This window comes from Empedobacter brevis (assembly GCF_965118635.1).
GTDB lineage: Bacteria > Bacteroidota > Bacteroidia > Flavobacteriales > Weeksellaceae > Empedobacter > Empedobacter brevis_A.
In genome coordinates, this window is record NZ_CBCPHV010000001.1 from 115,344 (window position 1) to 173,014 (window position 57,671).

Annotated in this window: 54 protein-coding genes, 1 tRNA gene and 2 pseudogenes (2 of these 57 cut by a window edge); 24 read left to right on the forward strand and 33 right to left on the reverse strand. The window is 33.9% G+C overall.

Features of this window, described 5'->3' with window-relative positions; genetic code table 11:
* From ACMHJW_RS00545 to ACMHJW_RS00580, 8 genes are all read right to left on the reverse strand, one after another.
* On the reverse strand, positions 1-341 hold the 5' end (the start) of the coding sequence (locus ACMHJW_RS00545; protein ID WP_413531570.1) for a hypothetical protein. Its footprint begins 2,377 nt before the window's first position; only the first 341 of its 2,718 coding nucleotides appear in the window; its start codon is at positions 339-341; the stop codon falls past the left edge of the window.
* 102 nt (positions 342-443) lie between these two features.
* Positions 444-1,469, reverse strand: coding sequence for a hypothetical protein (locus tag ACMHJW_RS00550; protein ID WP_413531571.1), 1,026 nt, complete (start codon positions 1,467-1,469; stop codon positions 444-446).
* A complete protein-coding gene (locus ACMHJW_RS00555) occupies positions 1,459-2,265 on the reverse strand; it encodes a molecular chaperone (protein WP_413531572.1) in 807 nt (268 codons plus the stop codon). Before ACMHJW_RS00555 ends, ACMHJW_RS00550 begins: the two co-directional genes overlap by 11 nt.
* Positions 2,266-2,315: 50 nt before the next feature.
* Entirely contained in the window at positions 2,316-2,861 is a 546-nt protein-coding gene (locus ACMHJW_RS00560) for a hypothetical protein (protein WP_413531573.1), read from the reverse strand.
* A gap of 173 nt (positions 2,862-3,034) precedes the next feature.
* Positions 3,035-3,892, reverse strand: a complete 858-nt coding sequence (locus ACMHJW_RS00565) for a helix-turn-helix domain-containing protein (RefSeq protein WP_413531574.1) — start codon at positions 3,890-3,892, stop codon at positions 3,035-3,037.
* Positions 3,893-4,117: 225 nt separating this feature from the next.
* The gene (gene deoC / locus ACMHJW_RS00570) at positions 4,118-4,861 is read right to left on the reverse strand and encodes a deoxyribose-phosphate aldolase (protein WP_413531575.1); all 744 of its coding nucleotides are present in this window, start codon (positions 4,859-4,861) and stop codon (positions 4,118-4,120) included.
* 9 nt (positions 4,862-4,870) lie between these two features.
* Entirely contained in the window at positions 4,871-5,344 is a 474-nt protein-coding gene (locus tag ACMHJW_RS00575) for an Lrp/AsnC ligand binding domain-containing protein (RefSeq protein ID WP_413531576.1), read from the reverse strand.
* A 28-nt stretch (positions 5,345-5,372) separates the two neighbouring features.
* Positions 5,373-6,320, reverse strand: a complete 948-nt coding sequence (locus tag ACMHJW_RS00580; protein ID WP_413531577.1) for an endonuclease — start codon at positions 6,318-6,320, stop codon at positions 5,373-5,375.
* 350 nt (positions 6,321-6,670) lie between these two features.
* On the opposite strand from ACMHJW_RS00580, the gene ACMHJW_RS00585 reads away from it, so the two are divergent.
* From ACMHJW_RS00585 to ACMHJW_RS00595, 3 genes are all read left to right on the forward strand, one after another.
* Entirely contained in the window at positions 6,671-8,881 is a 2,211-nt protein-coding gene (locus ACMHJW_RS00585) for an NADP-dependent isocitrate dehydrogenase (RefSeq protein ID WP_413531578.1), read from the forward strand.
* Positions 8,882-8,971: 90 nt separating this feature from the next.
* Positions 8,972-11,392 (forward strand): hypothetical protein, encoded by a 2,421-nt coding sequence (locus ACMHJW_RS00590; protein WP_413531579.1) that lies wholly within the window; start codon positions 8,972-8,974, stop codon positions 11,390-11,392.
* Positions 11,393-11,521: 129 nt separating this feature from the next.
* Positions 11,522-13,885: an outer membrane beta-barrel protein gene (locus tag ACMHJW_RS00595; RefSeq protein WP_413531580.1), complete on the forward strand. Its 2,364-nt coding sequence runs from the start codon at positions 11,522-11,524 to the stop codon at positions 13,883-13,885.
* A gap of 51 nt (positions 13,886-13,936) precedes the next feature.
* Here the strand turns inward: ACMHJW_RS00595 and ACMHJW_RS00600 are convergent, their stop codons facing one another.
* From ACMHJW_RS00600 to ACMHJW_RS00635, 8 genes are all read right to left on the reverse strand, one after another.
* On the reverse strand, positions 13,937-17,320 hold the full coding sequence (locus tag ACMHJW_RS00600) for a hypothetical protein (protein WP_413531581.1): 3,384 nt from the start codon (positions 17,318-17,320) through the stop codon (positions 13,937-13,939).
* Between the two features lie 93 nt (positions 17,321-17,413).
* Positions 17,414-19,045, reverse strand: coding sequence for an ArnT family glycosyltransferase (locus ACMHJW_RS00605; protein ID WP_413531582.1), 1,632 nt, complete (start codon positions 19,043-19,045; stop codon positions 17,414-17,416).
* The gene (locus tag ACMHJW_RS00610; protein ID WP_413531583.1) at positions 19,029-19,664 is read right to left on the reverse strand and encodes a lipid-A-disaccharide synthase N-terminal domain-containing protein; all 636 of its coding nucleotides are present in this window, start codon (positions 19,662-19,664) and stop codon (positions 19,029-19,031) included. Before ACMHJW_RS00610 ends, ACMHJW_RS00605 begins: the two co-directional genes overlap by 17 nt.
* Positions 19,664-20,377 (reverse strand): glycosyltransferase family 2 protein, encoded by a 714-nt coding sequence (locus tag ACMHJW_RS00615; protein WP_413531584.1) that lies wholly within the window; start codon positions 20,375-20,377, stop codon positions 19,664-19,666. Before ACMHJW_RS00615 ends, ACMHJW_RS00610 begins: the two co-directional genes overlap by 1 nt.
* 81 nt (positions 20,378-20,458) lie before the next feature.
* The gene (locus ACMHJW_RS00620) at positions 20,459-21,550 is read right to left on the reverse strand and encodes a glycosyltransferase family 9 protein (protein ID WP_413531585.1); all 1,092 of its coding nucleotides are present in this window, start codon (positions 21,548-21,550) and stop codon (positions 20,459-20,461) included.
* A gap of 122 nt (positions 21,551-21,672) precedes the next feature.
* Positions 21,673-22,377: an SDR family oxidoreductase gene (locus tag ACMHJW_RS00625; RefSeq protein ID WP_413531586.1), complete on the reverse strand. Its 705-nt coding sequence runs from the start codon at positions 22,375-22,377 to the stop codon at positions 21,673-21,675.
* A gap of 12 nt (positions 22,378-22,389) precedes the next feature.
* The gene (locus tag ACMHJW_RS00630; protein WP_413531587.1) at positions 22,390-23,166 is read right to left on the reverse strand and encodes a hypothetical protein; all 777 of its coding nucleotides are present in this window, start codon (positions 23,164-23,166) and stop codon (positions 22,390-22,392) included.
* A gap of 63 nt (positions 23,167-23,229) precedes the next feature.
* Positions 23,230-24,006: an enoyl-CoA hydratase/isomerase family protein gene (locus tag ACMHJW_RS00635; protein ID WP_413531588.1), complete on the reverse strand. Its 777-nt coding sequence runs from the start codon at positions 24,004-24,006 to the stop codon at positions 23,230-23,232.
* Between the two features lie 254 nt (positions 24,007-24,260).
* Here ACMHJW_RS00635 and ACMHJW_RS00640 point away from each other — a divergent pair, with 254 nt between their 5' ends.
* The 7 genes from ACMHJW_RS00640 (at position 24,261) to ACMHJW_RS00670 (ending at position 29,992) form a co-directional block, all read left to right on the forward strand.
* Complete coding sequence (locus ACMHJW_RS00640) at positions 24,261-25,655, forward strand: anthranilate synthase component I family protein (protein ID WP_413531589.1); 1,395 nt, start codon at positions 24,261-24,263, stop codon at positions 25,653-25,655.
* Between the two features lie 3 nt (positions 25,656-25,658).
* Positions 25,659-26,222, forward strand: coding sequence for an anthranilate synthase component II (locus ACMHJW_RS00645; RefSeq protein ID WP_413531590.1), 564 nt, complete (start codon positions 25,659-25,661; stop codon positions 26,220-26,222).
* 2 nt (positions 26,223-26,224) lie between these two features.
* The gene (gene trpD / locus ACMHJW_RS00650; RefSeq protein ID WP_413531591.1) at positions 26,225-27,211 is read left to right on the forward strand and encodes an anthranilate phosphoribosyltransferase; all 987 of its coding nucleotides are present in this window, start codon (positions 26,225-26,227) and stop codon (positions 27,209-27,211) included.
* Positions 27,208-27,993 (forward strand): indole-3-glycerol phosphate synthase TrpC, encoded by a 786-nt coding sequence (gene trpC / locus ACMHJW_RS00655; RefSeq protein ID WP_413531592.1) that lies wholly within the window; start codon positions 27,208-27,210, stop codon positions 27,991-27,993. The genes trpD and trpC overlap by 4 nt, the downstream gene beginning before the upstream one ends.
* Positions 27,990-28,661, forward strand: a complete 672-nt coding sequence (locus tag ACMHJW_RS00660; RefSeq protein WP_413531593.1) for a phosphoribosylanthranilate isomerase — start codon at positions 27,990-27,992, stop codon at positions 28,659-28,661. The genes trpC and ACMHJW_RS00660 overlap by 4 nt, the downstream gene beginning before the upstream one ends.
* An 11-nt stretch (positions 28,662-28,672) precedes the next feature.
* On the forward strand, positions 28,673-29,857 hold the full coding sequence (trpB, locus tag ACMHJW_RS00665; protein WP_413531594.1) for a tryptophan synthase subunit beta: 1,185 nt from the start codon (positions 28,673-28,675) through the stop codon (positions 29,855-29,857).
* 60 nt (positions 29,858-29,917) lie between these two features.
* Positions 29,918-29,992: transfer RNA gene (locus tag ACMHJW_RS00670), tRNA-Pro, on the forward strand.
* Positions 29,993-30,521: 529 nt separating this feature from the next.
* On the opposite strand, the pseudogene ACMHJW_RS00675 reads toward ACMHJW_RS00670, so the two are convergent.
* Together ACMHJW_RS00675 and ACMHJW_RS00680 are read right to left on the reverse strand one after the other, a co-directional pair.
* A pseudogene (locus ACMHJW_RS00675) lies at positions 30,522-31,532 on the reverse strand (recombinase family protein); the annotation flags it as partial.
* A 295-nt stretch (positions 31,533-31,827) separates the two neighbouring features.
* Positions 31,828-33,297, reverse strand: coding sequence for a recombinase family protein (locus ACMHJW_RS00680; protein WP_052217447.1), 1,470 nt, complete (start codon positions 33,295-33,297; stop codon positions 31,828-31,830).
* Positions 33,298-34,052: 755 nt separating this feature from the next.
* On the opposite strand from ACMHJW_RS00680, the gene ACMHJW_RS00685 reads away from it, so the two are divergent.
* From ACMHJW_RS00685 to ACMHJW_RS00735, 11 genes are all read left to right on the forward strand, one after another.
* Complete coding sequence (locus ACMHJW_RS00685) at positions 34,053-34,442, forward strand: single-stranded DNA-binding protein (RefSeq protein WP_143884013.1); 390 nt, start codon at positions 34,053-34,055, stop codon at positions 34,440-34,442.
* A gap of 45 nt (positions 34,443-34,487) precedes the next feature.
* Complete coding sequence (locus ACMHJW_RS00690; RefSeq protein WP_143884014.1) at positions 34,488-35,561, forward strand: DUF932 domain-containing protein; 1,074 nt, start codon at positions 34,488-34,490, stop codon at positions 35,559-35,561.
* Positions 35,562-35,615: 54 nt separating this feature from the next.
* Complete coding sequence (locus ACMHJW_RS00695; RefSeq protein ID WP_143884015.1) at positions 35,616-36,044, forward strand: hypothetical protein; 429 nt, start codon at positions 35,616-35,618, stop codon at positions 36,042-36,044.
* Positions 36,016-36,504, forward strand: coding sequence for a hypothetical protein (locus ACMHJW_RS00700; protein WP_236688160.1), 489 nt, complete (start codon positions 36,016-36,018; stop codon positions 36,502-36,504). Before ACMHJW_RS00695 ends, ACMHJW_RS00700 begins: the two co-directional genes overlap by 29 nt.
* 204 nt (positions 36,505-36,708) lie before the next feature.
* Complete coding sequence (locus ACMHJW_RS00705; RefSeq protein ID WP_143884017.1) at positions 36,709-37,308, forward strand: PRTRC system protein E; 600 nt, start codon at positions 36,709-36,711, stop codon at positions 37,306-37,308.
* A 26-nt stretch (positions 37,309-37,334) separates the two neighbouring features.
* Entirely contained in the window at positions 37,335-37,553 is a 219-nt protein-coding gene (locus tag ACMHJW_RS00710) for a PRTRC system protein C (protein ID WP_038330829.1), read from the forward strand.
* A 17-nt stretch (positions 37,554-37,570) separates the two neighbouring features.
* The gene (locus ACMHJW_RS00715) at positions 37,571-38,725 is read left to right on the forward strand and encodes a hypothetical protein (RefSeq protein WP_143884018.1); all 1,155 of its coding nucleotides are present in this window, start codon (positions 37,571-37,573) and stop codon (positions 38,723-38,725) included.
* Between the two features lie 10 nt (positions 38,726-38,735).
* A complete protein-coding gene (locus tag ACMHJW_RS00720) occupies positions 38,736-39,449 on the forward strand; it encodes a PRTRC system protein B (RefSeq protein ID WP_143884019.1) in 714 nt (237 codons plus the stop codon).
* Positions 39,446-40,255, forward strand: coding sequence for a PRTRC system ThiF family protein (locus tag ACMHJW_RS00725; protein ID WP_143884020.1), 810 nt, complete (start codon positions 39,446-39,448; stop codon positions 40,253-40,255). The genes ACMHJW_RS00720 and ACMHJW_RS00725 overlap by 4 nt, the downstream gene beginning before the upstream one ends.
* Positions 40,256-40,622: 367 nt before the next feature.
* Positions 40,623-41,321 (forward strand): hypothetical protein, encoded by a 699-nt coding sequence (locus ACMHJW_RS00730; protein ID WP_143884023.1) that lies wholly within the window; start codon positions 40,623-40,625, stop codon positions 41,319-41,321.
* A complete protein-coding gene (locus tag ACMHJW_RS00735) occupies positions 41,315-43,657 on the forward strand; it encodes a DEAD/DEAH box helicase (protein ID WP_143884024.1) in 2,343 nt (780 codons plus the stop codon). The genes ACMHJW_RS00730 and ACMHJW_RS00735 overlap by 7 nt, the downstream gene beginning before the upstream one ends.
* 3 nt (positions 43,658-43,660) lie before the next feature.
* Here the strand turns inward: ACMHJW_RS00735 and ACMHJW_RS00740 are convergent, their stop codons facing one another.
* The 15 genes and pseudogenes from ACMHJW_RS00740 to ACMHJW_RS00810 form a co-directional block, all read right to left on the reverse strand.
* Positions 43,661-44,053: a response regulator transcription factor gene (locus ACMHJW_RS00740; protein WP_143884025.1), complete on the reverse strand. Its 393-nt coding sequence runs from the start codon at positions 44,051-44,053 to the stop codon at positions 43,661-43,663.
* 300 nt (positions 44,054-44,353) lie between these two features.
* Positions 44,354-44,617 carry a hypothetical protein gene (locus ACMHJW_RS00745; RefSeq protein ID WP_038330841.1) on the reverse strand — a complete coding sequence of 88 codons (264 nt, stop codon included), beginning with the start codon at positions 44,615-44,617 and terminating at the stop codon, positions 44,354-44,356.
* Positions 44,618-44,718: 101 nt separating this feature from the next.
* Positions 44,719-45,168 carry a DUF3872 domain-containing protein gene (locus ACMHJW_RS00750; RefSeq protein WP_038330842.1) on the reverse strand — a complete coding sequence of 150 codons (450 nt, stop codon included), beginning with the start codon at positions 45,166-45,168 and terminating at the stop codon, positions 44,719-44,721.
* A gap of 11 nt (positions 45,169-45,179) precedes the next feature.
* Complete coding sequence (locus ACMHJW_RS00755) at positions 45,180-45,740, reverse strand: conjugal transfer protein TraO (RefSeq protein WP_038330845.1); 561 nt, start codon at positions 45,738-45,740, stop codon at positions 45,180-45,182.
* A 21-nt stretch (positions 45,741-45,761) separates the two neighbouring features.
* Positions 45,762-46,664 (reverse strand): conjugative transposon protein TraN, encoded by a 903-nt coding sequence (traN, locus tag ACMHJW_RS00760; RefSeq protein WP_180906348.1) that lies wholly within the window; start codon positions 46,662-46,664, stop codon positions 45,762-45,764.
* Between the two features lie 23 nt (positions 46,665-46,687).
* Positions 46,688-48,040: a conjugative transposon protein TraM gene (gene traM, locus ACMHJW_RS00765; RefSeq protein ID WP_038330848.1), complete on the reverse strand. Its 1,353-nt coding sequence runs from the start codon at positions 48,038-48,040 to the stop codon at positions 46,688-46,690.
* A complete protein-coding gene (locus ACMHJW_RS00770; RefSeq protein WP_038330851.1) occupies positions 48,027-48,314 on the reverse strand; it encodes a hypothetical protein in 288 nt (95 codons plus the stop codon). Before ACMHJW_RS00770 ends, traM begins: the two co-directional genes overlap by 14 nt.
* A gap of 10 nt (positions 48,315-48,324) precedes the next feature.
* Entirely contained in the window at positions 48,325-48,948 is a 624-nt protein-coding gene (traK, locus tag ACMHJW_RS00775) for a conjugative transposon protein TraK (RefSeq protein ID WP_038330852.1), read from the reverse strand.
* Positions 48,949-48,968: 20 nt separating this feature from the next.
* Complete coding sequence (gene traJ / locus ACMHJW_RS00780) at positions 48,969-49,964, reverse strand: conjugative transposon protein TraJ (RefSeq protein WP_143884033.1); 996 nt, start codon at positions 49,962-49,964, stop codon at positions 48,969-48,971.
* Positions 49,965-49,967: 3 nt separating this feature from the next.
* Positions 49,968-50,600, reverse strand: coding sequence for a DUF4141 domain-containing protein (locus tag ACMHJW_RS00785; RefSeq protein WP_143884034.1), 633 nt, complete (start codon positions 50,598-50,600; stop codon positions 49,968-49,970).
* A gap of 27 nt (positions 50,601-50,627) precedes the next feature.
* Positions 50,628-50,750 (reverse strand): annotated as a pseudogene (locus ACMHJW_RS00790) (conjugal transfer protein TraG); the annotation flags it as partial.
* Between the two features lie 109 nt (positions 50,751-50,859).
* Positions 50,860-52,674 carry a reverse transcriptase domain-containing protein gene (locus tag ACMHJW_RS00795; protein WP_413531595.1) on the reverse strand — a complete coding sequence of 605 codons (1,815 nt, stop codon included), beginning with the start codon at positions 52,672-52,674 and terminating at the stop codon, positions 50,860-50,862.
* Positions 52,675-53,224: 550 nt separating this feature from the next.
* Positions 53,225-55,615: a TraG family conjugative transposon ATPase gene (locus ACMHJW_RS00800; RefSeq protein WP_413531596.1), complete on the reverse strand. Its 2,391-nt coding sequence runs from the start codon at positions 55,613-55,615 to the stop codon at positions 53,225-53,227.
* Complete coding sequence (locus ACMHJW_RS00805; RefSeq protein WP_143884038.1) at positions 55,612-55,941, reverse strand: DUF4133 domain-containing protein; 330 nt, start codon at positions 55,939-55,941, stop codon at positions 55,612-55,614. Before ACMHJW_RS00805 ends, ACMHJW_RS00800 begins: the two co-directional genes overlap by 4 nt.
* Before the next feature lie 11 nt (positions 55,942-55,952).
* The gene (locus ACMHJW_RS00810; RefSeq protein WP_260031528.1) at positions 55,953-56,258 is read right to left on the reverse strand and encodes a DUF4134 domain-containing protein; all 306 of its coding nucleotides are present in this window, start codon (positions 56,256-56,258) and stop codon (positions 55,953-55,955) included.
* 193 nt (positions 56,259-56,451) lie between these two features.
* Between ACMHJW_RS00810 and ACMHJW_RS00815 the strand changes: the two genes are divergently transcribed.
* The 3 genes in view from ACMHJW_RS00815 to ACMHJW_RS00825 are tightly spaced (each overlapping or abutting the next) and all read left to right on the forward strand, a layout consistent with a single transcriptional unit that may run on beyond the window.
* Positions 56,452-56,724, forward strand: a complete 273-nt coding sequence (locus ACMHJW_RS00815; RefSeq protein ID WP_143884039.1) for a hypothetical protein — start codon at positions 56,452-56,454, stop codon at positions 56,722-56,724.
* The gene (locus ACMHJW_RS00820) at positions 56,714-57,052 is read left to right on the forward strand and encodes a helix-turn-helix domain-containing protein (protein WP_228429942.1); all 339 of its coding nucleotides are present in this window, start codon (positions 56,714-56,716) and stop codon (positions 57,050-57,052) included. The genes ACMHJW_RS00815 and ACMHJW_RS00820 overlap by 11 nt, the downstream gene beginning before the upstream one ends.
* Positions 57,053-57,671: the 5' portion of an ImmA/IrrE family metallo-endopeptidase gene (locus tag ACMHJW_RS00825; RefSeq protein WP_143884040.1), read on the forward strand. The gene runs 242 nt beyond the window's last position; 619 of the gene's 861 nt are visible here — the first part of the coding sequence; its start codon is at positions 57,053-57,055; its stop codon lies off the right edge, out of view. It abuts the gene before it with no gap.

The window sequence follows — 57,671 nt, forward strand, 5'->3', positions numbered from 1 at the left end:
TGAACAGGAAAAATCTTGATGTTTCTTTTTTGTAAAACAATAACTGATGTTATTGATTTTCCGATTTCTTTTTTGCTTAAAAAATCAATTAGACTAAATTCTAAATCCAACTTTCCAGCCATTTGCGATTTGTTTACCGTAAATTGCATTGGAATAAAGGCTTTATTTTTCGGATTGATTTTTAGTTGAAGATTATCTTGTGAATATGATCTAATGGATGAAGGAATTTTAAGATCCAAAAGAGCATTTATAGTATCATTCGTCGTATTTTCTAATTGAAGAATAACAGAAAAGTTGTTGTCATCTTCTAATTTAACTTCTTTTATTGTACTAAATTTCAATCCATTATTTATATTTTGAGCATGCAAATTTTGTCCGCTAAAAATGAAAAGCAGAATAAAAAATACGCTTCGAAAATAATTGATAGAAAAGAGCATATTGCTTTACAAAGGTGTAATCGTATACAGCAAAGAAGTTGAATAATTTCCTGGCTTACTATTTAAAATTTTATTATCCGACGGAGTTGTAGAATAAATAATATTATATTTTTTTGATGTCGTTTTAGAACTATTCGTTATCAAAGATTGATTGTAATTGGAAAGTTTTATTTCTTTCGATAAACGATTCGTTTCGGTATCTTTTAGCTGAACATTAATCGAATTTAATTCCAAATTTTGGGATTCATTTGATTGTAAATACTGATTAAGAGACGAAACTTGAATATCGTAAGCTGTATCAGAAGAAATAACCAAACCATTTTGATATTCTTTTTTTACACCATTTCTATAATCTTGAATGGTATTGAAAACCAATTCTCCATTCACAGCAGAGCCATTTACTGCAATAGATAGAGTAGGAGCTGGTTCGTAATTTCCATTTGGACTAATTTGCATTAGAAGTGAAAAAGGACTAACTCCAATTATTTCTCCAAATTCATTCAACAATGAAAATTCTAATTGAATTGTATAATTGTTCCAAGACTTTAACGCATTTAGATAATTTCCTGCATCAATTACAATATCATAATTCAAAACAATTCCTCCGTATCTTCCTGATGGAGGTGCAATTGTTAAAGGAGAATTTCGAATAAAATAGTTGGAAGTAAATCTCATTGCAATATTATCTTGTATAATTCCTAATTGATTTGGTGTAGGGTAATTTTCAGAATAATATTGAGAAGGCTTATGATTATTGAATTTTAGTTTCAATTTTTCTACAGGAAATTCTTTTTTATCTGAATTAACAATAGGTGACACAACTCGTGCAACTAAAGACCACTTTTTATAGTTCAACGGTCCATTCATATGTAGTTCAATAGCTACAACATTTGTTATGGTAGCTCCATTGCTGCCATTGACTAGAATCCAACCATTGTTGTGCGCATTTATTGTAAACTGAGCAGAAGTTGTAATTGTCAACAACAATATAATTGTTGAAATTATTTTTTGAAAGAAATTATTATTTATCATTTGAGAATGTCAATTCAGCAATTTTCAATTGATCATCTTTCTCAAAACTTAAAGTTGAGGTAACAATATACGAGCTTTTTGCTAAATTATTAGGCAAAGGTATATATACAATTCGTTTATCATTAGGTAAACTATAAAAAACGGCATCTTGCAGTTTTATTTGTTCACCATTTTCTTGATTAATGATTTCATTCTTGATTGTTCCTTCACTCCAAACATTTCCATTGTTTGAAATATTCAATATCAATCGATTTTCAGCTTTATCATAGACAAAATCAGTGAACTCAATATTCGTATCACGTGCAATATTTAATCGTTGATAAATTTTGACACCTGTACGAATTGAAATTTTGATATTTTCTCCACGTTTATTTTGCCCTGCAATTGGATTTGTTTGCGTAATGTACATCATCGCAGTATGCACACTTTCATCATTTATCTTTTCTGGAACTTGCATAAGAACTTCTATTTCTTTCGATTCTTTTGGCAAAAGTGTAAAGGTGTTATTTGGTAAAACTGTGATCCAGTTTGCATTACTTGTAGGTAAGGTATTTGTTTCCGAAACAACATTGGCTCCGAATTCATCATACTTCCAATCCTTAAACGAAACAGATAACTCTAATGTATTTACATCACTAACATTAGTTACCAAAATCTTTTTTCGTTCAGATTCGCCAGGGTTTAATGTAAAATAAGTCCTTGGTGGACTTACAGAAATACCTGATTGTGCACTAATCTTTGTTGAAATGATTAATGCTAAAAGAGAAACGATTGTTAAAAAACGAAGAACTTTCATAAGTAAAAAGAGAAGTGATATTGAAAAATATCACTTCTTATTTTTTTATATTATTGTGCTTCTATTGTATAAGTAACAGTTGTTGTATATACGTTAGGATTTTCAACATTGTAATATTTGTTTACATAATCGTTGTTTCCTTTTCCCTTATATGCAATGTTGAATTTTAAATCTGTACCACCAACTGTACTAGAAATTAATTTTTTATCAGAATTATCTAATACAACATTACTAAAGTTAGAAGAGTTTAATACGTTTCCTGTACCTAAAGTTGCTTGTAAGTCAATTGTATTTGCAGCAATTTTATCAGAAGTTCCATCTTTTGTGAAAACTAAGTTTTCGTTTTCAGATTTTACTTTTACTGCGAAACCACCTGTACTATAAACAACTAAGTGATCAGTCATGTTTGCTGTAACACCGTTAGAATAATCTTCTTTTGTTTTATATTCTAAGTTAACTGTGTTATCTCCACCAATAAGAATTGTTTGGATTGGGTATAATTTTACATTTAATGTTGCAGTTGCAGTACTTTGAGCAATAGCCATTCCAGAAACTAATGCACAGAAAATCGTTAAAATAAATGCTAATTTTTTCATCATTTTATAATTTGTTAAAAATTTATTAAAAAATATTTGTTAAATAATCTGGTAGTAGTTATCTTTAAGAAGGTTTGTTATTCTCAAATGCGGTTGCAAATGTAGAAGTTGTTTTTCTATCACAAAAGATAAAAAAATACCAAAATATGATGAAAAATGACATTTCTAACTATTTAATTCGGAGCACTTTGTCTGAATTTAGTCGGAGAAATTCCTGTATTTTTCTTGAAAAACGCTGTAAAATTGGTCTCTTGAAGGAAGTTGAGTTCTAATGCTATGTCTTTTATTGACATTTTTGAATTCATTAATAAAATCTTTGCATTTTTCATCAATTCTTCCACAATCATTTCTTTTGCAGTTTTACCAAAAACAATTTGTGTCGCTTTATTTAATCTTCTTTTTGTAATAAAAAGTTTATCAATATAGAATGAAACATGTTTGTATTCATTTACATTATCCTGTAAAAGTCTTTTAAATTTTGTCGCAAGTTCTACATCAAAATCATTTTGGGTAAATTGACTTTGAATATCAAATGTTTCCATTTGTCCATTAATGATTATTCGCTCCAAAAGGTTGTGAGCTAACTTTATATCAAGTTCATTCTCAAAAGAAGTAAAAAAATATTTGATGTAATTATTTTCGAAAATTGGAGCAGAACAAATATTATTCTCAACAATGTTAACCAAATCTCTCGAAAAAAGTGTAGAATTTTCTAATTTGAGATTGTCTTCAATCGATTTTGAATAAAATTCTTGTTTGAAAATAATGTAATAAGCATCGCTTCGAGATGGTTGCTTAATAAAATCCTGTATAACATTCGGTGCGATAAAAAGAAAACTATTTTTAGGTAAAATATATTCTTTATTATTTATGATATGGTAGAATTTTTTTGATCCTGACCAAATAATTCCATAATAATCGCTAATCGAAAATTTATCGTTCCAATCTTCAATAGCATTAATATGATTAAGTTCGAAGGCGGTTAAGCCAATTTCAAAACTTTTTGTATTATAAACATTACTATTATCCATCAACATGTTCTTATTCTTTATAATGTTCTAATGCAAAATTACAACCTTTTTTAATCAAATTAGTTGATAGAAATCAAGTTATAATCAAAAATGTTCCAAAAAAATCAATATAATACTCTATTATAGCTTTTTTTTAAATATGATAAAAAAGGAAGCTAATTTTTAATAAATAAAAAAGTCTCAATTTTACATTGAGACTTTTAGAAATATTTTGAAGCAAGATTATTAATAACCTTCAGCAGCTTGTTCACCTTTTACAATTGCTAAAGCAGAAGATGTTCCAATTCTTTTTACGCCTAAAGCGATCATTTTTTCAGCTTCTTCTGTTGTGCGAACTCCACCAGATGCTTTTACAGGAAGTAAACCAGAGTTTTCAAGCATTAACTTGATAACATGTTCGTTTGCTCCATTAGGTTCTCCATTTGGAGTTTTATAAAAACCTGTAGAAGATTTTACAAAAACTTTTGATGCATTTTCATCTTCAACTTTTGCTAAAACTGTATCACGAATTAATTGAGTTATTTCAATGATTTGTTCATCTGTTAAAGCAGCAGTTTCGATAATCCATTTTATGATTTTACCTTCGCGTAAAACAACTAAAGTAGCAGCTTCTACTTCTTCTTTTACTTTATCTGTATCACCTTTTATGAATGCTTCGTAGTTCACTACAAAATCCAATTCATCGGCTCCATCAGCAATTGCTTTTTGCGCTTCTCTCAACTTTTCATTCAAATCATAAGTTCCTTCAGGAAAACCGATTACAGTTCCTAAAACAACATTCGATTTTTTTTCATCCAATAATTCACGAACTGATCTTACATAATCAGGACGAATCATTACTGCATAAATATCATTATCAATAGCTTCTTGTGCCAATTTGTGCACGGTATCTAATGTATCAGAATTTGAAATACCTGCTTGTTCAGGTGTTTTAAGATACGTCGAGTCTAAATATTGATTAATATTCATCTTTGTATATTAAAGTTTTATTTGTCTATCTATTGGTTGTTCCAAAGAAATTATAGTTTCGGTACGTGTAACTCCATCAATTTGCTGAATTTTTTTGTTCAAAACATTCATTAAATGTAAATTATCACGACTTAGAATTTTAAGAAAAATTCCATAATTTCCTGTTGTAAAATGCGCTTCTACTACTTCTGGAATTTCTTCCAAAGCTTTTACAACTAATTTATAAGAAGAAGGTTTGTCCATGAAAACACCAACAAATGACATAGTCGAATAACCTAGAATCGCAGGATTCACAATAACTTTTGTAGAATCTATAACTCCTGAAGCTTCTAACTTTTTGATTCGTTGATGAACAGCCGTATTTGAGATTGCTAATTCCTTTGCTAACTTAGAAACAGGTATGTTTGCATTGTCCATAAAGGCATTCAGAATCAATTTATCGATTCCGTCAATTTCAACTTGACCGTTTTCGTATATTCTCACCTATTCTTAAAATTAAACCGCTACAAATTTAATATTTTAAAATGGTATAAACGGGAAAATGGTCGCTATATCCACCGAAATATTTTCCGCCAACAAATGTTCTAAATGGTAAACCACTTGATTTTCCGCCAGAATTCTTTAAAAAATCAGCATCAAAAATATTAGTTTTAACATATTCTAAATTTGATTTCGAAGTCAAAAATCCTTTTGAGAATAATTGCTGATCGAACAACATCCATTGTTTTTTATAAATCAAAGAACCTCTTTTATGTGATTGTAAATTAACCATTGGATTGAATAATTCTTTTGCTTTTATCTCTTCTTGTTTTGATCTTGTATTTAATTCCAAACGCAAATCTTCAGTTGTAGGTGAATCATTAAAATCGCCCATAAGGATAATTTTCTCCGAAAAATTTTCGGTTAATAAATCGTTAACCCTTTTTCGGATGATTTTAAAAATATGTTGACGTTTTAATTGATTGATTTCTTTATCAATTTTTGAAGGAAGATGAACAATAAAAAGGTGTATTATTTCTCCAAATAATTTTCCTTTGACATATAGAATATCTCGTGTGTACGATTTATTGTCATTTTGATCTTTAAAGACAAATCGAATTGGTTCGCTTTCTAAAACTTCAAAAAAATCTTGTCGATAAAGTAATCCAACATTAATTTTTCTTTCGTCCAATGATTCATACAATAATGCTTTATAATTTCCTTCTTTCAAAAAGGAATTCTCTGCTAAATCTTTTAAAACTTCTTCGTTCTCAACTTCTGCTAACCCAACTAAATAAGGTAATTGGTTGGTTTCTAGTTTTCCTATTTTAGAAATACAAAAGGCAATTTTATTCACCTTTGTTTCGTAACGATTATCTTTCCATTTTGTAAAATTACTCGGCAAAAAAGATTCGTCAGAGGATTTAGAATAAAAATTTTCGACATTATAAAATGCGATTGTCGCGAAATTTTGTTTCAAAAAATTATTTTTTGCTAAAATAAGAAAGAAAGTAGGTTTATAAAAATTAGCGGCATACTTACAAATCCAACCCAGAATATTTTAATGTTGATTTTGCAGTGAAGTTGAAAAAAAAAACACTTAAAAATTATCAACTTGAACAATTTTTATTCAATAAATTATCAACTTGCATACCTATTAAAAATCATATTATTTATTCCGTTATAATTCGTGTAAATGATTGATTTATGGTTAATTTAATCTCTTAAAAATTGTATATTTGCAAAGTTTGCATTATCTGCATTCAAAAATTGAAAAAATGTATTTTTAATTGGCTATTCTCTAATAGTCTCAAAAAAATTTAAAACATAATGTCAAAAATTCATTACACACTTACGGATGAAGCTCCGATGTTGGCAACACATTCATTTTTGCCAATCGTTAAAGGATTCACAAAAACAGCTGATATTACAATCGAAGTTCCGGATATTTCTTTAGCTGGACGTATTTTAGCTAACTTTCCTGAATTCTTAAAAGAAGAACAAAGAATTCCTGATGCTTTAGCAGAATTAGGAGCTTTGGCGAATACTCCGGAAGCAAATATCATTAAGTTACCTAATATTTCGGCTTCTGTTCCTCAATTAGATGAAGCGATTGCTGAATTGCAAGCGAAAGGTTTTGCTGTACCAAATTATCCTGCTGAACCAAAAAATGAAGAAGAAAAAGCGATTAAAGCAAAATATGGTAAAGTTTTAGGTTCTGCTGTAAACCCAGTTTTACGTGAAGGAAACTCAGACCGTCGCGCTCCAAAAGCTGTCAAAAATTATGCAAAAGCTAATCCTCATAAAATGGGTGCTTGGGCAAAAGATAGTAAAACAGAAGTAGCTTACATGAAATCTGGTGATTTCTATGGTACAGAAAATTCAACTACTTTAGAAAACGCGACGAACTATACAATCAAATTTTACGGAGAAGATGGTTCAGTTCAAGAATTAAAATCAGCAGCCCCTTTGAAAGCTGGAGAAGTAATTGATACTTCTGTAATGAATTTGAATTCTTTGAAATCATTTGTTGAAGAAGCAATTCAAGAAGCAAAAGATAAAAATGTATTATTGTCAGCTCACTTAAAAGCTACAATGATGAAAATTTCTGATCCAGTTATTTTCGGAGCTGTTGTTGAAACTTTCTTCAAAGATGTTTTCGTAAAATATGCAGAAACTTTCAAATCATTAGACGTTAATCCTAATAATGGTTTAGCAGATTTATTTGAAAAAATAAAAGGTCATGCACAAGAAGCAGAAATTAAAGCTGCAATTGAAGCAGATTTAGCAAACGGACCACGTGTAGCAATGGTTAATTCTGATAAAGGTATTACAAATTTCCACGTTCCTTCTGATATTATTGTTGATGCATCTATGGCTGCATTAGTAAGAAATGGAGGTAAAATGTGGAACAAAGATGGTGCTGAAGAAGATACTGTAGCAATTATTCCAGACCGTTCTTATGCAGGTTTCTATGAAGCTGTTGTAAACGATATGAAAGCAAATGGAACATTAGATCCTACAACAATGGGTTCTGTTCCTAACGTTGGGTTAATGGCTCAAAAAGCAGAGGAATATGGTTCTCATGATAAAACTTTTCAAGCTCCTGCAAACGGAACAATCAAAGTTGAAGACGAAAACGGAAACACATTATTAGAGCAAAAAGTTGAAGGAGCTGATATTTTCAGAATGTGTCAAACAAAAGATGCTCCTATCCAAGATTGGGTTAAATTAGCAGTTAATAGATCTCGTTTATCTGATACTCCAGCAATTTTCTGGTTAGATAAAGACAGAGCTCACGATCAACAAATCATCGAAAAAGTTGAAAAATACTTAAATGATCACGATACAACTGGTTTAGATATCCGTATCATGGACGTTAAAGATGCAATGAAAGAAACATTAAGACGTGCAAGAGAAGGAAAAGATACAATTTCTGTTTCAGGAAATGTATTACGTGATTATTTAACAGATTTATTCCCAATTTTAGAATTAGGAACTTCTGCTAAAATGTTATCAATCGTTCCATTAATGAACGGAGGAGGATTATTCGAAACAGGTGCAGGAGGATCTGCTCCAAAACACATCGAACAATTTATCGAAGAAGGTTATTTACGTTGGGATTCTTTAGGTGAATTCTTAGCATTACAAGCTTCTTTAGAGCACGTTTCTCAAACACAAGGAAATACAAAAGCTCAAATTTTAGCTGATGCTTTAGACGAAGCAAATGCTAAATTCTTAGCGACAGATAAATCTCCAGGTCGTAAATTAGGAACTATCGATAACAGAGGTTCTCATTTCTATTTAGCAATGTATTGGGCAGAAGCATTAGCTAATCAAACAAAAGATGCTGATTTAGCTGCTAAATTTGCGCCTATTGCAAAAGCAATGCAAGAGAATGAAGCAAAAATTAACGAAGAGTTAATCGGAGCACAAGGTAAACCACAAGATATTGGTGGTTACTATAAATCAGATTTTGCAAAAACAACTGCTGCAATGCGTCCATCTGCAACATTAAATGCAATTGTTGACGGAATTTAATCTAACAACATTTCTTTATAAAGTAAAACCTCGAGATATTCTCGAGGTTTTTTTATTTAAAGTTTTAATAAACTTTAAGAAAAAGTTTGAATGAATTCGTCTAAATATGATAATTTTAAGAATTCAAATTTATTCTATTTGATTAATCATTCTCGTATGAAATATATTTATTTATTCGTCTTCTATTTTTGTTCGCTTTTTACTTTTGCTCAATCAAAATTAGAAACGGCGATAAAAAGTCTAGAGACAAATTATGCACAAGAAAAAGTCTATTTATTATTCGATAAAGAAGATTACATCGCGGGCGATAATATTTGGTTTAAGGCTTATACACTAAATGGCTATAAACCGAGTTTAATTTCGACCAATCTTATTGTAGAATTATATGATAAAGACAAGAAATTAGTTGACCGAAAATTAGTTCCGATTGTTAATGGAGAAAGTGATGGAACACTAAATACTAAAAACGAAAATGAGGAAGGAATTTACTTTGTAAGAGCTTATACAACTTACATGACTTTTTTTCCAGAAGAATTTCAATATATCAATCAATTAAAGATTTACAATCCAACTTCTAAGTTAAAACTTGTTCCAAATCCAAATTTAAAATGGAATGCAAAAGCTTTTGCAGAAGGAGGGAACTTCATTCAAAATCAAACAACAAAATTTGCAATAAGATTAAAATTTGACGGAGAATTACCAAAAAAATGGAATGGTTTTGTTTTCGAAAAAAATAATCCAAGCAACAAAATCGCAACATTCGAGAATTTAGACGAAAATGTAGCAACTTTTTCGTTAAGAGCAGAAGAAGGAAAATTGTATCAAGTGCAATTGAATGACGAAAAAGGAAATCAACAAATTATTGATTTACCTGAAGCTAAAAAAGCTGGAGTCTTATTGAAAGTTGTTCGAAATAGTAAAGATATTGCAATACAATTGAAAAGTATTAACCAAGAAAATCCTTTATTGAATTATAAGATTATTGGAACAATAAATAATGAACTTGTCATGAGTTCTCAAATTGTAAAAAGTGTTGAATCGGTTTCTACTTATGTACCAAAAGAGGTTTTGGATAATGACAAAGGAGTTTTGAATATTGCAATTTTTGATGCAAATGATATTCAAGTTGCCAATCGTTTGATATTTATTCATCCAAAAGAATTGTATAAAAAACCAGAAGTTGCTTTCGAAACAACAACTAATCCGCGCGAATTAAATACAATAAAACTAAAATATCCTGAAGAGATTAATTTTTCAACAGTTATTAAAGATCAAAAAAATCCAGATGAAGATAATTTAATTTCAGCAATGTTATTAACACGAGATTTTAGTTCAAAAATTAGTTATCCAACACAATATTTTAAAAATAATAAATTTTCAGAAAATTTAGATGCGCTTCTAATTTCAGAAAAATGGAGAAGATTCAATTGGGAGGATTTAGTTGTCGGAAATGTCGTAAAACCAACGATTGACAACAATCGAAGATATCTTTCGTATAAAATAAAAGCATATAATAACGGAAGAGAATTAAGTGATGCTTCGCTAAGTATTATTTACAAAATGCAGAATAATGGAAAAGAATTTGCAACGCTTGATACTAATTATGAAGGAGATTTCGAAATGAACAATTTGTTTTATTATGGTCCAATGGCTATGAATTATTTCTTGAATTCGGAGAATGGAAAACAAGCTAATAACGGAACTTTAACATTGTCTGTTGTGCCAAATTACAAAAGCACAAGTTATAAATCTAAATTGCCAGCAACATCTTATTTGTTAGAAGAAATTACTAATAAAGAAGAAATCGAAAAACAAAATACATATAAAGAGAATATAAAAATCATCAATGATAAAAGTATTCGCTTGAAAGAAGTTGTTGTAAAAGCAGATAAAAAATCAAAAACAGAACAACTGAATAATGAATTAAGTACAGGAATGTTTCAAAGTATAAATGAAACCATTATTGATTTTGTTAATGAATCTCAGCCAATAGAAGGTTATACAAACATTGCTGATTTTTTAGCAGGAAGAGTTGCAGGATTAACAGTTTCTAACGGAGTTCCGAAAATCAGAAATTCTGATGTTGCAATTTATTGGAACGAAATGAAAGTTTCTTCGGATAACTTAAATAGCATCAATGTAAGAGATATTGCAATGGTAAAAATTTTTAAAGGAAATGGTTTACTTGGAAATGCAATTGCGATTTATTCGAAAAGAGGAAAAGAAGCAACAATTGATAATACACCAATGCTTCCAAATAACTTAATTCAACTTGGAGGTTACAATCAATCTTTGCCATATTTTAGTTTAGATGATTACGAATCGCTTTACAATGCTGTTCCAAATGATATAAGAAGCACTTTGTTTTGGAATCCGAATTTATATTCAGAACCAGGAGAAAACACAGAACTAGAATATTTCAACAATGATAAACCAAAAGATTATCAATTAACCATAATTGGTTTTGACGAAAAAGGAAATCCTGTTTATTATGAAGGAAAAATAAATTAAGGCAAAAACCTCGAGAAATTCTCGAGGTTTTTTATTTTGAATCAATTCGTCGATAATATAATCGGGTTTGTCGATTTTAAAGATCATAAAAGAATGATTTGGAGAATATTTGTTCAAAATTAATCCGATATGAAAACATTTATTCAACTTATTATTCTATTTAGCTCCAGTTTTCTATTTGCTCAAAATTATACGATAACAGGCGAAGTTGTCGAGCAAAATAAAGCGCTTCCTTATGTTGATATTACTTTATCTAACAAGGATACAATTATAAATGCTACAACAAACGAACTCGGAAAATTTGTTATCGAAGCAAATAAAAATATCTACAAACTTGAAATTATATATTTTGAAGAAGTTGTTTTTGAAAAAGATATTCAATTAGTTCATTCGCTCGATTTAGGAAAAATTGAAATCAAAACATCTACAGATTTACAAGAAGTTGTGGTTGGAGCAGAGAAGAAAATCATGGAAAGAAAAATAGATCAATTTGTTTTCAATGTAGAAAATTCTACTTCGGCAGCTGGCGGAACTGCAATGGATGCTTTACGCGCAACGCCAGGCTTGAATGTTACAAACGAAAGCATTGCTGTTTCCGGAAAAAACGCTGTTCTTGTTTTAATAGACGACAAACCAACTTATATGTCGCAAACGGATTTGATTAGTTATTTGGAAAGTATTAGCGCTTCCGATCTTTCAAAAATAGAAGTTATAACAACGCCGCCCGCAAAATATGAAGCAGAAGGAAATAGTGGAATTATAAATATTGTGACCAAAAAAATAAAAAATAACAGTTGGAATTCTAATATAGGAGCATCGTATGCGCGCAGCAAAAGAAATACAGAACGCTACAATGCAGCATATAATTTACAAAAAGATAAATGGACAATTCAAACTTCTTTGAATGCTGGAGATAGAAGATTTTTGAGAACTTGGAACAACGAATTATTTTTTTCTGATGCACGCAGAAACAACATTTCGTATACAGATTATGTGAACAAATATCTTGGTGGACGATTTTCTGTTGATTATAAATTAACTGATAAATGGACGATTGGCTCAAAATTTTCTTTCAATAATTCGAAGAATAATTCAGAGAATCCGCAAGAAATGTTTTTCAAAAATTTAGCGAATGAAATTTATCAAGTGAATAAAGGAAACTCCTTCGAGAATGGAAAAATGAATCAATCAATGGTCAATTTATATTCAGAATTTGTACTTGATTCATTAGGAAAAAAGATTTCTTTTGATGCTGATTATGTTCATTATTCATCGCCGATGAATAGAACTTATGCGACGAATTCTTATCAGAATAATGAATTAATAGAAAATTCTTTTTTTGGAGGAAAAAGTAATTTAAATAATCGAATTGAGAATTTTTCGTCGAAAATAGATGTGGAACTTCCTTCAAAAAATTTCAATTGGAGTTTTGGTGCAAAATTTTCGCAATCAAAATCAAATAATTTGGTTGAAGCATATTACGCTGACGAAAATTACAATTATACCTTCGATCATAAATTGTCAAATCTTTTCAAATACAAAGAAAACAACGAAGCAATTTATTTGAATGGAAATAAAAAGTTTGGCGAAAAATGGCAAATGCAAGTTGGTTTGAGAGTAGAAGCAACACAAACAGAAGGTTTTTCTAGAGAAAATAATCAAACGAATAAAACAGATTATATCAAACTATTTCCATCATTTTATTTGTTACATACTTTTGATAAAAACAAAAGTTTAGGAATTAATTATTCGCGCCGAATAAATCGTCCAAATTACGAAAGTTTAAATCCTTTTCGAATTATCCAAAACGAATATGTTTACAACGAAGGAAATCCTTTTCTGAAACCAGCTTTTACACAGAATTTAGAACTTACTTTTACGTATAAAAAATTTGACACTCGACTTTATTATTCAGGTTTGAGAAATGGCGTAAATCAAGCTTCAATTATTGATGAAAAGACAAAACACAATGCTTTTGTATGGATGAATTTTGTGGATTCGGATAGTTTTGGTTTAAGTCAAAATATGACAATAAATCCTACAAAATGGTGGACGAGCATTACTACTTTTGAAATTTCTTATTCGAGTGCAAATGTTGCAATTTCTTCGAAAAGATTCAAAGGATGGTCGAGTTCATTATTCTCAACGAATGATTTTACACTTAATCAACAAAAAACAATGTTTATCAATTTGATTTATTTTCAAAATTTTGGTGAAACTTTCCAAAATTATAAGCTGAAATCTTATGCAAGATTCAACCTTTCATTCAAATATTTGATGTTTGATAAAAAATTAGAATTGAGTTTGAATGCAACAGATATTTTTAAAGCTCAAGAATATTTGTCGCAAAATAATAATGGAATTGTACAAAAGTTTGCAAATGTTTGGGATATTCAGAGCATTAGAATAGGATTGAATTATAAATTCGGAAGCAATAAACTTTCGGTAAAAAATCGTGAAACAGGAAATCAAGATGAGGTAAATAGAATGTAAAAAATGAAAAATAATAAAAAGACGATTTCTAGAAATCGTCTTTTTGTTATTTTAAAATCTTGCTTGTACTTGTACACTTCCTGTGTGAATTGGTTTATTATCTTCAGTTTTTCGTCCATCATACGAAATGTTCAATTGTAGGAAACTTGTGATTTGTCTTTGTATTTGCAATTGCCAAACAAAATTATTTCCAGCGCGCAAACCTTCCATCATTTGATTTCCGACAACAGATTCTTGATTTCCGGTAAATTTATTATTGATAAAACTAAAACTTCCTAATAAACTCATTTTATCCGAACTATTCCATTGAATTTCTGTTCCCAAATCGGATTGATTTAATTGTTCTTCACCTGAAACATTTTTCTTGTTTTGATAATTATAAAACAACGATGTAATAAGATTTTTTTCTGTTTGATAAGTTATTTTAGGCGATAAACGAAGATTATTTAACTTATATCTTCTGCTTAAAAATAATTCTGAATCGCTTTTAATTATCATATATTCGGTATCAAAACTAGCGATTAAATCTTGCAAAATTTTATAACGCATTTGCAACAAATAACTATCTGAATTTCGGTATTCAGAACCTGTGTAAACATAAGTTTGAGATTGTTGTTGATTGTAAATAAAATTTGTCGACCATTTATATTGCGTTCCTTGATTGAAGAAAACTGACGAACGAATACTTCTTGTTTTTCCTAAAATTTGAGACGAATTCGTAAAAGGATTCCATTCTAAAGTTGTTCCTTCTTTTCGCAACGAATTGCTAGCCGAGATATTTTGCTGAAACATCCAACGATTCCAAAATTCATTTTCGGTATTGAAAACTTGTTTTGGACGAAAACGTAGCGTGAAATTGAATTGGTTTTTATTGGTTTTTAGATATTCTATTGTATTTGTATAAACGCGAATATAATTTGCTTGATCGATAAATTCTGCAACTTCAAATTCATCAATTTGTTCAATTCCATCGCCATTATAATCTGTCCATTTGTAAATTCCCATTCCATCCGAAACTTTTACATACTGAAATTCTCGTTGTGGTTCTACGCCGCTTCCTACTTCGTAATCTACATTTAATTGTAAACCTTGATTGAAAAAAGCTTTGTACCATTTTAAACTTCCTGTCATAAAATCTTCGTTTGGCGCATTTAAAAATTGATAATTAACGCGACGATAATGGAAATTTAAACTTAATTGATGATTTTGTTTTTGTATTAAAGTTGAATTAAAAATAGCTCCTTTACTTTGTTGAATATTTTGCCAAGATCCTAAACGAATCGAATCATCTTGACGTTGATAAGCCGTTAAATCAATTTTATGTCCAAGCGAATCTACAAAACCTCCTTTCAATTGAAATTCATTCCATTTAAAACTCAAATCAGATTTTTGATTTTTTGTCAAATCATCTATATCATTATTTTCGCCCCAAATTCTAGCTCCAACCCAAAATTTATTTCCAATTTTTCGTTTTCCATCTAGTATATAACGCGTGAAATTTGTGTTTTGAAGCGTTGCTTTTGTTGATAAAATATTGGCTTGTGCTAGAATTTCATCTTTATTGGTTTTGTAATTAGCATCAAGTTGATTTCGCAAACCTTTATATAATCCTGTATTTTCTAGATAATCGAATTTATATTGTGCATTGAATTTTTCTTTCCAAGATGAATTGATTTTTGTTGTGATAAAATTCTGATTTACGTCGCTTAATTCTTGTTCCAAATTAAAATCTCGCGCAAATTCTACAGCACGTAATCGCTCAGCACTTTTATAATTTTTGTTGATAAAATTCCATTCGGCATAAGGCGTAATTTTCCAATCCTTGAAATAAAATGTTTTTTCACCATAAATACGAGTTGCTAAACCAGAATTATTTTGATCATCAATCGAAGAAAATAAATTTTGATCGTAATTACTCAAACCAAAATTAAACCCAATGTTTCCATTATTTTTTAATTGATATTCTCCATTTAAGGTATAAATCTGTAATTTTTTAGGAGAAATTAATTGTTTAATTGGTTCATAATCGCCTTGTAAAATACCAGCAATTGGTTCGTTATATTGAAAAACTTTTCCATTTTGATTGACATTTATTTGTCGATAATTTCCTTGATTTGGACCAACATATGTAAAAGCAACTTGGTACAATTCGTCATTTGGATCTGTAGAATATTCAAAAATATCTAAACCATTTTGACTTACTTTTCGATACAAGATTTTATTCGAATCATAAGTTGTTTTCTCATCAGAAACTGTGTACATTTTGTGTGGATCATTTCCTGCATTTGCGAGAATTTGTTTCTCCTCATCAGTCAAATCATTTCCAAGCGAATTGTTTTTAGAATCACCTTGAGAAAAGAAAAAACCAGATAATTTTAATCGTTCTGATTCGTATTCAGCGCCGCCATAAAGTAGAACTTGCGAATAATTTCGAGAATTGTACAAATATTCCACGTTAATTCGCGTATTCGCAGTAATCAACCGATTTGCAGTAAACGAGATTTCTCCTGTATTATAATTGATTACATAATCATTTTGCTCGCCTCGTTCCAACAAAACACCATCGATATATACTTTTTCACTTCCCGAAATGATAATAACATACAATTCATTGTTCTTTCCAGAAAGTTTGTAAGGACCTTGATTTCCGTCTTGTCCAACAAAATTAACACGCATAAATTCGCCTCTTGTAATACTTCCCAAAGCAAAAATATTAGTCGAAGATTTTTTTCCTTTCAATTGTGTTGACAATTGTAATCCTGTAACTTTTTGATTAAATGGATTGAAAAAATCACGTTCTTGATTCGTGTTAACATCAATATGTCCAGCTCTTATTTTTGAGTTTTTATTCGCTAATTCGATATAAACTTTATCAAATTCTTGTAAATTTTGTGTGTAACCATCCGATTCTATTGGCACATTATTATCCGCAATTGCGGCATTTACGGTTATATCATCCGATAATTTTCCAGATAATTCCAAATCCAAAGAAGATTGAACAGAAGCACTTTGATTGTTCCCAAAACGAATTCCACGAATCATGGAACCTTTACTATTCAATCCGTCAAAAACATCTTTGTTTTCTTGTTTCGATTTTGGTTCTATTTGATGAAAAATATCAACTGGTTTCGAATCGCTGATAATGATATTCGGATTTTTCGCATAAAAAACAGATTCAGCTAATTTTGGATTCACAAAATACTGAATCTTCACCATTTGTTTGGCGATTGAAGGATTGAAATAAACTTCGTTTCGTTCGAAATTTATGGTATATAATTCTTTTGAAATTGGATTTCCTGTCGCATCTAAAATTTGAAATTTTTCGGATAAAATCCCTTTGTTCTGTAGTTTTATTGTATCAGAAAGTTGAACAGAATCTTGTCTGAAATTAGGATTTTTCCACCCAAAATTTTGAGCAAATACAAAAGTGTTCACTAACCAAAAACATAGAGAAAATAGAATCCGAAACTGCAAAAGATTTTATTAGGATAACGAAATTTTAAGCTAAAAATTTTACTCGAAATTTAATTACTTTTTTTGAATCAAATAATAGTTTCTTTGAATACGATCGTTATAATTTTTCTGATTTTTTGAAGAATGATTCAAATCGACATTACCAATTTTTTTGATTGAATAATCTTTGAAATGATTAGCAAAAAAAGTAGAATCTGATGCGCTTGCTAACATTCCAAATTTAGCTTCTTTTGGAAAAGTAGTTTCTTTTCCATCATAGATTGCAGGAATAGAAGTACCATAATCAAATACAATTTCTGGAACAAAGCTTTGCCATTCGTATGTTTTGATTTGGTTTTGTTGCTCTAATTTTTTTAGATTTTTTGCGGATGAATACAATTCTTCAGAGAAAGTTAATTTAGAAAGCTGAAAACCAAATGCAACAACCGAGCACATTAATAAAATAGTGGAATAAAATATTTGTTCAAATGATTTTATTTTGAAACCTTTAAAAATTGAAATTCCTAAAATTAAGCTGATAATAGCAAAAGGAATCGACCAGATTAAAAAATCTGAAATGCGATCTTTTGTGTAAATAAAAACGCCAATTGAAATACCAATTGCTATTATTCCGTACAAACCAAAAGTAAAATTTGTAAAATATCGTTCAGTTTTATTTGATATATTTTTAAATTCTAAGCGTAAATATTCGATATAAAAACCAATATTCATCGCCAACGGAATTAAAACTGGTAATAAATATCTTGATTTTTTTTCTGGAATGATTGATAATAAAATAACGGATAAAACTGTCCACAACCAAGCAAATTGATAGGCTTTTTTGTTTGCAACTTTATTTTTAAGATAAGGATAAATCAAGCTAACTAAAGCTGGAATTGTCCATAAACCAGATTGTGTAAAAAAGCTCCAATAGTAGTAAAATGGGCGAGTGTTGTAGCTGTGCCAATTGTTTACTTCTTTTTGCGAAGCTGCTAAAAAATGTTCAGCATCAAAATATCTGACATACATCATCCATGCAAATCCTATAACACAACCTAATATTATGGTTAAAATTGTAAGGCTTAAATTTCTACCGAATTTATTTCTATAAACAATAAAATAAGCGATTAAAAATGGAAGAAATAGTGCATATAATGAAACAGGACCTTTGCTCATTATTGAACAAGCTAATAAGAAAAAAGCAGCTACAAAGTTGAATAAATTAAATTTTGAAGCTTGAAATTCTTTTACTAAAAACAATATCGATCCCATGACAAAACTATGTGTGTACATGTCCCAATTATTGTCTCTTCCAGAAAAAAATATGTAAAACGAAGTGATTAAAACCAATGAAGAATTAACAACTTGTTGTTTTGTTAAATTGAAATAAGTTAAGGTTTTGTAGAACCAAAAAACCAATAAAATCGTGATTAAAACGACCGGAATACGTAGCCAAAAGAAATTTTCGAAACCAAAAAAATAACCAAAGAAAGCTGTTATCCAAGTTGGTAAAGGCGGTTTTTCGTATCGTGGTAAGCTGTTTAGTGTTGTAAAAATCCAGTTTCCTTCATGTACCATTTCTCGCGCAGAAATAATATTTCTCGCTTCCATAATATTTGTTTGTAGAACACCAAGATTCACAAACAACATCAAAAGTGTAACGATGATTAAAAATAAAACTGAATTTTGCTTAATCCACTGAACCATTTTTTTCTTTTCGTTTGATTAATATATTTCGAGCATAAACGATAAATCCCATAAAATGACCAACAAATAAAACCGGATCTTTTCGAATTATCGCATAAGTTAAAATCAATAATGATCCTGTTAAACTAATTGTCCAAAATCCCATTGGTAATTGCGATTCGTGTTTTCGTTCGGAATAAATCCATTGATAAACGAAGCGAAATGTGAAAAGTACCTGTGATACAATTCCTAAAGATAAGAGCCATACCGGAATTTTTTCGTTTTTGAATAATAAATCTACATCAAAAATTCCGTTATTGAATCCATAAAAAACAATTAATACAGGAAAAATATACAAAAAAATGCGCGCTATTTTCGGAAATTCTTTCCAATGATTTTGAAGTTGAATATTTCTGATATAAATATAATACGTTAAGGTTTGACCTAACATAATCGAGAAATCATGACGTAAATAACCATAAAAAAATAGCAAAACAGAAGCAAACAAGCTAACTTCCCAAAATAATTTTGGCGTAAGTACTTTCTTATTTTTTTCGGAAACAATCCATTGTAAAATAAGACGACTCGAAAAAAGTGCTTGCGCAAGAAAACCAATACTAATAACGATCCAACTTGGCATTATGCTCCTTCTTGAATTTTATAATTGATGTATTTTTTCTTCATCCAAACAAAGGCAAAACAATCCATTAATGGACCTAATAATCGATTCCATAAATTGAATTTTGATTCACCAGCAATGCGAGGAAAATGTTTGACAGGAACTTGAGTAACTGTTCCGTTTTGTAACAAAATCATAGCAGGTAAAAAGCGATGCAAACCTTTGAACATTGGGATTTTTTTTGCTTTTTCTGCATCTATAACTTTTAATGGACAACCAGTATCATCCATTCCATCATTTGTAAATGCTCTTCGAATAGAATTTGCTATTTTAGATGACATATTTTTTACAAAAGAATCTTTGCGATCTGCACGAACTCCTGTAACCAAATCATATTGATCTGCTAAAGTTAGTAGTTTATTGAAATCTTCTGGATCTGTTTGCAAATCTGCATCTATATAGCCAACCCATTTAGATTTTACGGTATCAAAACCAGCTTTTATTGCAGCAGATAAGCCATAATTTTTGTCAAAAGAAATATAATGAAAAGCTTTATTTCTATTGCAAATTTCTTTGATAAGAGTTAAACTTTTGTCTTTAGAACCATCATTAATCAATAAAATTTCAGTTGGTTTTATTGATTTAGACAGATATTGGTTCATTGTTTCCTCCAATCTTATCAAGTTATCTTCCTCATTATAAATTGGGATGATAATTGTAAACTCTGTTGACATTTTTGTATTATTTCAGAGGACAAAGCTATGAAATAATCAAACGAAATTAAAATATTTTTAATTAACTTAATTTATTTCATATCAAATTAATAGAAGATTTGTTTTATGAGAAGACACAGTATTTTTTGTTAATAAATTATCCATTTCTTGTAATATTGAGCACTTGTCTTCTGTGTCAATCAAGACAACTGCATTTCCTTCTCCGTAAGGTTTGTAACGTGCTAAAAAGTTTTTACATTTAAACAAACCGATTGTTCTTGTAGGAGCAGCACAACTTAAATGCATCATACCAGAATCGGCTGCAATTACAAATTCGCAACTTTTCATTACAGCAGCAATTTCTCTAACATCTTTACTGTAATAAGTAGGTAATCTATGATTTAACATTGAGATATTTTCGACCGGTAAAATTTCAATCAAGTTATATTCTGGTGAATATTTAGAATAAAATAAATTGTAAAATTCTGTCCACCATTCTTCATTATAACATTTTATACCAGTAGCATAGGTAAAAAATGCTAAGGTTTTCTTTGAAGGATCTTGAATAAGTTGATTTAACGTTTCTACTCCTTTCTTCGATTCTTGCTCCGTTAGTTGAATATTTAGTGTGGGAATATTTAAGTCTATTTCTTGATTTTTAGACAATTCTAAAAATTTCTTGAACTGATAAACAGGATATTGAGCTTGATGAATATGAATTTCTTGATTTGAATTCATTTCAAATTCATTTCCGAAAATTTTGTAATTAGATTTTGCAAAACAAGTTGAAAGTCGACCAGAAGAAGAATTTTTATCAACATTAATCACTAAATCATAATTGTTTTTCTTGATTTTTAGCCAAACTTTACCATATTGAATCAATTCTTTGAAAGGTTTTTTAGGTAATTCAATAATTTGATCAACTTGTGGATAATTTTCAAAAATAATCGGAGCAACTTTTCCTTTTACAAATAAGTCAATTTTAACATTAGGATTATATCGGATAATTTCTTGAATTAAAGGAGTAATTAATAAAATATTTCCTAAGCGTTGATTCGGTCTGTTTATAAGAACTCTATTAAGAATAAGAGGATTTTCGTTATCTATTTTTGGTAAATTTCCTTCACCTATTCCTCCTGTTAATCGTCGCATAATTGTACGACGAAAATAATTGACTGATTTTTTAAAACTCATTAAAAAGTGCTCGTTAAAAATAACTTTTGTGTATTATTTTATTTTTCCACGAAACTAGATAAACTATTGATAATTACGAAATATTTTTACTAAAAAAAAGATCTCAAATTGAGATCTTTAAATTATTTTGTTTTCGTGGGACGAACTTCTATTTTACTTGGTAAAACATTTGGATTCATTTTTAATAAATCGACAACCATTTGACCTAAATCTTCGGGCTGAATTTTCCATCCATCTTCCGAATTTGGAACGTGATCATTAAAGTTTGATGTTACAGAACCAGGCATAATCGTTGTACATTTGATATCATAATTTCTTAAATCTAACATTGCAGCTTGTGTAAAGCCAACAACACCAAATTTCGACGCATTATAACCAGCTCCATTTGCAAAGAAATTTGTTCCTGCCAAAGAAGCTATCGAAATATAATTTCCTTTTGAGGCTTTTAGCGCTTCAACAGAGGCTTTCATTGTATGAAAAACTCCTGTAAGATTGGTTTCAATCATTGCATTCCAATCTTCTAAAGAAAGTTCATCAACTGGAGCAAATTTTCCTAAACCTGCATTTGCAATTACAACATCCAAACGTCCAAATGCTTCAATGATCTGTTTTACGGCATTTTGTTCATCTTCAAAATGTCTTACATCTGATTGTATGGCTAATACATTTTGATTTCCTAAATAATGACGAGCTTTTTCAACATCGTCAATATTTCGTCCAGAAATTGCAACTTTCAAACCGTTTTCTACTAATGATTTTGCAATTCCTAATCCAATTCCTTTCGTTCCGCCTGTTATATAAGCTACTTTACCTTCTATATTTTGCATGTTTTTTTAGTTTTATTTTTGATTCAGCCAATTCCATTTACCATCTTTTCGGTAAATAAATCCACCTTCTTTTGCGTTTTCTTGGTGAACATAAATTGCATCATAGTCTAAAGTTACGATTTCATTTTTAGAAACACCATTTAAATTTCGTTTTATACCATCTTTATAATTCGAATAAAGTGGTGTTCCTTTTGGAATTATCATCAACGTTCCGAAATCATAATTTGTAATTTTAAATGGATCTTTCGCTCCACCTAAACCATAAATTTGACTTCCTTTTTTCTGATTGTTTACAATAAATAAACGTGTATTTCCTTTTGTATCAATCATTCTATATAAATAGTCAACCACGCCATCGCCAAAAAAATCACCTTTTATAGCAAAACATTTATATGCTGTTGCCAAATAAAAATCATTAAATGCTGGATGTGTAGAAATTTCTTTTTCGAATTGGTTGATAAAATTTTGTTGTGTTATCAAATAACCACTAAATGCATACAGATTTTCATCTACAGAAGAATCTTTAATTCCTTCATCAAGTATTAATTTGGATGAACTAATGTCTAATTTTACCCAATTACCACTTTTTGCTTTTCCGTTATCTTTAATTGTAAATGCTTCGCCTTTTTCCGAAATTTTAACAGGATAACCATACGGAATTTTACCAATTCTTTTTCCATTTGGACTTGTTCTAACAGTTAATCCTTCTTGTGCTACAACTTGATAAATTTCTTGTGAAAACACAACAGAACTCATCATCAAAATAAATCCAATAACTAATTTTTTCATGATGTAAAATTAAAAAGCCTCAAAAAAAATTGAAGCTTTTGTAAGAATTATTTTTAATTTAAATTATTTAAAATTTGGTTTTCTTTTTTCAATAAAAGCTGTTGTGCCTTCTTTGAAATGCTCTTCTTCAAATAAACTTCCAAAGTTTTCAATTTCAATTTCAAAACCATTTTCTTTGTCATAAGCGTTAATCGATCTAATTGCATTACGAATTGCAACAAAAGAATTTTTCGAAATTTTATCGGCGATTTCTTTTGCACGGTTAATTAGTTCTGCTTGTTCAACAACTTCATTTACTAAACCAATTTCATAAGCACGATCAGCTGTAAACATATCAGCAGTCATAATTGCTTGCATCGCTCTACCTTTCCCAATTAATTTTGGTAAACGTTGTGTTCCTCCATAACCAGGAATTAAACCTAATGTTACTTCTGGCAATCCTAATTTTGCATTTTTTGAAGCTATACGAAAATGAGCTGCCATTGCTAATTCTAATCCACCTCCTAAAGCAAAACCATTAACTGCAGCAATAACAGGTTTTTTTGAATCTTCTATCTTATCAAAAACATTTTCTTGTCCTCTTGTTGCCAATTCTTCTCCTTGTTGGCTATTAAGATGTACCAACTCTTTGATATCAGCTCCTGCAACGAAAGCTTTTTCTCCTTTGCCAGTTAAAATAATTACTTGAATGTTAGGATCAGAATCTGAATCAGTGAAAAAGTTTGAAATATCGTCTAATAAATCTTGGTTTAAAGCATTTAGTGCTTCTGGACGATTTAAAGTTACTACTGCAATTTTATTTTCTACTTCAACAGTAAGGTTGTTATAATTATATTCCATTTTGTTTGTGTTTTAATTATTTAATCAAAAATATTAATTGTTTATCCAACTAAAAAATTTATCAAAAAATAATTTGTACAATTGAAAAACCTTTCTAAATTTGTCCCAATGAAAACATTATTTACAAATAACTGGTGGTGGAATATCGAACAGCAAAACGTTGGTTCGTAAGACCTCTATGTAGTTATATGTAGAAAAGGCTTGTCGGAACCGACAAGCCTTTTTTTTGTGCTCTAAATTTTAATAAGTATCAAATGAATTTAACTTTTAATATAAGAAAAGAAACTGTTTTAGCAGACTTAACAACTCCTGTTCAGCTTTATTTGAAATTGCGAGATATTTATCCAAATGCTTTATTGTTAGAAAGTTCTGATTATCATTCTAAGACAGATGCGAATTCTTTTATTTGTCTTAATCCGATTGCAACTTTTCAGGTTACAAAAGGAATTGTAAACGAAAGTTATGTAAATGGAGAAGTAAAGGAATATGCATTGAATGGTCAAGAATTGATTGAAAAATTCAAAGAATTTACACAACAATTTAATATTATTAATGGAGAAGATTTACCAATAAATGGGTTATTTGGATATATTGCTTGGGATGCAATTCCATATTTCGAAACGGTAAAATTTTCTGCAAAGGGAAATGAAGCAACGATTCCAGAGTTTTCATATTCATTTTATCAAAATATTGTTGTTTTCAATCATTTTCACAACGAAATTCAGTTTATTGAATATCAAAATGAAGAAACAATTTCTAAGTTTTCAGAAATTAAAAGTGTTGTTCATAATAAATCAATTGTAGAATATCCTTTTAATGTTGAAAGTGAAATTCAATCAAACTTAACGGATGAAGAATTCAAAGAAATGGTTGCAAAATGTAAACAATCTTGTTTTCGTGGAGATGTTTTTCAAATTGTTCCTTCTCGTCAATTTAAACAAAAATTTTCAGGCGACGAGTTTAATGTTTATCGCATTTTACGTTCGGTAAATCCTTCGCCTTATTTGTTTTATTTTGATTATGGAAATTATAAAATCTTTGGATCTTCGCCAGAAGCACAAATTATTATCAATAATAATCATGCAGAGATTCATCCAATTGCAGGAACAGTTCGTAGAACAGGAAATTCTAATTTGGATAAAGAATTAACAGAAAAATTAATTGCTGATCCTAAAGAAAACGAAGAACATGTGATGTTAGTTGATTTAGCTCGAAATGATTTGAGCAGAAATTCTGCTGATGTAAAAGTGGCACAATACAAAGAAATTCAGTATTTCTCTCATGTTATTCATATGGTTTCGAAAGTGACAGCGCAATTAGATCCAACTATTAATACAATGAAAGTTTTTGCAGATTCTTTTCCAGCAGGAACACTTTCTGGAGCACCAAAATTTAAAGCCATGGAATTATTAGATGGTTATGAAAATCAAAATCGTGGTGTTTACGGTGGAGGAATTGGATATTTAGGATTTAATGGAGATATAAATATGGCGATTGCGATTCGTACATTCGTTAGCAAACAAAATACATTATATTTTCAGGCTGGTGCTGGAGTTGTTTCCAAATCAGTCGAAGAAAATGAATTACAAGAAGTCAATCATAAATTAGGAGCGCTTCGTCGCTCAATCGAAATTGCTCAAAACTTATAAACTATGAAAATTTTAGTTATCGATAATTACGATTCGTTTACATACAATTTAGTGCATTCACTAAAGAAATTCTCTGATGATATTACAGTTGTTCGCAATGATGGAATTTCTTTGGAAGATGTTAATAATTACGACAAAATATTACTTTCTCCAGGTCCAGGAATTCCGGATGAAGCAAATTTATTAAAACCAATCATTGAAAAATATGCAGCAACAAAATCTATTTTTGGAGTTTGTTTAGGGCAACAAGCTATTGGAGAAGTTTTTGGAGGTAAATTATTAAATACACAAGAGGTTTTCCATGGAATAGAATCAACAATAGAAGTGATAAAAGACGATGTCTTATTCCAAAATTTACCAAAAGAATTGAAAGTTGGTCGTTATCATTCTTGGGTAGTTTCAAACGATGATTTCCCTGAAAAATTAGAAATCACAGCAGTTGGTTCAAAAGGAGAAATAATGGCTTTACGTCATAAAATTTATGATGTAAGAGGTGTTCAATTTCATCCAGAATCAATTTTGACACCGCTTGGAGATGAAATGATTAAAAATTGGTTGGAAGCTTAAAGATGAAAAAGTTATTAAATTTATTATTCGAAAATTATACCTTAGGCGAAGAAGAAGCGTATAAAATAATGGTCGAAATTTCGGAAGAAAAATATTCAGATGTTGAATTAGCTTCTTTTGTAACCATTTTTAATATGCGCAATATTACATTGGAAGAATTAAAAGGTTATCGCCGTGCATTATTGGATTTATGTATCAAAGTAGATTTACCAAAGCAAGCGATAGATGTTGTGGGAACTGGAGGAGACGGAAAAGATACATTCAATATTTCTACGTTAAGCTGTTTTGTTTTAGCTGGAGCTGGTGAAAAAATTATAAAACAAGGAAATTACGGAGCATCTTCTGTTAGTGGTTCTTCGAATATGTTGGATAATTTTGGTTACGAATTTTCAGTAAATCAAGATAAATTGAAACGTGAATATGACGAAGTTGGGATTACTTTTTTACATGCGCCACTTTTTCATCCTGCTTTGGCAAAAGTAGCTCCAATTAGAAAAGGTTTGGCAGTGAAAACATTTTTTAATTTAATGGGACCTTTGGTAAATCCTGTTCAGCCAGAATTTCAAAATTTGGGAACGTATGACATAAAAACAGCTCGTTTGTATCATTATGTAATGCAAAATTCAGGTATTCAATATTCTATTTCTACTGCATTGGCTGGTTATGACGAAATTTCGTTGACTTCGCCAACAAAAGTTTATAATAATTCAGGCGAATTTATTTTAGAAAGTAAAGATTTTGGTTTGAATATTCTTCAGCCTGAAGAAATAAAAGGAGGAAAATCAATTGAAGAAAATTCGAAAATATTTCTAAGTGTTTTAGAAGGAAATTCGACAAAAGCACAAAAAGAAGTTGTTTTAGCAAATGCGGCTTTAGCGCTTAAAACAATTTATCCAACAAAGGATTTGATTGAATGCGTAGCAATCGCAAACGAAAGTTTAGAAAGTAAAAAAGCATTGAATGTATTCCAAAAATTAATGAAATCATGAAAACGATATTAGACGAAATTGTTGCACAAAAACGAATAGAAATTTTAGAAAAGCAAAAAACTCAATCCATAGAAAGTTTTAGAAATTCCGAAAATTTTGCACTTCCTGTAAAATCAGCAAAAGCTTCACTTTTAGATGAATCAAAATCTGGAATTATTGCAGAATTTAAACGAAAATCTCCTTCGAAAGGATTTATTAATAAAAATGCAATTGTAAAAGAAGTGGTTTCGGCTTACGAAAAATTCGGAGCTTCTGTTGTTTCTGTATTAACAGATGAACAATTTTTTGGTGGCAATTTTGATGATTTGCAACAAGCAAAAGAAACATTGAATATTCCAGTTTTGCGTAAAGATTTTATTGTAGATGAATTTCAAGTTTATGAAACAAAAGCAATCGGAGCAGATTTGATGTTATTAATTGCAGAATGTTTGACAAAAGATGAAGTCTATCATTTAGCGAAAACAGCAAAAGAAATCGGGTTAGAAGTTTTGTTGGAATTGCATTCAGAAGATCAATTGGAAAAAGTAAATGAGTTTATTGATTTGATTGGAATTAACAATCGTAATTTGAAAAATTTTGAAGTAGATATTGAAAAATCGAAACAAATTTTGAAACAATTGCCAACCAATTTAATAAAAGTTGCTGAAAGTGGAATTTCTGATCCTAAAACTGTCAAAGAATTGCGACAAGCAGGTTTTCAAGCTTTTTTGATTGGTGAAAACTTTATGAAAGCTGATTATCCTGGCGAAGCTTTCGAACAATTTGTAAAAGAATCTAAATGAAACGTTTTCAAGTAAAAGTTTGCGGAAATAATAATGTTGATAATTTCAAAGAAATTGCAGCAATTGAACCAGATTATGTTGGATTTATTTTTTATCCAAAATCAAAACGATTTGTAGAAGATGAATCTATTTTTGATATTTTCCCAAATGCAGAAAAAGTTGGCGTTTTTGTGAATACATCAATCAAAGATATTCTTGAAAAAGTTGAGCAATTCAAACTAGATGTTGTCCAATTGCATGGTGATGAAACCGCTTCTTTTTGTGAAGAATTAATCAATCAAAAACATCAACGATTATTAACAGATGAAAACTTTCTAGATTTTAAAATTTGGAAAGCAATTGGTATAAAATCTATTGAAGATTTTCAACAATTAACCATTTATCAACAAGTTGTTGATAGTTTTGTATTTGATACGAAATCTGATAATTACGGTGGAACTGGACATAAATTTGATTGGCAATTGTTAACAAATTATCAGTTATCAACACCCTTTTTATTAAGTGGAGGTATAGTACTTGAAGATGCTTTTATTTTGAAAAATTTTCAACATCCGAGATGTTTAGGTTTTGATATAAATAGTGGTTTTGAATTAATGCCAGGAATAAAAAAAACAAACGAAGTAAAACAGTTTATCGATGCAATTGATGCACGAATTGAACAAAATTAAAAAAAGAAAAAATGAAATACGAAGTTGACGAAAGAGGTTTTTATGGTGAATTTGGAGGAGCATTTATCCCAGAATTATTACATCATAATTGCGAAGAGTTATCGCAAGCTTTAGAAAAATATGTGGATACAAAAGATTTTAAAGATGAGTTTAATCTATTGTTAAAAGATTATGTTGGTCGCCCAAGTCCATTGTATTTTGCACCAAATCTTTCTAAAAAATACAATACAAATATTCTTTTAAAAAGAGAGGATTTAAACCATACAGGAGCACACAAAATAAATAATGCAATTGGTCAAGCACTTTTAGCGAAACGCATGGGGAAAACTAAAATTATTGCCGAAACAGGAGCTGGACAACATGGCGTTGCAACAGCTACAGTTTGTGCTTTATTGGGTTTAGAATGCATCGTTTTTATGGGAGAAATTGATATTGCTCGTCAAGCACCAAATGTTGCGCGTATGAAAATGTTGGGTGCAGAAGTAATTCCTGCAACATCAGGAAGCAAAACATTGAAAGATGCTACAAACGAGGCAATTCGTTATTGGATAAATAATCCTGAAACTTTTTATATTATTGGTTCTGTTGTTGGTCCTCATCCTTATCCTGCAATGGTTACAAAATTTCAAGCGATTATTTCGGAAGAAATTAAAGCACAAATGAAAGAAAAATATGGAAAAGAAAATCCTGATTATGTGATAGCTTGTGTTGGAGGAGGAAGCAATGCTGCTGGAGCTTTTTATCATTTTTTAGATGATGATTCAGTAAAATTAATAGCTGTAGAAGCAGCAGGATTAGGAGTAGAATCAGGAGAGACAGCTGCAACAACTATAAAAGGAACAGAAGGAATTATTCATGGGAGTCGTACATTATTGATGCAAGATAAAGATGGACAAATTGTAGAACCTTATTCAATTTCTGCTGGTTTAGATTATCCAGGAGTTGGACCTTTACATGCACATTTGTTCAAAACTGGTCGTGCAGAATTTTTAAATGCAACAGATGAAGAAGCGCTCGAAGCTGCTTTTATGTTAACAAAAGAGGAAGGAATCATTCCAGCGTTAGAATCTTCTCATGCTTTGGCTGCTTTAGAAAAAATAAATTTTAAACCGCAAGATATTGTGGTTCTGAATCTTTCGGGGAGAGGAGATAAAGATTTAGAGACATATATGAAAGTTTACAAAAAATATTCTTAAAAATATTTGGTTAATTTTCAAAAATCACCTTACATTTGCACCCACGATAATGAAATCTATCGGGGTGTAGCGTAGCCCGGTCATCGCGCCTGCTTTGGGAGCAGGAGGTCGCAGGTTCGAATCCTGCCACCCCGACTTCACGGGACAAAGTAGAAAAATCTACTTTTGTCCCGTTTTTTTTTGTATATAACTTTTTGTTTATCAAGTTGATATGTTGTATAAAATCGTTTCGACGAGCGGTTCGAACTTGGCTTTCTGAAAAAATGATTTTTTCAGGGTAAATTGAACCAATATCTTTTGATATCTCTGCAAGTTCTCCTTTCATTACATTTTTCTCTATCTCAATTATCTTGTTAATTCCTTGTTTTATAAGGTCTTGAATGTTATCTGAATCATAATTAACTCTATTTAGCTTTGCTTCCAGAGCAGAAATCTTTGAACTATAGACTGATTTCATTTCTCTATAGTCTTCAGCTTCAATCTGACGAGTAGCAAGCAGGTCTCGCGTGTGAGATAATCGATCTTCATAATCTTTAATTTCTGCCAAAATCTCCTTTTTTTCTGATTGTACTTCTAGTGTTCCACCTAGGTAGTCTTTCGAAATGGTTTCTTCATAGAAAGATCTATTTTGGATTTTAGGAAGAAATTCAATTAAGTCTTCTACAATAGCCGCGTTGACTTTTTCAGCATTCACACGATGCGTACATCCTCCGATACAATGATAATATGCATAGTAACGGTTTCTACCTTTTGATTTACTTCCAGTCAATAACTTACTGCATTCAGGGCAAACCAAATATCCTCTAACCGGAAACTCATCAATGGTTTTTATCTTGGGACGATAGTTTCGTCCGCGTCCATCTAATACGTCCTGTACTTCATAGTAGAGCGATTCAGATATGATTCCCTCGTGTTGCCCATCAACGAAACAGCTTTCTTCGTCTTTGAACTGGGGAACGAATATTTTACCACAGTACAATGGATTTCGTATAACCTGCCAAAAAGCATTCTTGCTACATTTCAATCCCTTTTCTTTCGCTTGCTTAAACACCTGCTCGGTATTGAATATACCTTTCGCTATTTCTTTAAATGCGTACCTTAAAACGGAAGCGTCAGGCTCTTTCGGTGCAATAAATTTCTTTCCATTTTCGGAAGTTTTATTTTCATATGCTACAGGAGCTAATCCCATATAGCGCCCCTCTTTCTTCGCTCGGCGCATTCCGTAAAATACATTCAATGCACGACGGTCATTTTCAACTTCAGGAGCCGCAAGATAAAATGCCAGCATCATTTTATTCTCAGGGATAGACAAATCAAGTGGTTGTTCTATCGCCTGCGGTTCTACGCCCAACCCGCGAAGAATGTTAATCATTTGATAGGCATCACCAGCATTTCTGCTGAAACGATCCCATTTCGTGAAAAGGATAAGGTTCACATGATTCTTTTTCTTTTTCAACGTTGTGATAAGGTTTTTCCATTGCGGTCTATTGAATGTTTTTGCTGAGTGATCTTCATAAATAACATCCCTTATCTCAATAGACTGATTAAGACAATATTTACGTAACATCTCTTCCTGATTTCTTTGGGAATAACCTTTATCAGCTTGTTCGTCTGTACTAACTCGTATGTAAATGTCTGCTATATAACCCATCGCTTTAAATCTAAAATTGCACATAATATGACCTAAGAGTTGTCCGATAAAAAAACTGCGTTGCAAAGTATTAAACAGTATCTTTTGTCTTAATGGCACTCGTTGGCTTTCATTGGCACTAAATTACTAAAACAATATCATCTAATCCCTTACTTTTCAGGAATATTGGTATAAAATAGCCGTTTTATTTAAAAATGATTTTCAGGATTGTCAGCGATAAATCTCATGCAATCCTGTACGGAATAAACCAAAAAAAAATGCCCAACTTGGGCATTTTTGATAGGTGCTTTTTCTACAGTAATTTTTATAGTTGGGATAATCAGATATAACTATAACCTATTTGTACAGCGGTGCAGAATTTTGATTTTGAAAACGATATCCCATCGAATAGCAACTTTTCTGGAAAGATCAGGCTTAAAAATCCCCTGAAGTCTTCACTGCTGCTTTGTTCCAAAACCTTATCGAGCTTGAGAAATTCTGCAATGTCATTTTTCAACAGCTCGTCTATATCTGGTATTCGCCCACAAACTTCCTGAAACTTTTTATTTAGCTGGTCAATTGACGTACTGTATTGGTTCTTTATCTCATGATATTCCGAAGCATCAATCTTGTCAGTGGCCAACAAGTCCCTGATATGCGATACCCTCTTTTCTAAATCCTTCAGTTGTACAGAAATTTGTTTTTTTGAAGTTTGAATGTCCCTGGTCTGTTCTAAATAGCTCTCTACTAAAATATCTCTGTAGACTTCTAATACTTCTTTTGAAGGTACATAACGTCTTAGCTCATTTTCAAGTAATTCAGTTAATTGTTCCGCACCGATTCGCATAGAACATCCTTTATAGCAATGATAATAATTGTAATATTTGTTTCTGCCTTTGGAACGGCTTGCTGTTAATAATTTTCCACATTCTGGACAGATCAGAAATCCTCGTAGTGGGAATTCATTACGAGTTTCAATCTTTAAGCGGTATTTTCTACCTCTACCATCCAAAATGTCCTGCACTTGTTCAAATAGCTCTTCACTTAATATCGCTTCATGTTGCCCTTGCACAAAATAACTCTCTTCATTTTTAAATGTGGGTATAAATATTTTTCCGCAATAAAGTGGATTTCTTATTACTTGCCAAAAAGCGTTCTTGCTGCATTTTAGACCTTTTTCCTTTGCTTTCTTCCAAATTTGTTCGGTGTTGTATGTTCCTTTTGCTAATTGCTCAAACGACCACCGTAAGGTGGAAGCATCTGGTTCCTTTGGTGTAATGTATTTAGTTCCGGCCTCATCAATCTTGTTCTTATAACCAACCGGAGCCAGCCCCATATACCTTCCTTCTTTCTTCGCCCGTCGCATACCATAAAATACGTTTAATGCCCGCCTGTCATTTTCAACTTCTGGAGCTGCAAGGTAAAATGCCAGCATCATTTTGTTTTCTGGTATTGATAGATCCAATGGTTGCTCAATTGCCTGTGGTTCTACATTGAGATCTCGGAGTTGATTTATCATTTGGTATGCATCGCCTGCATTACGGCTAAAACGGTCCCATTTGGTAAATAGAATAAGATCGATACGATTCTTGTTTTTCTTCAGATTAGCTATCAATTTTTTCCATTCAGGCCTATTAAAGGTTTTGGCAGAATGGTCTTCGTATATGACATGACGTATTTCTATGGAATGGCTTTCACAGTATTTGCGTAGCATTTCTTCCTGGTTACGTTGCGAGTAACCTTTATCGGCCTGTTCATCTGTGCTTACACGTACATAAATGTCTGCAATGGGCTCTCTGCTTACTCTCATCTTTCCAAATATTTTTTTACAGCGATCTGTGCTAGTTTTCTTAAAAACTGAAGCATTCTCGTAGCATCTTCATTTGACATTTCCGTCTTATCACCTTTCAGAACTTTCTTAAGTTTTTCAGCGGTAACCTTAGTTTTTTGTGAATTATCTCTCATAACCAACCCTATTAGAAAATATGGATTTTGAAATTATGTATGATTTTAAAGCGAAAGCCCAAAGATGTAGTCTTTGTCTTTTAAAGGCAGTATTTGACCATATATTATTGGCGACCGAATGAGATAGCAAATAATAAGCTACTGATTGAACACTAAAGTGTTGTAAAATTCAGCTTCGATGGCTGCGTGTTTTCTACACGCATCGGGTCATTATCCAATGCCTTTTCCACTGGCTTCCACATTGTTTTTTATCCAAGAGCCGGTATGCTGGTTTTGTCCCATTTCAAGAGCAAAGGTATTTCAGTGTTCATAACGCAACAGCAAGGTCGTGCCCTTTGGGTTTGCAAAATAATCTCCACCCATGCGGGTCGTATTTTTTTGACAAAACCTTGCTGCTGCTAAACACTAACCTTTTATGCTCGTGAAACGAAACAAAGCATACTCCGGCTCTTTACACGAATAAAAAAAATGTCAGAAATGAAAAATATCAGCATTGGAAATGGAAAAAGTGAAACGAAAACAAGCACCTCCTCTCATTGCCGAATAAAATCAAATCAAAAAAAATCAAACAGGAATTTAACAACGTAAAAATCGAAAATCATGAACATCACAGGAAGACTGACAAGGGATGCGGAAGTACGCACAACGTCACAGGACAAACAAGTAGTAAACTTTTCAGTAGCAACAAACGACAGCTACAAAAACAAGCAGGGCGAACGCATAGAGCAAACAACCTATTTCGACTGCTCGTACTGGATAACTCCCAAAGTAGCCAGACTACTCACAAAAGGCACACTGGTAGAACTGACAGGCAGAGTAAGTATAAGAGCGTGGACAGGAAATGACGGAGAACCAAAAGCAGGACTGAATTTTCATACCTCGCAAATCAAACTGCACGGAGGTAGCAGGAAAACAGAAACCACACAGGCTACTGACAATAACAAAGGTAAGGTTAAGGCGGAGCAAACCGAAGATGACCTACCATTTTAACAGCTATCAAATACTCATTTTTCAAACTTTTAAAATTTCAACAGCATGGCACATAATATCAATTTCAACAGCAAGACAGGACGTTACTCATTCTTTAGCGTAAAGGAAAAAGCGTGGCACGGTTTGGGGAAAATCGTACAGGATTACCCAACAAGCGAACAAGCAATCAGACACGCAGGGTTAGATTATGAAGTGGTAAAATCTCCACTCTTTACAAAAAGCTCAGGCATTATAGAAACTGCTAACGGTATCGAGATTGGAAATAGCGAACTGGAAGTACCTAATTATTTCGCCAACATACGCACCGATAACAATGCGGTTGTGGGTGTTGTGGGTAAAGACTACCATATCGTACAAAACAGAGATGCTTTTTCATTCTTTGACAGTATTGTAGGCGGTACGGACGGCATTTTATACGAAACCGCAGGAGCTTTGGGCAACGGTGAACGCATTTTTATTACAGCCAAATTGCCGAGTTATATCCGTGTGGGCAATGGCGATGATGTGACAGAAAAATACATTTTTCTAACCACTTCGCATGACGGTAGCGGAAGTATTACAGCCGCTTTTACACCTATCCGAATTGTTTGCCAAAATACCTTAAATGCTTCTTTACGCAATATGAGCAATGTGGTACGCATCAAGCACACCGCAGGAGCAAAACAACGTTTAGACAACGCACATAAAGTTATGGGACTTGCTAACCAGTTCAGCGACCAGTTAGAAGGGATTTTCAATGAGTGGACGAAAGTCAAGGTATCAGACCAAGAAGTTAAAAAGCTAATCCAATTGGCACTTTGCCCAAATAAGGAAACATTGGAACTGCTGAAAAAAGGTGCGGAAGATGAAGTTTCCACCGTATTCAAAAACGTTGTTGAAGATGCTTTTGCTTATGCAATGATAAGCGATACCCAACAAATGGAAACCACCAAAGGTACATTGTTCGGAGCATACAATGCGGTAACAGGCTACTATCAGAACGTAAGAAATTACAAAGACAACGAAGCCAAATTACAGAGTATTGTAATGGGTGGTACTGCTCAACTGAAATCACAGAAAGCATTTGAATTATGTACCTCTTTTCAGAAAGTCGGTGCAGACGTTTTTCAACTCAATTAATTAAACGACAGGCTACCGCCTTACAAACGGTGGTAGCCTTTAAAAAGCATTACAATGAAAGCATTAGAAGAAATGAACAATGTGGAAAAGGGATATATACTGGCAAAACTGTTTTCCAAAAACCTTAAGGAAATAAGCCTTTTTATACAGCAGGAAACCGAGCGTTTCAGAAAACACGAGGAATATATGCGGAGTATATGGGCAGATAAAACCCTTATTACAGCCAATTTTTGGTTTGGTCTTGTAGAGAATACCGAAAGAATTTTAAAGCAGTACAACGTGATGTTACAGCGAAACCCAAGAGTATTTTCTGACCAACTTTTTGACGGTTACAATGCCATATTTGTTTCAAATAGCTTGATAGAATATGCGGAAAAACCCGAATGTAACCACCAACTAAAACAGGCTATACACCTGCTTTTCGGAGAACAAAAAATGATTGAAATAACCTTAAATGATAACAGCAATGGCGAACTGGTGTAGTAATACGGTTGTGTTCGAGGGAAAACCCGAAGCAATCACACAGATACAACAACTTTTCCAAATCTTAAAGGAAAAGGAAGAGCAAGCCGAAGAAGGGCAATTGCCCGACTTTTCAGACAGTACGAACGGTGGGTATTTCTTCAATATCTACTGGAACGAGGGCGATGAAGGAAATTTTCAGTACGAAACCAAATGGTCGCCTAACTCCGAGATACTGCGGAGCATAGCAGACCGATACCAAGTTGATTTTGTACAGGATTATGAGGAAATGGGAAACGGGATATATGGTAGAGCAACCTATCAAAACGGCATACTGGACGATGTATGTTTGAGCGATGAAGACATAGAAGCGTATGATTTTGATGAAGATACAGACACTTACCATTTTGAGGGGGAAACTTATGAAAGTGATTGCGAAATACTGGAAACGCTTTTGGAACGCAAATTATCATTGCTATGAAAGTAACGGATTTAAACGGATGCTCTATCGAAGTCACTGACCTTGATGAAGCCATAAAGATTAGCAAGCGGTTCACTGGTTACAGACACGAGGACGAAAGTTTTTCAGAGTTCGACAAGAGACAGAACGCCTACTGGACAGATATGTTCAATAAACTGACAGCTAAGAAAAAACGATTAGAGGATAAACAAAAAAATTAGAACGATGAACACAAATTTTTTCAATCAGATACAGCAGTTGGACTTTACAGGAGTATTGCAACTGAACATTTCAAAGGGAGCAGAAACCAAGCTAATCGTATCGGTTATGCTTAACAATGAACAATGCGGGGATAGTGCAAAAAACCTTATTCCGCCCCTTACATTCAATGCTACCGCACAGGAGTTTGATGAGGGATTTTTTGAACAGATAACCGCACCAGTACAGACCGTTTCGGGTTTGATGGTGGATATGGAAAAGTTCTTAAAACAAATGGAGGAAGTCAAAAAACAATCGGCAATGGAAAAGGAAAAAGCCGATAAGGAGAAGAAAGAAAAGGAAGCCAGGGACAAGAAGTATAAAGAAGCTATGGCAAAGGCAGACGAACTGGAAAAAGAGGGCAAATTCCGTGAAGCGTGGATGAAAGTGCCGAACCCTGTCGATTTTCCCGACTATGCAGAAGCCATACGCAAACGCAAAACTTCACTATCGGACAAGTTTGCCACACCGAGCCTTTTCGGTACTACGGAAGAAGCACCCGAACCGATACAATCGGCAGTAGTTACAGACGATTACCCGATTGATGAAGCAGGAGAAGAAGAATAAAAGTATTAACCCTAAAATCAAATGTTATGTTATTAGCAACGCAATTACAACGAGTTTTTATATTGAATGATAAGGGGCAGGAAATCAAACTCAACGACCCCGAACCGCAATGGAGTGTACAGGCAGTAATGAATTTTTATTCCAATACATACCCCATTCTGACTACCGCAAAAGTATCAGCACCACAAATCAAGGACGATACCGTACAGTACCGCTTTGAAAGTGCAATGGGAACAAAAGGTTAAACTAAAACAGTAAAACAATGACTTATGCAACGACATACCGTATCGGGAACATTCCAAATGCCCCAAGAACCCAAGCAAAAGCAATTGCACCGTCAGTTGAGCGAGTTTGCAAACTGGATGCAACGACCGAAAGACGCAAACGAAATCCAAAAGGACAAACAGCAGTCCGTACCAGTAGCCATGTTGCCAATGGTTTTTTAAGGACTTCGTTTCTCCCAAGACTGAACGAAACAGAAACCGTACAGGCTTGCAGGGATAATGCTAAAATGGAAAGGGATTTTTATAGTTCCCTTTCTCAATTGGCAGAGCATTACGGTATCATTCCGAAATCAACGCAATCTTACGGCTACCCCTACAATATCGCATTGGCTTTAAAAGACACCGAAGAACAGCTAAAACTTAAAATAACGGATTGGGAAGAAATCAGACTGATACAGGATAGCAAGAAAGTGTTTTTTACAAGCGAGGAAAGATATAATACTGGTGCAACCCTGTATTACATTCCTGTAATACCCTTATTTCGTTGGTTGAAAGACCCAAAGCGAAAACATACCGCTCAACTGTTTTTGTCAGTTTGCAGTTATTTGTACCACATTGCCGACATTCCATACTACAGACAGGAAAGTAGTTACCTGTACTGGATGTATGAAATGCACAAAGATTGGGTAACCGAAGATGATTACGGAGAAGATACAGAAGCCTACCTCAGCGAATTTGCACAAGCAGAATGGATTGGCGACCGTATGGAACAGAAAATTTACAACGAAGCTAATTTAAGGCTCTTTAAAGAACGGTTAAACCGTTTTAAATCGAAAGATAAGATTGATGCTGATTGCTTTAAAGTAGCACAGGAAGCCTATGCCATTTATCAGCAGTACCCTAATACAAACGTATTCCGCAATGCCCGACCAAATGGCGAAGCCAATGAAGAAGACATGGAAAATATCATTTCAATGGAGAAGTATGTTTCATTCTGTGCAGACGGTACAGGCTGGCTTATGGATAATGTGGTAGAATCTGTAAATAGCGAATTACAGGAATACGGACAGATGGAAGAACCCATTATTATCAAACGGTTTGACGGAAGTGATATAACCGCCAATACTTTGGATTTTGAAAACCGTTTGCTACCGATGATAAATGAATTGACATACATTTTGAATAATTTTTAAAAACAAAGCTATGAACGATATAACACAGGATTTCGGAACATTGTACTATCCAAAATCGGCATTGGTATTTTATCAGACTACCGGAAAGGGTAACGATACTTATGTAGAGCATTTTGATATGGATAAAAACGGTATGCCTATTAATGCACACCCTTTGACCGTAAAGGAAGCTAACCAACTGGCTAAGGCTTTGAAGACCGCCAAAGAGGAAAAAGAACCGTTATTGAAACCGCAGGGAATATTAAGCAATGAGGTTTTATACTTTGAGCCTAATGCAAACAAATTAGTATGGTTTACCAAAGCCACACAAAGGGAAATGTATTTTGTAGAAAGTCTGGGCATACTTAAAGGCAAAGCCAATGTACCGCCCATGTTGTGGGTAGCAAACCGAAACGGTTTAGCCGTTTTTGCCTTACCAAATAGCAGAAGACCTACAATAAAAACAAAGCTGTACAATGCTCCTTTTTTTAACGTGTATGAGGACGGCAATGTATGTATGGGTACAGTTGATGTACGCATAAAGAAAACCGCTTCATTGGAAGAATTTATAAACAAATGGGAAGGTTTTTTCTTTAACAGCTATTTCAGTCATTTAATGCACGGTCATAACCCGATAAATGGAAATTGCGTAAGCCTTTGGGAAAATTTAATTGCCACAGGTGAAGCCTTTCCAATGGAAGTATTGACAAAAAATAATCTAACCTTAAAAGACATATTGCGATGAACAACGAAAAAATAACAGTCCATTTTACGGACAATAGTTTGATAAACGCTACCAATCCCATATCCATAAACCTTATCGGTGCAGGTGGCACAGGCTCAAAGGTTTTGACCGCCTTAATGGAAATGAACCACAGTTTAATAGCTTTAGGACACGCAGGATTGTCCGTTCGTCTTTGGGATGATGATGTTATCACAGAAGCAAATTTGGGTAGACAGCGTTTTGCAGAGTGTGAGGTTGGGCTATATAAATCCGTTGCTCTCATCAACCGAGCCAACCGCTTTACAGGTACAAACTGGAAAGCCGAAACGCAAAGGTTTGAAAAGGATAGTTTCGGAAAAGTTCCCGAAAACGCACTGGCTACAATCTTTATTACCTGTGTAGATAGTGTAAAAGCAAGATTTGGTATTGCCGAAATATTGAAAGCTTTGGACAACGGAAAGCATTACCACCATAAACCAAAGTATTGGTTGGATTATGGAAACAGCCAACATACTGGACAAGTATTGTTATCAACCATAGGAGATATAAAACAACCCAATTCCGACAGATACGAAACCGTTTCTAATCTGCCAATGGTTACAGAAGAATTTGGCGATTTGCTGAAGCAGTCCGAACAGCAAGACGACACACCAAGTTGCAGTTTAGCTGAAGCATTGGAAAAACAGGATTTGTATATCAATTCGTCATTGGCTCAAATGGGCAGTTCTTTGTTATGGGGTTTATTTCGTAATGGATTGACGGAATATAGAGGCTTTTTTGTCAATCTGAAAGATTTTCGCTCACAACCAATATTAGTCGCCCGATAGCCGAAATCGGGCGGCAAAAAGACACTCCCTCCCGAAGGTCGGGGCAGTCTTTTTGCATCTAAGCGGAACAACCACTTTGCCAAAATGTAAGGCTACGAACCGTCCTCACGTCACATTTCATCAAACAGGTTGCGATCTGTTTTGCAGGGATATTCGTTATCCCTTTTTGTCGTTTATGATATGACTTCTTTTCTTTCCACGCATCGACCAAAGAAAAGAAGCAAAAGAACGTCGCTTGGTTAGGATAGATTTTTGTTTGCTAGTTGTTTAAACATTGCTTTAATTCAGTAAGTTTGTTATTTGTAGCAAGATTCGTTATTGAATTTCTATTTGACCAAAAATAAGTAATTATAAATCAGAACCACTAATGAATATTAACCATATTGATAATAAAATACTTAGTAAACTCCCAATTGGTTCTGAATGCAATATTAACTGCATTCATATAAAAATTGATGATTTTAAGCCTATCATTAAAGAAATAGAAACTAATATTTCTGATACGAGTTGGATAAATAATTTGGATGAAATTTCCAAGAAAGTTTTTAAAGCAAATGCTGAAAAAACTATTAACAAGATAGTTAATGAAATAATTGCAAAAGTTTCAACTACTGTGAATACGGATATTGGCGAATATATTGTTTCATACTCAGCACAACACGCGTTGGAAGTTAAATTCCTACATAAAAAAATACCTCTAGCCGAACTATTGAAAGAAAAAATATCTGGTAATCCTGGTTTTGACTTTCACAGCATTAGTTCTGCTAATTATTTAATATTTGGAGAAGCAAAGTTTAGCACAAATGATACTCCAAGACCTGAAGCATTAGTACAAATAAATAATTTTATTAATGATAGAGATAATGGAGAATTACTTTGGTTACAACCATTTTTAGACGAAACTACAAAAAACAACATCATTAATGATGAAAAGGGATATGCCGCGGCATTTTCTTTCAATAGTGCTAGTATTATCACGATATTGAATAATGCTCTTGATTCTAAACCAATTAAAGAGATAATTAAACACAAAGAATTATATTTAATCGCGGTAGAATTATGTTAAGTAACATTTTATTTCAGCAGAAGGTTGATGAACAAACTATTAAAGAAATTCTTTTTGACTTTCATAAATATGGACCTGTCAGCAACAGTCATTTAGAATCTTTATCGTATTTAAAAAAATATATACCAGAAGATTTTAAAAAATATGAAGGGAAATTAATGTTTCTTATGGGACTGTTTTACAAAACAAGCACACCTAATTCGTTCATCGAAACAATATATAATGTATATGCTGAATCAATAATTGAAGAAACAGGGCATAATTTTACACCTGTTCAAGCCGATGCGTATAATTCAATAAAGAAATACACCAATTTTTCGTTTTCTGCTCCAACAAGTGCAGGGAAATCTTTTCTATTTCAAGAACTGATAAAAGAATCCAAGGGAGATATAATTATTATTTTGCCATCACGAGCATTACTTTCAGAATACTTAATAAAAGTTAAAAAATTAGTTTCTAAGGAAACATTAGTACTTCAATTCATTGAAATTGTCAACACTAAGCGCACAAAAAACAGAATTTATATTATTACTCCTGAACGGGGTGAAGAGATTTTCAGGAATATAGATAATCTAAATTTAGAACTAATATTATTGGACGAGGCTCAGATTTCAGAAGAAGGAATTAGAGGAATGAAATTTGATTCTTTGGTTAGGAGAATTGATAAAAAGCTAAAAAATGTTAAAAAAATTTTTACTCATCCATTTGTACTCAACCCAGATGCTCAATTCAAAAAACATGACATTACAAACAACACAGATTCAGAAACATACAATCAAAAGACTGTCGGAAAAATATACATTGAGCATTTTGATAATGGTTTTAAATACTTTTCGCCTTTCGACGATAGAATAAAAGGAAGAGGTATAGATAATAATATTGTTAAAGAGATCATTCAAAATAATGGTACAGCTTTAATTTATATATCTAAATCAAAAATATATGATGGGAGTTTTATTGAAACTTTTGCCGAGTATATTGAATTGTGTCCTGAAATTTCAGATGAAAAAGGTTTATCTTATATCAGTAAACTTGAAGAGTTTTTGGGAACAAAAGATGACCGAGAAAAAAACTCTGTATTAATTTATTTAATGAAACGAGGAATTGTTATCCATCATGGTTCAATACCGCTTAAAGCTCGTTTAATAATCGAAGATTTCGTTAATGGACATCATGCAAAAATTTGCTTTTCAACATCAACTTTAATTCAAGGCATTAATATGCCTTTCGATATAGTCTGGATCAATAATTTCACATTTACTGGAAACGAAGATCAAAAAACTCTTAATCTAAAAAATTTGATTGGTAGAGCTGGACGGACAACAACTGAAAATGATTGTTTTGACTTCGGTTACGTAGTGATAGAGAAAAAAAACAAAAAGCTCTTTATAGAAAGGCTAAATAAAGAGTCGAAGTTAACAACTACATCTAATTTAGATGACACAACAGATCCCAACAATGAAGATTTTATAGATATTGTTGACGCAATTAAAAATGACACCTTTAATGTTGATTTACAGCTTACTGAGAGCCAGATTAAACGGATATCAGGTGCAAACCTTGATGACGAAATAGTTTTTATCTTAGATAAATTTCTAAATAAGCAATCACAACCGTTAACTGTAAAGGAATATTATAGACTAGAAGATGATCAAAGAAAAAAAATTAAAATATCGTTTGAAAATATATATAAAGCACATCTTAGACGTACTGAGTTATCAAATGGAGAAAAAAATGTTCTCAGTACGTCTATTCCAATTTTACTCTGGCAAATTCAAGGTAAATCGTTTGCTGAAATTATTTCATTACGACATGCTTTTTTGTCAGAAAAAGATTATAGGAGGGCATTGAGAAGACAATTATTAAAAAAAGAGATAACTTCTAGAGAATTTAGACTATTATTATCAAAGAAAAAAGTTAGGTTTTCTTGCATCGCAGAACCTTTGCCAAATAAGACCTTTAAACGACCAGTTTCATTATTTCCAAGAGATACCAATATAGTTGATATTGATTTTGACAAGATAATATATGATACCTATGATTATATAGACAAAGTGTTGTCATTATCCCTTAAAGATCCTTTGTCAAGTGCCTTTATATTATATTTTCAAAAAACTAATGATATTAGAGCACAAGTTTTAAGCAATTATATAAAATACGGTACTAATAATGAGACTGAAATATGGTTAATTAAATACGGATTTAGTTTTGATGAAATTGAAGAACTTATCGAATATGTTGAAAAAATAGATGAAACAGAAATCGTCTTTAAGAAAAATATAGATGAATACACTGAAAATTTTGACAATTTTAAATTAATTGAAAGATATCTATAAATCCTAGCCATTGACAGCCTTGTCAATGGCTTTTTTAAAATTATCTACGTCACTACCAAGAATTAGATAATTTGAAAAACCAATATCCAAAAGAGCCTTGCCTACTTGCTCATCGTCAATATCACTATGAGCAAGTAGCTTAATCGATGGATATTTTGATCTCAATTTCTGTAGCTGTTCCAGTATATTCTTGTCGTAAAAATCAATGTCAATAATACAAACCTTTGGTATAGATTTTAAATCAGATAATTGAATTAATCCATCTTTAATACTTTCCGATCTAAACAACACTTCAATTCCTGAAGCTATGAGTTCGTTGTAAATCAGATCCAAAATTGGGCTTTTGCCATCGATAAAAGCAAGGGTGATTTTTTGTTGTGATGTACCAGTTTCCATATTTATTCTCGTATCAAATTAATGGATTGCCTGCACAAAAAAGAAGCGTAGGCAACTACAACTTATCGATACTGAGGCACTGGTATACCCGACAACGAATAAGCGAGCGCCCACGCCTAGCGTGAGCGTTCCTACTTATTGTCTTGTTGTCTTATTTTACTAAGTAAATATACTAAAGTCGTTTTAATTGATTAGCATACTCTCTATAATTGTAATCCTTATCAATCATTATCTCTTTTAAAAAACAAAAAATCGGATAACCTTTTAGATATCCGATTCTCCTAAAAATGTAATTAGAAATTATTTTTGATTTGATTGCTCTGTTTTTACTTCCTTTTTCTCCCTCGAATAAACCCACAATGACAATAGCCCAAAGATAATTAATGCATAGGCTAACCATTTGCCGATCCTTTCAATTAATTTAATGAATACCGAACTTTCGTATGAGGAAAATCCTTCTGCTCCCATAGGACCACGTCTGTAAAACTTTCGACGGTTAAGCCAATACCGTAATCCTAAGCCTGCAACCAAGAATATTATTGAAATAACTAACGATGAAACCATATCCCAATGTATTTAATTCTACCTTTTAAATTTACAAAAAATCACCCTCAATCTACATCAAAAAAGAAAACCCTGCTTTGTGGCAGGATTTCTTTTTACTTCTAATCATTACTGTTAAACTGAAAACTTATTTGCTTTTCATTCCCGAAGCTATCCGAAATCCACACATCAAAAGACTGCGATACGGATGACGTTGAAGTATAATACAAGCGAAATTGTTCCGATGCCAAAGGATACAAATCGTTGGGTAGATATGGTGGTTCATCGTAATACCTCAACGAGCCTTGTCCGTCGAATTGGAAGTAGCGTAGGAAATATTGTGTGTTGCTGTAATTTCCTGTACGCTGTATGGTAATGCGGATCTCAACGGTATTTCCATTGGCAATCTCTTTAGGAACTGGCATTACATTGACCTCAAAAGGAAAATCGTTCTGTATTTCGAGTTCGTCATCTTTACTACAAGATACCAAAGAAACCGAAGCTGTCAGGATTGCCAGCATTAAATATAACGGCAGTAATCCTATTCTGAATTTATTAAATATTGCTATCATAATTTTACGTATTAAAAGTTAAATCTTAATCCCGCACCTGCGGAAGGTCGGAATTGTCGCAAATCTGTACCCCATAACACTTTTGTATGCCCTTGTAAAACCAATACAAATCTGTCAGACAGGTACGTTTCAAAGGTCAGCCGACCACTGGCACCGTAGATGAAATTGTCCTCGCTAACTATTTTCGCACCATCGTACAACATTGTTTCTCCACGGTTGATATTTTCGTAACCAACAACACCTGTTATCCCTGCATTGAGTGTGATATTCTTACGGGCATCGCCCAATAAAAAGAAACTGTAACCACCTTCAGCCGTGTAGGTTTCCTGCGGTATTTGAAGCGATTTGTAATTGTGGTATTGATGTGTGTATTCCAAAGCCCATATCTGATAATTTCCGTTTTTACCGTTTACGGTCATACCCAGACTGATGTAATAATCGTTACCGATTTTATCATCAGATAAAATACCTGTACTTATTTCCAAACCTTTTTGTTTGGGTAACATTCTTTGTGCCTGTGTTACCGTGATGGCCATAAAGAGCAACATCACGGTGTAGATATATTTTTTCATTGTAATTACTTTAAAAGGTTATTAAAATTTCAGGTGGATATCATTGATTACACGGGCTTTGATTAAGTCCGAATTTTCTACCTGAAGCATTTGGTGTCGTCCGCCGTTTTTCTCAAAGATTTCAATCAGCAACACCTTATCGTTGGCAATGGTAAATTGGTCTAACAAAAAAACATTTTGCTCGGTAGATTGTCCGTTTATTCCGTCTTCCAAAGGCTTGTAAGTTCGAAGCGGTATCATAGGTCGTTCCTGTAATACGGTACGTTTGGCTACCTTTTTATCTACCACCTTGAAGTTGATAAAATCAATATTAAAAGGTACGTTGCTCTTGTTTCTCAATTCCGTATGGAAATAGTATTTCCCGTTGTGGATATAGATACCTTTCAAGATAAACTGAATACCGAAGCTCTTTGCCCCGATGTGCTTTACAATACGCTTATCTTTCTTGTAAATGGTTTCCAATAACAAACCAGCCAAAGACGGAGAATTGTTCCCCAATTCTTCAAACAACACATCGTTTCCATTGGCTTTATCTACTGCTTTTTGCATTGTTAGCAGGTCGTAGCTCAACGCTTCGGGGTAAGAACTGTAATACACATTGAAAGAGTAAAAGCGACCATCATTGGTAATTACGGAAAAGTTGGTTTCGGCTTCAAAATTCCGAACTGATGCTTTTACACGCAATACGTTTTCTGCATTTTCGGCTTTTCCGGCAATCAGGTATTCGCTTCCCAAATCCACATAACGAATGGCAGTCGGGAAAATCAGGTGCGATGTTTTATCGTAAGTTACTTCCATACGATATGGCTCAATTCTGCCCAATTCAAGAGGTGTTTTTACAGGTACACTATCCTGTGCAAAGGAGGTTACGGCAAAGCCGATAGTCAGGGCAACTGCCCAAAAGGTTTTAAAAATATTTTTCATTTTTTTAATATTTGAGTTTAACATTATTGCTTTGATACAAGAAAGACCTGATGCCCTGCTTTTAGTGTAACTTTTGGAGTGCGTACTTTCTTGGCGAAATAGCCCGAAACTCCCTGCACCACGCCACGGCTTAAATCTGCAGCTACCTGTTGTCCTGCATTCTGGGTAAGCATCAGACTGGTTCCACCTGTCTGACTCATATTGCCCGCCATTTCGGTAAGAGCATTCATTTCAGGAGAATACGGAACATACAGACCTTGCTGTCCGTCCAGATCATAGATGGTGATATCAACCGGAATGATATTGCCCTCCAGTTCAACAGAGGTAATTTTAAGCTGTAAACGTCCTCCTTGAAATTTGGCATTAGCTGTTACAATGGTTCCCTGTGGAATAGTACGGCTTGGTGTTTTTGCAGGTTCTAATAATCGTAAACGAACACCGGTTTCGCCAACCACTGTTTGTGCATCGTGTACACAGGCTTTGATACTGTTTTTGGGTTGTACCATTTGTTCGGTAGTACTTGCTGTATAAAACCCTCTGTTTCGGGTTTCGCTCCAATTTTCCAAAAACTCACTATCTGTAGGCTCACGATACAAGGCGGATACGGTATTCTTCCTTGCAGCAGTAAATGATACAAAATGTTCTTTTTTATTCTCACCCGAAGCCACTGAAGTGGTACTATTTGTTGCAGGTACAGGTTGTTCTGCGGTGTTGGTATTCGTATTTGTCGGGAGATATTTTGCCGCCATCTGATAGGATTTTTCCATCAATGCAATCTGGTCATCTACAGTTGTAGGCTTTGGCAGATCTCTATCAGCTAGTTGTTCTTTCAACTCGTCCAATTGCTTGCGAAGTTCCATTGTTTCAGAATTGTTGTCCTGATAGAAATTACCCAATGTACTTTGTGCATTTCGATAGCTGTTCAATGCAGGATTACTGTTTCTTCCCGAATTTCTACTACCACCTCCATAGCCGGTGCTTTCATCATCATCTTCGGTAAATTCATCCACAGGCTCTTTCTTGTCATCGGTGTTCCAATAATCTGAAAGCGTTGCTAAACCATTACGCTTCTCCTGTTCTTTGCGTTCCAACATTTCAAGTTCATACGCCTTGCCTTTGTCGGCAGGCATTCCTGCTCCGGTAGCCTGTGGCACGTCATCGTTTAGCCCGATGTTTTCGATTTCCTTTTTGTCTTCCGACGGTTTAAAAATTAAATACATACAACCCACGAAAACAATACCCATCAAACCAAAAATCAAAGGCTTTTTGAGCTTTTCCGTTTTATTCTCCTTACCGTTTTGCAGTACATCGGCGGTTTCTTTCGGGTTACCCTCCGTTACCCGAACAACCGACTTTTTGTTCTCATTTTCTTTCATAAATCTGATTTTTTAAAATTGTTGATAATGTGTCCTGTAACCTTGCAGGACTTTCGTTCTTTTTAAGGACAGGGTTTTCAATATGCTCTATCTGTATATCGTTTTTTGAATTGCTTGTATCGTACCATACTTTGGTAACAACGCCTACAGTAAGCAGTAGATAACCAATAAAGAAGTACAGCGTGTATAGGTGTTGCTTCCTCAATGGTAAAGCCCTCCAACTGTTGTCCAGCTTGTCAAAAAACCTGTCCATATTTTCCTTGAATTTTTTCATATATCCTGTTTTAACGTTCGATGACCTCTATATCCTTGTTCTCTACCACCGCAAATTTTTCGATGTTAAAACCTTGGGGATTGTTGTCGGAACGAACGGAGTTTACGAGATAGCAGGAAGTAACCAGGTTACGACGTGTTACATTACTTGACCTAATGATGAACTGCTTTGCGTAGGTACGCACCGCATAAGGATAATTGTCAAAGTTGCACACTACACTATCTACCTCTATGCGTTGCTGTACATTACCCGAAATAATACGGCTGTAATACCCTTTTTCAGAAAGGTCTTTGTAATAATCAAAGGCTGATTTATCGGCAAGATTGAAAGCCCTGCTCATATTACTTTCAATGGCATTCTTGTCGGGAGCCAGCGTAAAGAACAGTTCATGAAAACGCCTAACGTGTTCCCGAGCCTCAACAGGTCGATTAATATTGGCATCTTGCGACAGGGCAAGCATTAAGGATTTACCGTTATCCAGTACATAGATTTTTTGACGTTGCTCATCGGCAAAGCTGTAGGATTTCCATACGGCATATCCTACAATACCAATACAGAGAACTGCAAATACTATGGCATACAAACGTATCTGCCTAAAGCTGTTTTCTATATTTCTTAAAGTTTTAAATTCCATTGTTAACTGATTTAATTATTTTATTTTCCCATTAATTTTCCACCGATATTTCCTGCTGCTGAACCAGCTCCTGCACCTGCAATATTTCCAGTTTTCATAGCTGCTTGGTTTACGTTGCGTGTAAAGTTTCCTGCACCTCCGGCTTGGATTACCCATCCTGTAACTGTTGGTATAGTGAAGTATCCGATAATGCCGATAATCATAAAAATGATGTACACTGTATTGCTCGTATCGGGTATATAAGTTGGGTCTGCTAGCATAGCTATATCCCGTTCTAATATGAGGGATTGTATTCTTGCCAGCATAGAGCTGAACAAATCCGAAACGGGAAGCCAGAGATATACACTGACATACCTGGTGATCCATTGTGTGAGCGTGGACTGAAAACCGTCCCATACGGAGATGGCAAAAGCAATTGGACCAAGAATGCTTAAAACAATCAGGAAGAACGTTCGGATAGTATCGATGACTAAAGCCGCAGCTTGGAATAGTATTTCAAGTAGGTTACGAAACCAATCTTTGATAGCTTTTTCGATCTTGTAAGCTTGTCTGTCCATATACATTCCTGCCATTGTTCCAATATCCGATGGCGACCAACCCAGTTCCTCCAGCTTTTTATCAAACTCTTCGTCCGATACCATATAGGCTGTTTCGGGGTTTCTGACCATTGCTTCATATTCCAATTGGTCTTTCTGCTGTTGTAGCTTGTTCAGATCAAGTACCTGGTCTTCGAGTATTTGATGGGTTCCTGTTACAACAGGACTTAATACCGCATTAATGGTTCCCAACACAATAGTTGGGAAAAACATAATACAGAGTCCTAAGGCAAATGGGCGAAGTAATGGGAAAACATCAATAGGTTCGGCACGACTTAAAGCCTGCCAAACCTTTAATGCTACATAGAACAAAGCTCCCAATCCTGCCAAACCTTTCGCAACCGCAGCCATATCACCTGCAAGAGGCATCATATCATCGTATAGCGAACGCAGAAGTTCGTGAAGATTATCCCATTCCATAATTTACCAGTATTTTTGGTTAGAAGTTCCGTACAGATCAAGCACTCTTTTAGCATCATTTTTCTTTTTTGCTCTCAGGTAACTTACTGATATGTTCTTATTGGTGTAATAGCGTACAAGGCTGTGGTATTCTTTTACTTCTTTGTACACACGATCAATAATATCCATACGCTCTTTGTCATTCAGTGAAAGACTTGATGCACTGATGATCTGTTTCAATTCCTTTAGCAGTTCAGTACTTTCATTCAGCAGTGCTGAATACCCGTTACCAATGGCTACTAATTCATTTGGTTTGAAATTCGGATCGTTCATCATCTTACCGAAATTGGTCACATACATTTCGGACACATCGCCCACCAGTAAAACTGTTTGTTGCACCTTACGTGCATCTTTTACAAGGTTGTTGATAGCTTGCAGTTTATCGTAGTATTCCTTGCCTTGTTTGTACACTTTTTCAACCTCTTTGAAGTTCTTTACGACATTGCTTACCGTAGAGGAAGTCTGTACAATTTCGTTCGCACTGTTGAGGATACCTGATGCTAAATTTGCGGGGTCAGTCACGACAAATTGAGCTTTTGCTGACGGTGCTACGACAAACATGATTGCCGTGAGCATCATTAAAAATATTTTTTTCATTGTCTTGAAATTTTTGATTGTTAATTACTATTGATTTAAGTTGTCGCGCCTTTGCATAGCGATATGCTTAATTGCGAGTTCCACGTTACCGCCCAGTTCGGAAGCGAGCTGCATCACTTCCATTTTTTCGGTTTCTTCTGTCGTGTAAGCGTAGGATAAGGACCCGGCGCCTTGCCATATTGACTATGGTAGGTTTCCAAGAACTCTCCCCCGAACCGTACGTACCTGTCTCCAGGTATACGGCTCTCCATCAATTTATTCAGTCTAACTTGCCTGCGTGTATCTTATCGTGGCATTTTGAGCATACTGCCAATGTTTTTCTTCTCCTTGCACTCATTCGTTTTTCCCAGTCTTGCTTACCTTTCAGGTCTTTCAATTTGCGTATATGGTGCATTTCCAATTTCTCGTTGGCACCGCATAATTCGCATTTCTGGTTTTGCAACCTTGTTATAAGGCTGTTTCTTCCTCCTGTAATGGTAACTGTGACAGGTAAACTATCCACGTAAGCACCACGGGCAGCTTTTTGGCGTTTGAAACCCTCTTTGTAAAAGCGTCTGTACATTATATCTCCTTTCCTGTTTTTGTAGGGAATGGAAAATACTCCGTTGATACATCTTTTAGTCTTTTCCTGACTGATTGAAGTTTGGTATTTCAGTGCATACGTTTTGTACATACTGTACTCCAAGATGTAAGAAAATGACTGGACAAACGAGCTGTTGTTGGCAATTGAGTAATAATTGTAAAAGCCCCGTATTTCAGCGTTGTACTGACTGATGATTTCTAAGTCATCCAAGTCTTTCATGTAATAGCGTGAGCGTGGTTTCCAAACTTCTGTGCCTTTTTTATTTACCAGTTTCATGGCATTATAGCTCAGTAGCTTTTTCTTCATCACGTCTACTGTGACACGGAGTACAATCTTATCTCCGAAACATCTTACGGTTCTACCGTGCTTATCTCTCTTGGATTCATCGGAGTTTCGCACGGAGACATCAAAGCCTAAGAATTTGGCTGGTTTCTTAGCATTAGTCACCAAGGTTTTTTCATCAGACAGTTCAAGTTTCAGTTTTTCATCAAGGTAAACCTTGATGTCTTCCTTTATCTTTTTGCAGTCTTCTTTGCTACCTATGACCCCGATAAGAAAATCGTCCGCATACCTAACGTATTTTAACTTTCTGAAACTGCCATCCATCTTGTCATAAGCTGGATATTTGTTTCTTTCCTGTCTCAACTCTTTGATGTCCTTAATCATCTGCTCTCTGACAGTTTCGTCTGTCTCACATTTGAGTTTCTTGGCCAAGCGGTATCGTCTCTGTTCGTGTAGCCTGTACTGGCGTGTTGCCGTAGTTCTTTTACCCTTATCGAAGTCCTTGATATAATCCTTGACATATTTATCGAGTTTATCAAGGTAAATGTTGGCAAGGATGGGGCTTACAATCCCACCTTGCGGTGTGCCACTGTATGTTTTGTGGTACACCCAATCTTCAATATACCCTGCATTGAGGAACTTTCGTATCAACCGAATGAACCTGTCGTCAGCGATACGCTCCTTTAGGATACCAATCAATATTTCGTGATTGATATTGTCGAAGAAGCCTTTTATATCGCCCTCGATGAACCACCGTACAGCAGTGAATGACTGTTGGACGCTTAATAGGGCTGTGTGACAGCTTCTATTGGGTCGGAACCCATGTGAAGTATGCTCAAAGCTACCCTCATAAATTGCTTCCAATATCATTCTGATAACCTCCTGCACTAATTTGTCATCAAAAGATGGTATACCAAGCGGACGTTTCTTCCCGTTCTTTTTCGGAATGTATGTCCTCTTGGATGGGTTTGGCTGATAGGTCTCGTTTCGCAACGATGCAATCAGCCTTTCAATGCGGGATATACTCATTCCGTCGATGGTCTTTCCATCAACTCCTGCCGTCATATTGCCTACTTTACTGTAGATTTTCTGATAGGCGATAAAGTACATCTCTTCATTGAACAGAACCTTGTATAGCCTTTCGAACTTATAGTCCGTGTTTCCGCTGTGCCTTATTAGACTGTTCAATACTTTTTCTGGATTTCTCATAATGTCTCTCACATTTTCCGTTAATCGTATTAAACTAAATTGACTGTCTCCCTTCGCCATGTACAGGGCTTTCCCCTGCTCGGACTACTACGGAGACTCCGTTGCCGTATCGGATATTCAGGAGCTTTTTCCATAGCCACGCCTGTGGCATTCCGACTTAGGCAATCCCCATTTAGACATATAGCAACTATTGGCACGTTAGATTGTCGGATGCGATGTTCGCCCTTTTCTGCTTATTGCAGTTACGTTGTGGTCTGTTTATGCTATCACTACTACCTGTCATTAGGATATTACCACAAAGTGACGTTGGTAACTGTCTTCCGTCACTGCCTAAGAACTGACCGTTCGGACTGTCGTTCAATCAATCAAGACTTCATCCTTATATCTAACTTTTCAACTCGCCATTCAGTCGCAACACGACAATTAGTTGACTTATGGCTTTTCCGACATGCTACACTCCCCGTCGGGTTTCCCGTTCGGATAAGTCGGCTGTTGATGGGCGTTATAAACACTTGCCCAGTGGTTGCCAAACCACATTCACTATATGCCCTTATGGGCGCACCAAATATTCCTCAAGGCTTACTTCCGTTGCGTACACTGCCGAGTGTGTTCCGCCCAATCCAATCCAAACTTCCTTGTACAAGCGACTGGCATCGTTATTCATATTGATGGAAAGTACCTGTGCTTTTTCTTTATCCGTAAGCCCCAGCATTGCTTGTATATCATCAAACTTGTTCATATACTTACGCTGGTCGAGCAGGATTTTGCAATCGGAATTGTTGATGATACTCTCTTTCACAATCGGAGATTGGATAATATCATCTACCTCCTGTGTTACGACTATGGCTTCGCCAAAAAACTTTCTAACCGTTTTAAAGAGATACTTTATGTATTCAGCCATTCCTTCCTTTGCGATTGCTTTCCAAGCCTCCTCAATCAGTATCAGTTTGCGAATACCTTTCAGTCTTCGCATCTTGTTGATGAATACCTCCATAATGATAATGGTAACTATTGGAAAGAGGATTTTGTGGTCTTTAATCGCATCAATTTCAAACACGATAAAGCGTTTGGATAAAAGGTCTAACTGCTTGTCCGAGTTCAGCAGATAGTCATACTCGCCACCTTTATAATAAGGTTCTAAAACATTGAGGAAATTGGCTATATCAAAGTCTTTTTCACGAACCTGTTTTTCTTCGAGTACCTTGCGGTAATCTCCTTTCACATATTCGTAAAAGCCATTGAACGATGGGAAAAAGCCCTCGCTTTTTATTCGGTCGATATAACCTGAAACCGCATTGGAAAGAGCAACTTCCTCTGACCTTGTAGGCGGTTCATCGTCACGTTTCCAAAGCGTGAGTATCAAAGTCTTGATACTCTCACGCTTTTCAATGTCGAACACACCATCATCGGTGTAAAATGGATTAAAGGCAATCGGGTTATCTTCGGTATAAGTGAAGTAAACACCGTCTTCGCCTTTAGTCTTTCCTTTGATTAATTCGCACAACCCCTGATAGGAGTTACCTGTATCTACCAGCAGTACGTGAGCACCTTGCTCGTAGTATTGCCTAACCATGTGATTGGTAAAAAAAGATTTACCAGAACCTGACGGACCAAGAATAAACTTGTTCCGGTTCGTGATAATGCCACGCTTCATTGGCAAATCCGAAATATCCAAATGAATAGGTTTTCCTGTAAGCCTGTCAGCCATCTTGATACCAAATGGCGATGGTGAATTGTGATAATTGGTTTCTTCGGTAAAGAAACATAAGGCTGGCTCAATAAAAGTGTAAAAACTTTCCTCGCTCGGAAAATCACCTGCATTGCCTGGCATTCCTGCCCAATACAGGGTAGCTACATCAGTTGTATTGTGGCGTGGCTTGCATTCCATTAATGCTAATGCACTACCGCAATCGTTTTTCAATTGTTTGAGTTCCACAGGATCTTCCGACCAAGCCATAATGTTGAAGTGTGAACGAACTGAAGAAAGTCCGAAGGAATGGGCTTCGTTCAGGTACTTTTCAATCCATTCTTTGTTGATTTGGTTGGCACGGCTGTACCGAGCCAGTGAGTGCATATTCCTTGCTGACTTCTCAAACTTTTGCAGGTTATCTTCGCTATTATCTAAAAACAGGTATTGGTTGTAGATGTGGTTACAGCTCAACAATAATCCCACAGGTGCAGCGAAGGATAAACGACAGTCGCTTCGATCAGTGGAAAGTTTTTCAAATCGGGTATCCGCCGAAACGGTTGCAGGCAGGTCGTCTGTATCGGACAAGGTATGCAGGGACAACCTTTTGTTTCCAATACGGACTTCTTCAGCACTGAGTGCTATATCCTGCATTGCCGTTCCGTTTTCTCTTGACAGCGTTAGGTATTGTTCCAGCAATCCCTGTGTTTCGTCCGTACCAATGATATCGTCTTCAGTCAAACGTCGCAGGCTTATAAAGCCGCTATCGTTCACAATACGCTCAAACTGAGCCACCACTTCCATAAATCGGTGTATCGTTTCTTTATTGATTTCCTTTGGAATAAGCGTACCCTTACAAAGCGAACTGAAATTACTTTGCATATGCATTCTATTCTTGGTCGTCTTGGTTAGAAACAGATAGCAATAATGGTTTAGGAATGGTCGCTCGTTAAAATGACGTTGGTAGGATTTTGACAGAAAACTTTGGTCTTCCTGTGCCAGATCGGGAGCGTAGTTTTCTTTGATGTACCAATCCTGTTTATGAATGACTGTAAAGTCTGGCAAGGTTTTGATTGCCTTGTGCCAAGCGGAATGGATAGCCTCGTATTCTGCCGACGCAACGGTAAACAGTTCTGGCAACCGTACTTCAAAACAGGCGGTAATGTCTGCATCTTTAGAAAGAATGCAGTTGTTCTCTATTGCTAGCAAAGGAAATTTGTTTTCCAATGTGGCTGTCTTAGCTACATTTCTCATACGGTTTTGGGTTTAGGAGTGAATCTTAAATACCTGTGTACAGGCTTGCGACAGATTATGTAGCGAGGATGCCTTTTTATGGCTCCCAACTTCATCAGTCCGTGTTCGCCATATTTCCTGTTCAGTGAAAAAGTCTGCCATACGATGAGTGAAGCACCTCCGGTTCCGAGTAATAGACAGATGTAAGAATTTACACCTGCCATATACATTATCATCACGAAGATTAAGGTACCGAGCAATCCACCTACGAAGATGAAAAGGTACTGTGCTTTCAATCCCTTAAATTCTACCGTTCTTCCGATGCCTTTGTTGATATTGTAATTCATAAGGCAAAAGATTAAAGAAAGAATGAACGTAGAATAGTAGCCGCTACAATCAGGAAGATACACGCACCGAACCATGAAGCTGCCGTCTTCGAAGTATCGGGGTCGCCACTACTGAATTTGTTGTACACCTTAACGCCTCCGATAAGCCCAACCACCGCACCGATGGCGTAAATTAATTGGGTTGCGGGGTCGAAATAACTTGTTACCATTTGGGTAGCTTCGTTGATCCCAGCCGAACCATTTCCCTGTGCGAAAGAACCAATTCCTGACAACATCGCTACGGTTGCCAGCAAAACTTTTTTTCTTTGTTTTTCCATAATTGAAACACATTAATTTGTTTTTGTTATCCCACACCTTGCGGGCTTTCGGGACAAAGATGTTTCGGAAATCAAGGGGTTATAACAAAGTGGCAGTCAAAGGAATGATTTGGCGTTGAGTGGCATAAATATTTATCAAAATATTTTGATTGTAAGAAAATCTTACATACTTTTGTATGAAATTCTTACAATCATGGAAATATTAGAATTAGAAAAAGAAATAATTGAGATTATACAAGAAGTTTGTATTCATCAAGAAGTTGAAGAAGTCGTAAGTGGAAATTTCTATCCTGGAAATTTCATTATGAGTCAAGTGTTAGTTTCCATTTTTTCTCAAATTGAGATTAAAACAGGTATTACTATACCAAATGATTGCTATATTTTCCATGATCAAAAAACGAAGAAACAATTAAATATAAAAGAGGCTGCAACGAAGCTATTAAAATTGTCAAAAAATGAACAATAAGGGTACTATGACTGAAAGAGAACAAATTGCTGAAAGATTAAAAGAAGCAAGGGTTATGTCTGGCTTGTCGCAAGAAAATGCTGCAAAAATCTTACAAATACAAAGACCAGCTATTTCTGAAATAGAAAGTGGAAAACGAAAAGTAAGTGCAGAAGAGATTATTCAATTTGCTAAGTTGTACAAAGTAAGCACTTCATGGCTTTTGTTGAAAGAGGAAAATGAATCGGCTTTAGATGAGCAAACAAAAATTGCTGCAAGGGAATTGGGGAAAATGGATGAATCCGACAGAAAGAAGCTATTAGAAATCTTAAGAATACTTCCGAAATAAATGAATGAGTTATATACAAGTGCTATCCGAAAAGCAAGTGAAACAAGACTAAAATTAGGGCTCAGTTTATATGAGGCTATAAACATCTACGATGTTTGTTCTAAATTAAACATAGATGTACAATTCGTTGATATTAATATGGAAGGTCTTTATGTAAATAATATCATTATGAACAATACAAGCCAACCCAAAATTATAATTTCACGTCTACGTCCGTTCCCAAGAAGAATTTTTACTTGCGGACATGAATTAGGTCATCATGTTTTTAACCATGGATTAAAATTAGATATTCTTACAGACGAAAATGACAACTCAAATTACAAAAGTGATGATGAGAAATTAGTTGATGCATTTTCTGCTCATTTGTTAATGCCAATTGCTTGTGTACAATCAGAGTTCAAAAAAAGAAAGCTTGATTTTAATACCGCAAGAGAAATTGATTATTATATAGTTAGTTCTGTATTAGGGGTTGGATATCAAACGTTAATTACACATTGTAAAGTCAATATGTTAATGAATGAATATAAATACATGGAATTATCTAAACATACACCTTCCAAAATATTCAAAAAGCATTTTGGCAACGTTGAAGAAAAAGCATATTTCAAGATTATTGATT

Excerpts from the sequence above, each read along its gene's own strand:
- ACMHJW_RS00755 (WP_038330845.1), bottom strand. The coding sequence starts at position 45,740 with ATGAAAAAATATATCTACACCGTGATGTTGCTCTTTATGGCCATCACG.
- ACMHJW_RS00635 (WP_413531588.1), bottom strand. The coding sequence starts at position 24,006 with ATGGAATATAATTATAACAACCTTACTGTTGAAGTAGAAAATAAAATT.
- ACMHJW_RS00610 (WP_413531583.1), bottom strand. The coding sequence starts at position 19,664 with ATGCCAAGTTGGATCGTTATTAGTATTGGTTTTCTTGCGCAAGCACTT.
- ACMHJW_RS00615 (WP_413531584.1), bottom strand. The coding sequence starts at position 20,377 with ATGTCAACAGAGTTTACAATTATCATCCCAATTTATAATGAGGAAGAT.
- ACMHJW_RS00660 (WP_413531593.1), top strand. The coding sequence starts at position 27,990 with ATGAAACGTTTTCAAGTAAAAGTTTGCGGAAATAATAATGTTGATAAT.
- ACMHJW_RS00750 (WP_038330842.1), bottom strand. The coding sequence starts at position 45,168 with ATGATAGCAATATTTAATAAATTCAGAATAGGATTACTGCCGTTATAT.
- ACMHJW_RS00680 (WP_052217447.1), bottom strand. The coding sequence starts at position 33,297 with ATGAGAGTAAGCAGAGAGCCCATTGCAGACATTTATGTACGTGTAAGC.
- ACMHJW_RS00770 (WP_038330851.1), bottom strand. The coding sequence starts at position 48,314 with ATGAAAAAATTCAAGGAAAATATGGACAGGTTTTTTGACAAGCTGGAC.
- traJ (WP_143884033.1), bottom strand. The coding sequence starts at position 49,964 with ATGGAATGGGATAATCTTCACGAACTTCTGCGTTCGCTATACGATGAT.
- ACMHJW_RS00700 (WP_236688160.1), top strand. The coding sequence starts at position 36,016 with ATGATAACAGCAATGGCGAACTGGTGTAGTAATACGGTTGTGTTCGAG.
- ACMHJW_RS00685 (WP_143884013.1), top strand. The coding sequence starts at position 34,053 with ATGAACATCACAGGAAGACTGACAAGGGATGCGGAAGTACGCACAACG.
- ACMHJW_RS00555 (WP_413531572.1), bottom strand. The coding sequence starts at position 2,265 with ATGAAAGTTCTTCGTTTTTTAACAATCGTTTCTCTTTTAGCATTAATC.
- ACMHJW_RS00725 (WP_143884020.1), top strand. The coding sequence starts at position 39,446 with ATGAACAACGAAAAAATAACAGTCCATTTTACGGACAATAGTTTGATA.
- ACMHJW_RS00710 (WP_038330829.1), top strand. The coding sequence starts at position 37,335 with ATGTTATTAGCAACGCAATTACAACGAGTTTTTATATTGAATGATAAG.
- ACMHJW_RS00800 (WP_413531596.1), bottom strand. The coding sequence starts at position 55,615 with ATGAGAAATGTAGCTAAGACAGCCACATTGGAAAACAAATTTCCTTTG.
- ACMHJW_RS00810 (WP_260031528.1), bottom strand. The coding sequence starts at position 56,258 with ATGGAAAAACAAAGAAAAAAAGTTTTGCTGGCAACCGTAGCGATGTTG.
- ACMHJW_RS00640 (WP_413531589.1), top strand. The coding sequence starts at position 24,261 with ATGAATTTAACTTTTAATATAAGAAAAGAAACTGTTTTAGCAGACTTA.
- ACMHJW_RS00705 (WP_143884017.1), top strand. The coding sequence starts at position 36,709 with ATGAACACAAATTTTTTCAATCAGATACAGCAGTTGGACTTTACAGGA.
- ACMHJW_RS00735 (WP_143884024.1), top strand. The coding sequence starts at position 41,315 with ATGTTAAGTAACATTTTATTTCAGCAGAAGGTTGATGAACAAACTATT.
- ACMHJW_RS00720 (WP_143884019.1), top strand. The coding sequence starts at position 38,736 with ATGAACGATATAACACAGGATTTCGGAACATTGTACTATCCAAAATCG.
- ACMHJW_RS00820 (WP_228429942.1), top strand. The coding sequence starts at position 56,714 with ATGAACAATAAGGGTACTATGACTGAAAGAGAACAAATTGCTGAAAGA.
- trpC (WP_413531592.1), top strand. The coding sequence starts at position 27,208 with ATGAAAACGATATTAGACGAAATTGTTGCACAAAAACGAATAGAAATT.
- ACMHJW_RS00715 (WP_143884018.1), top strand. The coding sequence starts at position 37,571 with ATGACTTATGCAACGACATACCGTATCGGGAACATTCCAAATGCCCCA.
- ACMHJW_RS00805 (WP_143884038.1), bottom strand. The coding sequence starts at position 55,941 with ATGAATTACAATATCAACAAAGGCATCGGAAGAACGGTAGAATTTAAG.
- ACMHJW_RS00730 (WP_143884023.1), top strand. The coding sequence starts at position 40,623 with ATGAATATTAACCATATTGATAATAAAATACTTAGTAAACTCCCAATT.
- ACMHJW_RS00740 (WP_143884025.1), bottom strand. The coding sequence starts at position 44,053 with ATGGAAACTGGTACATCACAACAAAAAATCACCCTTGCTTTTATCGAT.
- traN (WP_180906348.1), bottom strand. The coding sequence starts at position 46,664 with ATGAAAAATATTTTTAAAACCTTTTGGGCAGTTGCCCTGACTATCGGC.
- ACMHJW_RS00785 (WP_143884034.1), bottom strand. The coding sequence starts at position 50,600 with ATGAAAAAAATATTTTTAATGATGCTCACGGCAATCATGTTTGTCGTA.
- traM (WP_038330848.1), bottom strand. The coding sequence starts at position 48,040 with ATGAAAGAAAATGAGAACAAAAAGTCGGTTGTTCGGGTAACGGAGGGT.
- trpD (WP_413531591.1), top strand. The coding sequence starts at position 26,225 with ATGAAAAAGTTATTAAATTTATTATTCGAAAATTATACCTTAGGCGAA.
- ACMHJW_RS00620 (WP_413531585.1), bottom strand. The coding sequence starts at position 21,550 with ATGAGTTTTAAAAAATCAGTCAATTATTTTCGTCGTACAATTATGCGA.
- ACMHJW_RS00695 (WP_143884015.1), top strand. The coding sequence starts at position 35,616 with ATGAAAGCATTAGAAGAAATGAACAATGTGGAAAAGGGATATATACTG.
- ACMHJW_RS00590 (WP_413531579.1), top strand. The coding sequence starts at position 8,972 with ATGAATTCGTCTAAATATGATAATTTTAAGAATTCAAATTTATTCTAT.
- ACMHJW_RS00560 (WP_413531573.1), bottom strand. The coding sequence starts at position 2,861 with ATGAAAAAATTAGCATTTATTTTAACGATTTTCTGTGCATTAGTTTCT.
- ACMHJW_RS00605 (WP_413531582.1), bottom strand. The coding sequence starts at position 19,045 with ATGGTTCAGTGGATTAAGCAAAATTCAGTTTTATTTTTAATCATCGTT.
- ACMHJW_RS00745 (WP_038330841.1), bottom strand. The coding sequence starts at position 44,617 with ATGGTTTCATCGTTAGTTATTTCAATAATATTCTTGGTTGCAGGCTTA.
- ACMHJW_RS00595 (WP_413531580.1), top strand. The coding sequence starts at position 11,522 with ATGAAAACATTTATTCAACTTATTATTCTATTTAGCTCCAGTTTTCTA.
- traK (WP_038330852.1), bottom strand. The coding sequence starts at position 48,948 with ATGGAATTTAAAACTTTAAGAAATATAGAAAACAGCTTTAGGCAGATA.
- ACMHJW_RS00585 (WP_413531578.1), top strand. The coding sequence starts at position 6,671 with ATGTCAAAAATTCATTACACACTTACGGATGAAGCTCCGATGTTGGCA.
- ACMHJW_RS00795 (WP_413531595.1), bottom strand. The coding sequence starts at position 52,674 with ATGAGAAATCCAGAAAAAGTATTGAACAGTCTAATAAGGCACAGCGGA.
- ACMHJW_RS00645 (WP_413531590.1), top strand. The coding sequence starts at position 25,659 with ATGAAAATTTTAGTTATCGATAATTACGATTCGTTTACATACAATTTA.
- ACMHJW_RS00565 (WP_413531574.1), bottom strand. The coding sequence starts at position 3,892 with ATGGATAATAGTAATGTTTATAATACAAAAAGTTTTGAAATTGGCTTA.
- ACMHJW_RS00815 (WP_143884039.1), top strand. The coding sequence starts at position 56,452 with ATGGAAATATTAGAATTAGAAAAAGAAATAATTGAGATTATACAAGAA.
- deoC (WP_413531575.1), bottom strand. The coding sequence starts at position 4,861 with ATGAATATTAATCAATATTTAGACTCGACGTATCTTAAAACACCTGAA.
- trpB (WP_413531594.1), top strand. The coding sequence starts at position 28,673 with ATGAAATACGAAGTTGACGAAAGAGGTTTTTATGGTGAATTTGGAGGA.
- ACMHJW_RS00630 (WP_413531587.1), bottom strand. The coding sequence starts at position 23,166 with ATGAAAAAATTAGTTATTGGATTTATTTTGATGATGAGTTCTGTTGTG.
- ACMHJW_RS00690 (WP_143884014.1), top strand. The coding sequence starts at position 34,488 with ATGGCACATAATATCAATTTCAACAGCAAGACAGGACGTTACTCATTC.
- ACMHJW_RS00625 (WP_413531586.1), bottom strand. The coding sequence starts at position 22,377 with ATGCAAAATATAGAAGGTAAAGTAGCTTATATAACAGGCGGAACGAAA.
- ACMHJW_RS00550 (WP_413531571.1), bottom strand. The coding sequence starts at position 1,469 with ATGATAAATAATAATTTCTTTCAAAAAATAATTTCAACAATTATATTG.